The organism is Mycobacterium sp. 852014-52144_SCH5372336 (assembly GCF_001665615.1).
Classification (GTDB): Bacteria; Actinomycetota; Actinomycetes; order Mycobacteriales; family Mycobacteriaceae; genus Mycobacterium; species Mycobacterium neumannii_A.
Genome location: NZ_LZSW01000053.1, coordinates 1 through 57,274, shown reverse-complemented (window position 1 = coordinate 57,274; position 57,274 = coordinate 1). Strand labels below are relative to the sequence as shown.

Genomic DNA, 57,274 nt, shown 5'->3' with positions numbered 1-57,274 from the left:
GGCGCGTCGTCAACAGTCGCTGGACGGAACTGCCGCCGCTGCTACAACCGCGGGCCGCCGCGGCCGCCGCCGTGGTCGGTGACAGGATCGTCGTCACCGGCGGAGTGGACGCCGCGGGCAAGCTGCTGAACACGACGGAGGTCTTTGACGGCACCTCCTGGAAGCTCGGCGCACCCATCCGGACCCCGCGTCAGATGTTGAGCGCGGCCTCCGACGACAAGCTGGTGTACGCGATCGGAGGCACCACGGGAAGCGCGGACGTGGCGACCGTCGAAGCGTACGACCCCGCCGCCGACACCTGGACGGCTCTGCCCGAACTCCCCGAAGCGCGAAGCGATTTCGGCATCGCGGCCACCGACGACCGGTTGGTCGTGGTGGGCGGCACGTCCGGAGGGCAAGCGCTCAAGAGCGTGCTCGCGTTCGATCTATCGACGACGACCTGGTCCGGCCTACCCGACATGGGCACCGCGCGCCACGGTATGGCGGTGGCCGCGGTGGGCAGTCGCGTGTACGCGATCGGCGGCTCGACGGGCGCCGGCGACGGCAAGATCACCTCGTCGGCGGAGACGCTGAAACTTCCTGCACGCCAACCGCAACCGGCAGCGCAGTGGCGGGCGCTCCCGGACGCTCCGACGGCGCGGTTGATGATGGCGTGGACGGTGCTCGACGACAAGATCTGGATTGCAGGCGGTATCCGCGAGGGCGAGACCCTCGACACCGTCGAGACTTTCGACGCGAAGACGGAGGATTGGCAGCCTGCGCCGTCGCTGCCGATCGGACTGCACCACGCGACAGCCGCCACCTACAAGGGGGAGGTCGTCGTCCTCGGAGGCGCCACCGACAATATCGGGGAGCCGTCGGACAAGGTGTTCGCACTGCGCGACGGCAAGTGGACCGAACTTCCCGCTCTGCAGCACGGCCGTGCCGGCGCGGCGGCGGCCGTCGTCGGCGACAAGCTGGTGGTCGTCGGCGGGCAGAGCGACAAACAGCTCGTCGTGCCGACGGAAGTGTTCGACGGTGAATCCTGGACTCAGGCCGCCGACATGCCCACCGCGCGTGAGCATCTGGCCGCGGTGTCCGACGACCGCTATGTCTACGCCGTGGGCGGGCGGTCACTGAGCGCTGATGAGAACACCGCCGCCTTCGAGCGGTTCGATCCGTCGTCGGGAGAGTGGGAGAAGCTGACGGACATGCCGACTGCCCGCGGAAGCTTCGGCGCCGCCTACATCGACGGCCGGATCGTCGCGGTGGGCGGAGAGGAGCCGACGCGCGTGCTGGCAACGGTCGAGATGTATGACATCGCCAACGGGACGTGGACGACGGCGGCGCCCATCGGGACTCCGGTGCACGGCCAGGTGGTGGCCGCCGTCGGTTCGACGCTGTACTGCATCGGCGGCGCCGACCGGCCGACCCACGAAGGACCTGTCGCCACCGTGGAGGCCCTCGACTTCACGTAGCGCGCAGTTGTGCGAGGGTGACGGCGCCGCGCCGCAGCGCCTCGTTGGCAAGCCGGACCCGGCGATCGCCTTCGGCGGGGATGGCGAACTTGTCGTAGAGGTTCTGCAGATGCTGTTTGACCGCGGCCTCGGTGACGAACAGCTCGCCCGCCATCCGGCGCACCGATGCGGGTTCGGGGAACGGGTCGTCGGAAACCAGGGGCCTGCACAACACCACGAGGACATCGAGTTCGCGGCGGGTCAGCCGGGGCGGCGGTTCGACGGCCTGGGCGGTCACCGTCTCCTCGTCGAGCTTGCCGTCCCCGCTGTCTTTCACCTCCCAGAAGACCAACCGCGACTTGCCGAGACGCACCTCGTCACCGGACCGCAGCACGCGTTCGGCGCTGATCCGCTCGCCGTTGAGAAAGGTGCCGTTGCGGCTTCCCAGATCCCTTATGGACCAGGCGAATCCGAGGTTCTCCAGAACGGCGTGCAACCGTGAGACGGTCTCGTCGTGCTCAAGTGACACCGCGTTGGTGGAGGCCTTACCGAGCGTCACCCGCTGACCGCTCAGCGGCACCAGCTCCCGCCCCGAGGGTCTCGAGATTTCCAGGTGGGACGACATGGGACCTCCTATCCAGGCAATTCTGGCCCAGACAGGAGGTCCCTGGTCGACGAACGCTCACGGCCGGTGGGTGAACCTCTTGTAGGCGCGGATGACCCGCTTGGCCTGGGCCGACTCGAACAGCGGCGGCCAGGGCCATTCGCTGCGTTCGCGCCCCCGCGGCGCCTTGAGGAAGGCCAACCCCAGCACCAGCCCGAAAATCAGGTGTCCGACCAGCGTGATCGTCACTGTCGCGACGTTCAGCGGGAACATCATCTCCTCGCCGCGCGGGGCCAACGCGACTGTCACCATCAACCCGGCCCACGTCGGGAACACCGCGAAGGCGACCGCGGCCAGCACCGCGTAGACGTTCTTCCACCGGTCGATGCCCAACGCGAACGCGACGACGAAGAACGCCACGCCCAGGCCGCCACCGTCGCCGATGTAGCGCCACACATAACCGACCGCCGCGCTGCCCGCGGTGCCCGGTTCTCCGGTGACGAAGGATCCCATCACGGGAATGAAGTCGCCCATTAGGCCCAGCACGTGCACCGCGAACAGCCGAGCGGCGTCATAGACGATGCACGCCACCATGCCGGCGATCAGCCCGCGGCCCATGATCATGTCGATCCGGTGCGGGGCGAACGCGATCAGCGCACCCAGCACCGCGCACAGTGCGATGACGACGACCGACGTGACGTTCTGGGGTACCAAGCCGAACACGTCGACCGAGATGCCCAGGATCGGCATCGAAGCCAGCAGCATCACCAGCGAGAGCCGCGCGATGTCCCACTTGGTCGGCGCCTTCTTGACCGCGCTCAAGTTCAAGTAGCGCTCCCGCACGGTGTTGGTGACCTTGGCGACGACCGGCAGTTCCAGGGCACGCAGCCGGACCGTCTTGCCGTCGAAGGCGCTGACGGCCTTCGGCAGCGGCTTCGTCGGCGCAGCGACAGGACGCAACCGCGTCGTCTTGGCCTCGGGGCGGGCGACGGGTACGGGTCGGGGCCGCACCGGCAGATCGCCGGGACGCAGCCGCACCGTTTCGTCGGGGCGGGTGGTTGCGGTCGGTGCTGTCGCGGTCATGGGGCTTCCTTGGCTCGGAGGGACGAGTTCATCGTCGCGGGGAGGCCTCGATGTCGTAATCGCCTGAGCGTCAGAGTTCTTGCCGAGTGGGGAAGGTTTTCCTATCCGCCGAGTAAGGCGACAGAACTCGCAGCCGCACCGAAGGCGTTGCGCTTTTCGTCCGCAGAATCCGAGAAACGAAAAGAGGAGTAGGGTCGAAGGTTCCGGGGGCACAGCCACAAGCCCTTCACGTGCATCACCCGTTGAAGGTGATCTTGAAAATGACGACAACCGATGCCGCCGGCACGCCCACGCTCATACGGTCACATACCGAAATCACCGATCCCGCAACCGCGAACCAGTACCTTGGCGACGCCTACGGCGCCTGCCTGCAGCTATCTAGCCAATCTTGGTCTTCGTCCAAAGGTGTTCTGCTAAGCCACACGCGCGTCTCCGTCGGTCCATTGACGATCGACGACATTTATGTCGCTGGATACCTGGAGGCCCGCGCCGACGCACCGAACAAGGTCGTCGCCGTCTGGCCAACCGGTGGGCGGGTGAGTAGCGCCTGTGAGGGCTTCGAGTGCCGCGCCGCGAAGGATGACGTCGCGCTGCTGTCGCAGCCTTATCTACCCTTTGTGGCACGGTCCGAGGATCTGCGGGCGACCGCGGTCGTGTTGAATCCTTCGCCCGTGGTCGGCCTAGCCAACGGCATGTCTTTCGGTGAGGTCGAGGGCCCGATCCGCTTCTTCCGTTTGACCCCGGTCGGCGCCGCCGCAGCGCGGCTGTGGAAGAACACGGTCGTGTACGTCAAAGACAACGTGCTCGCCGATGACGCGCTGGCGACACCGTTGGTCCTCGGCCACGTCACGCGCCTGCTGGCCGCGGTGACGCTGTCGACGTTTCCGAACTCGGCGCGGGTTCCTCGGTCGTGCTCACACGACCACACCGATCACCAGCCGGTTCTGCTTCGTCGTGCGATCGAGTTCATCGACGCGAATGTGCAGAGGGGCATCGGCCTGACCGATATCGCCGAAGCCGTCCACGTCACGCCCCGGGCGGTGCAGTACATGTTCAGGCGCCACCGCGCCACCACACCCCTTCAGTACCTGCGCAGGGCTCGGTTGAACTACGCGCACCGGGAACTTCTGGCAGGACGGCAAGGCGCCACCGTCACCGAGATTGCAGCCCGGTGGGGGTTCGCGCACACGGGTCGGTTCGCGGTGCTGTACCGACAAACGTACGGCCAGAGCCCGCACATCACGCTGAACAGCAGCAGTTCACGGCGTCACGTTCTCCGGTCCGATCACCGCCCACACCGTCTTGCCTGACGTCGTCGGCGCGTTCCCCCAACTGCGACAGAGCGCCGCGACGATCCGCAACCCGGACGGTCGTCCCGTGGCTGTGGCCGCTTCCCTGAGCGTGGCGGGGGCGCGGCTTGTGTCGTTGACGGCGACCGCCACCGAGTGACCGCTGAACTCCACCCGCAGGCCAGGGTCGCTGTCGGTGTGTTGCAGGACGTTTTCCACCAATGTCGTGACCACGACCTTCACCGTCGAGATCATCTCGGTGCGGGACCAGGTCGTCAGCCACTCTGCGCTCAGTTCCCTGGCTCGCTGAAGGCTGGGTAGTGCGGCGGGCAGTTCGGCGCGTGCCCGCCTGCGAAGTCGAGGTGTGCTGGTCGCATTGAGTCGGTCGATGGCGGACCCAGCGCAGGCGAAGACCGGTACGTGGCGGGTGACGCCGGCGTCGTCGATGGCAGCACGCGTCGCCGTATCCCCACACAGCAGCATCACGGGCACTCCGGGCCACCGGTCGACGTGCCGTCGGGCACTGCTGAACACCGCCCAGGCAGAAGCGGCTGGAACGTCGATACCGGCGATGTCGACCAAGACTGCCCGCGGTTCGTCGAGCGCTGTCTGGATGATCTGATCGCGCAGCGAACGATACGTGTTGCCGTCCAGTACGCCGCGAGGCCTCAAGACGACTGCCGAACCGTAAGGAACTGTTGACACTTCGACGCCCTGCATTGCGAGTCGATTACCCGCTTCGGCGGTGCGCAAATCGATCAGAGCTTGGCGATGACCTTCTCGGCGAACTTCTCCAGGTGACGGATCTTGGTGCCGAGCGGTTCTGCGTCCGGTCCGGTGATGTAGGGCATCCGGAACCCGACGATGACGTCGGTGACGCCTTTGTCTTCGAGTCGTTTGATGCCGTCGGGCGTGTACGCGTCGGCGGAGATCACGTGAATCTCGAACGGCCCGGTACGGCCTTCTTCTTCGCGAAACTGCTTGAGCTGCTTGAGGAGTCGGTCCAGCTCCTCGGCGTCGCCGCCACCGTGCATCCAGCCGTCATTGCGTGCGGCCCGCTTGAGCGCGGCGTCGGCGTGGCCCCCGATGAGGATCGGGATCGGTTCAGTGGGCGCCGGCGTCATCTTCGTTTTCGGGATGTCGTAGAACTCGCCGTGGAACTCGAAGTACTCGCCGGTGGTCAGCCCCCTGATGATCTCGATGCACTCGTCCATGCGCTTACCGCGCCTGGCGAACGGCACATCCATCAGCTCGTAATCCTCGGGCCACGGGCTCGTGCCGACGCCCAGGCCGAGACGGTTCCCGAACAGAGCGGCCAGCGAGCCGGCCTGTTTGGCCACCAGCGCGGGCGGCCGGATGGGGAGCTTGAGGACGAAGAAGTTGAACCGCAGCGTGCTGGTGACCGCGCTCAGCGCGCCTGCGAGCACGAACGCCTCGATGAACGCCTTGCCGTCGAGGAACTCGCGGCTGCCGTCCGGGGTGTAGGGGTATCTGGAGTCCGACTCGAACGGGTAGGCGACGCTGTCGGCGATCGTCATCGCGTGGTAGCCGGCCGCCTCTGCGGCTTGTGCCAGTGGAATGTAGAACGTCGGATCGGTCATCGCTTCGGCATAGGTGAACCGCACACGGAAATACTAGAACGTGTTCTAGTTCTTGGTTTAGGTATTGGCGCATCGGGAATCTGGACGCCGTGAGTGCGGCCAAAGCTATGTACAAACCACTGTCGATGATGAGCGCCGTCGCGGGCGGACTCATCGCCGGCAAGATCTTCACCGAGATCTGGCAACGGATGCACCCGGACGACGAAGAGCCGGATCCGGAGGACCTCAACCGGTCGACGCGGGAGGTGTTCATCGCCGCCGCGATACAGGGCTTGCTCGTGGGCGTGGTGCGCGCGGCGCTGGCGCGCGGCCAGGCGAAGAGCTTCCAGGCGCTGACCAACGAGAACCCCGAGTAACCGTCAGCGACCCAGTTCGTCGCGGACGCGATGGTGGCACGTCGGAGTCGGCCTAGCCGTTCAACGGGTAGGGCGGTGCGCCGACGCCCGCAACACAGTGCGTGCCCCACGGCGTCACCTCGGTCAACTGGCCCTCGGCAGTGCAGTCGGCGATCGAGATGCGCACGGCCTGGGGTAGCCGCATCTCGGATGCCAGATCGAAAACCATTCCGCGCCAATGGTATCGGCCGTCGATTGGATCGAGGTGACCGGTCAGGCGCACCCGCACGCCGTGATCGGTGTCGTTCATCCGGAGGGCCGCGAGGCCGTCGTACACATCACTCATCGAGGCAGAAATCCGCTACGGCGCCACATCCGGCGGGCGATCGGCCCCATCAGATCGATCTCTTCGAAGAACGATGCCAGCGGCGCGAAACCGGCCTCTTTCCGACTTCGATGGTGGTTGTTGGCCAATGCCATCCGGCGGGCGGCACGGGCGTCGAGACCCATGCGCCGGTACGGGGCGGGGATGGTCAGCAGGTAGCGGTAGAACGGTCCTCCGACGCCGTGCAGGTTGCTCATCACGAATCGTTGGGTGAAGCCCATGTGCGGCCTGGTGCGACGCAGCCCGTCGCGCGCGTACTGGATGTGGCGCGCCTCCTCGGTCACGTGGATGCGCATGAGCCGCTGAACGATTGGCTGCAATTCGGGATCCTCGAGGATCTGGCGCTGCAGCGCGTCGAAGATCTCCTCGCCGACCAGTGCGGCACCCCACAGGATCGGTCCGCGGAACAGCAGCGGGAGTGCGTTGATGACGGCCCGCTGCCACCGGCGGGGCTGCACCGGGTCGGCGCCGAGCCGCTCGATCACTTTGCCGAACATGACCATATGCCGGGTCTCGTCACCGAGTTCGGTTAGCGAGTAGTGCGTCGACGCCGCCCTCACATCCCGGTGCATCAGGTCGCGCAGGAGTGCCTGATTGAGGATGTTCTCGAACCAGATACCCGCCGACAGGATGTTGACCAACTCCTGACGGGACAACTCGATCTGCTGCTCGCGGGTCATCGCATCCCACAGCGGCGTGCCGTAGAGGGTCACGGTGTGCGGCGGCAGGAAGAATTTGTCGGGGTCCAGCGGTGCGTCCCAGTCGATGTCGACGGCGGGTGCATAGGACTTCTTAGCGGAGCCCTTGAGCAGTCGCTCCGCGATGTTCTCGCGCGTCGGGCGGGAGCTGCTGACCGGTGTCGTCATGGATTCACGGTAGGTAGGCCGCACACTTAAGTCAATACCGGCGGTACCGCATACTTCCGGTAACGGTCGCGTTTGCCGGAGGTGGGTGGGGGTATCGGGTGGTATGCGAACCGACGAGGACGACAGGACCGCTCAGGCACCTGATCCGGACGATCCCCGCAAACCCGAGTCGCCGACCGATCTCACCCGGCCGTCCCTGCTGTATTCGATGCGCAAGGCGGTGCGCGAGTTCCAAAAAGACGAGTGCATGGACCTGGCCGCGGCGCTGACCTACTACGCAGTGCTGTCGATCTTTCCCGCGCTGGTGGTCATGGTGTCGCTGCTGGGCGTGTTCGGGCAGGGCAGGCGCACGGTCGACGCGCTGCTCGACATCGCATCGGATGTGGCGCCCGCGTCGGCGTTGGACACCCTGCGGCCGACGATCGAACAACTCGTCAACGCGCCGACGGCCGGATTCGCGTTGGTGGCGGGCATCGTGGGTGCGTTGTGGACCGCGTCGGGTTACGTCGGCGCGTTCGGTCGCGCGATGAACCGCATCTACGAAATCGACGAGGGCCGACCGGTGTGGAAGCTGCGACCGGTGCAGCTGCTGCTGACGCTGATCGGTCTGGTGATGGCGGCTGCCGTGGTGTTCATGCTGGCGGTCAGCGGACCGTTGGCCCAGGCGCTCGGCGATGCGATCGGGTTGGGCGATGCAGCGGTCACGGCGTGGAACGTGGTTCGGTGGCCGCTGATCCTGCTCTTCGTCGTGCTTGCGGTCGCGATCCTGTACTACGTCACACCCAACGTGCAGCAGCCGAAATTCCGATGGATCAGCGGCGGCGCAGCGCTCGCGATCGTCGTGTGGCTGCTCGCGTCGCTGGGGTTCGGGCTCTACGTGGCCAACTTCGGCAGCTACAACAAGACGTACGGCGCGTTGGCCGGTGTCATCGTGTTCCTTCTGTGGTTGTGGATCACGAACCTGGCGCTGCTGTTCGGCGCGGAGGTGGACGCCGAGGTCGAGCGAGGCCGTCAACTGCAGGCCGGTCTGCCCGCCGAGCACGAGTTGCAGTTACCGCCCAAGGACGACCACAACATCCGCAAGGAAGAGGCCGCAGAGAAGAAGGATGCCAAGCGGGCCAGGCGGCTACGTCTGTCCCGCGGGCGCAAACACTGAGGGCATACTCGCGGGCGTGACCCGTCGAATTCACGTCATCGGCATCGGCGCGGGCGACCCCGACCACGTCACCGCCCAAGCGGTGGCCGCGCTCAACGACACACAGGTGTTCTTCGCGATGGACAAGGGATCCCGCACGCGAGGAGGACAGAATGCAGACGCGAAGGACGACCTGGTGGCGCTGCGGCGACACATCTGCCAACGCTTCATCCGCGAGCCCGGATACCGCTTCGTCGAACTGCCCGACCCGCCGCGGGTCAGAGACGTCCCGGACGGCCCGGCGTACCGGCAAGCGGTGGCCGACTGGCACGCCGCGCGAGCGCGGGTGTGGGCCGACGCGATCGAGAACGAACTCGCGCCCGACGGCGTTGGCGGCTTCCTCGCGTGGGGCGACCCTTCGCTCTACGACAGCACCCTGCGCATCCTGGACACTGTCGCGAGTCACGTCGACATCGACTACGACGTCATCCCGGGCATCACCGCGATCCAGGCGCTCACCGCGCGACATCGCATCCCGCTCAACGACGTCGGCGAACCGGTGCTGGTCACCACCGGCAGACAACTGCGCGACCACGGCCTGACCGGAAGCGCGGTCGTGATGCTCGACGCCGACTGTTCGTTTCTGACGTGCCCGCCTGACACCCGCATCTGGTGGGGCGCCTATCTCGGTACACCCGACGAGTTGCTGATGGCCGGCACCGTCGGTGACGTCGGTGAGGAGATCGCCCGGGTGCGCGCCGACGCGCGGCAGCGTCACGGCTGGATCATGGACACCTATCTGCTGCGGTCGGCGAACGCACACGGTTGACGGGTTGATTGCACGCACCGGGTGCGTGGGATCAACCCGTCAAAGCCCTCACTCGCCCCGGCGCTCGGGGTCGTTGCGCTGCATCCACAGCCGGTAGACCTCGATCGCGGCGTCGTCGGGCTGATAGCGCATCGGCAGCCGCCGTTCGTCCCAGTTCTTGGCGAATTCGTCGTAGAAGGTGTTGAGCTCGAAGTACTTTCGATCGTCGACGTAGTAGCGGGCGTAGTCGTCGCGGGTGGTCAGAAAGACGACTTCGTCGGGGGAGCAGTAGTACAACGAGCCCAGACACATCGGGCACGGGTGGGCGAGAACGTAGATGGTGGCGCCGGTCAGGTGCTCGGTGCCGAGCTTCGTGCACGCCTTCCGGATCGCCAGGATCTCGGCGTGTGCGGTCGGATCATGCGTCTGGGCAACCTGATTGGCGCTCTCGGCCAGCACCTCACCGTCCCTGGCGATGACGGTCGCGAACGGCCGACCGCCCTCCTCGACGTTTCGTCGTGCCAGATCCACGGTCCGTTGTACGAAATCCACGGCTGCCCCTTCGGTTCATCGACTGGTTTAGGCTAATGCGATGTCGTTCCTGTTGCGGGCCGCTTTGACCGGCATCGCGCTGTGGGTGGTGACGCTGCTCGTCCCAGGAATCAGGTTCGTGGGGGCCGAATCGCAACTGCAGGAAATCGGCATCATCTTCGTCGTCGCGGTGGTCTTCGGTCTGGTCAACGCGATCATCAAGCCGATCGTGCAGATCATCTCCATCCCGCTCTACATCCTGACTCTCGGCCTGATCCACATCGTCATCAACGCGTTGATGTTGTGGATCACATCGTGGATCACCGAGCACACGACGCACTGGGGCCTCTACATCGACGACTTCTGGTGGACGGCGATCTGGGCCGCGATCGTGCTGTCGATCGTGAGTTGGCTGCTGTCTCTGGTCACTGGTGGTGCCGTGCGACGCGATTGACCGGCACACTGGAACCATGCCCGAACTTCCCGAAGTCGAAGCACTCGCCGACCACCTGCGCCGCCACGCCGTCGGCCAGACGGTGGGACGCATCGACGTATCGGCGTTCTCGGTGCTCAAGACCTTCGACCCGCCGATCACCGCGCTGCACGGTCAGACCGTCGCAGGAGCCGACCGGTGGGGCAAGTACCTCGGTTTGAAGGTCGGCGATCTGCACCTGATCACCCATCTGTCGCGCGCGGGGTGGTTGCGCTGGTCGGACAAGCTGGCGGCGGCGCCGCTGAAGCCGGGCAAGGGGCCGATCGCGTTGCGCGTACACCTTGGGCCCCCGGGCGAGGGTGCGGGTTTCGATCTCACCGAGGCCGGCACGCAGAAACGGCTCGCGGTGTGGGTGGTCGACGATTCGGTCAAGGTTCCCGGCATCGCCACGCTGGGTCCCGACGCACTGTCGCTGGGGCCCGACGACCTCGCCGGGTTGCTCGCGGGCAACAGCGGCCGGATCAAGACGGTGATCACCGACCAGAAGGTCATCGCGGGTATCGGCAACGCCTACAGCGACGAGATTCTGCACGTCGCGCGGATCTCCCCGTTCGCGACGGCGGCCAAGCTGACCGACGCGCAGCTGTCGGCGCTGCACGACGCGATGATCGGTGTGCTCTCCGATGCGGTGACCCGCTCGGTGGGCCAGCAGGCCGCGACGCTCAAGGGCGAGAAGCGGTCCGGCCTGCGGGTGCACGCTCGAACCGGGCTGCCCTGCCCCGTCTGCGGCGACACCGTGCGCGAAGTGTCGTTCGCGGACAAGTCGTTTCAGTACTGCCCGACGTGTCAGACGGGCGGCAAGGTGCTCGCCGATCGGCGGCTGTCGCGGCTGCTCAAGTGAGCTTGCAGTACGACCGGGTGGCCGCCGACAACGCGTGCCGGTAGAGCGGATCGAGCTGGCGGGCGTTGGCGACGGCGTCGATCGCGTTGTTGAGCTCGAACATGCAGTTCGGTGCGTGCAGCGAATTCCACTGCTGCGCAATCTCATCGACCATGACCTTGTTGAACTCGTCGATCTGCGAACGTGTCTCGTTCAGGTCGGGTGCGGTGCCAGGGGCGGAGGCGGGGTCGAACTTCCACTGACCGAAGCGGGTGTACTCCACACCCTCGGTGGCGTCGATCTGGTTGGTGAAGACCGCGCGCACATACCCCTGGTCGATGCCGCGCGCGGAGGCGTCGGCGGCGACGGCATCCAGGACAGCATCGGCGCGCTGCCGGTCCGTGATCGGCCCGCCGTTGATCCACTTGGCGGCCGCGACATCGTCGGCCGTCGCCAGGCGCTGCGCAGCGGTGTCGACCAGCCGGTAGAGCGGCGAAGCGGGTTGACCGGCGGCGACCCCAGGGGAGAGCGCGACGAACAGGGCCACGAGCAGGAATGTAGCGCTCCGCAGAAGAATCATGCGGTCATTCTGACGGCGATTCCCTCGCTTAGTCTGTCGGGGTGACTCGGCAGAAGATATTGATCACCGGTGCGAGCTCCGGGCTGGGCGCCGGGATGGCCCGCGCGTTCGCCGCGAAGGGCCGTGACCTGGCGTTGTGTGCCCGGCGCATCGACCGACTCGATGAACTCAAAGCCGAGCTGCTCGAGCGGCATCGCGGGATCAACGTCGCTGTCGCCGCCCTCGACGTCACCGATCACGAGCTGGTGCCCAAGGTGTTCGCCGAGCTCAGCGACGAACTCGGCGGCATCGACCGCGTCATCGTCAATGCCGGCGTGGGCAAGGGTGCGCCGCTGGGCTCGGGCAAGCTGTGGGCGAACAAAGCCACCATCGAAACGAATCTCGTTGCGGCACTTGTCCAGATCGAGACCGCGCTCGAGATGTTCAAGAAGGCCGGCAGCGGACACCTGGTGCTGGTTTCGTCGGTTCTCGGAAACAAGGGCGTGCCCGGCGTCAAGGCCGCCTACGCCGCCAGCAAGGCCGGCGTGTCGTCGCTCGGGGAATCCCTGCGCGCGGAGTACGCGCACGGGCCGATCAAGGTCACGGTGCTCGAACCCGGTTACATTGAGTCCGAGATGACGGCGAAATCGCAGTCGACAACGTTGATGGTGGACAACGACACCGGCGTGCGGGCAATGGTCGCTGCGATCGAACGCGAAAGTGGGCGCGCGGCGGTTCCGTGGTGGCCGTGGGCCCCGCTGGTCAAAATCCTGCGGGTACTGCCGCCGCAACTGACAAAGCCGTTCGCCTGAGCCTCCGTGTAGAGGCTGGCGCTTGGGGGAACCCGCAGCGCTAGTTCCTAGAGGAGGTATCTATGAGGGTGCTGTTGACCGGGGGTACCGGGTTTGTCGGGGCGTGGACGGCGAAAGCGGTGGCCGATGCGGGTCACCAGGTGAGGTTTCTGGTCCGCGATCCGGCCCGGCTCAAGACGAGCGCCGCGGAGATCGGCGTCGCGACCGACGACTACGCCGTCGGCGACATCGCCGACGGCGAGTCGACCGCCGCGGCGATGGATGGTTGCGACGCCGTAATTCACTCGGCGGCAATGGTTTCAGTGGACCCTCGGCAGGCCGACAAGATGCTGCGGACCAACCTCGACGGTGCACACAACGTGCTCGGTGTGGCTGCGGAACGCGGCCTCGACCCGATCATCCACGTCTCCAGCTTCACGGCGTTGTTCGACCCCAACTGCAGCGTTCTCCATGCCGACCTCCCGGTGGTGGGCGGGTCCGACGGCTACGGGAAGTCGAAAGCGGAGGTGGAGAAGTACGCGCGAGGCCTCCAGGATGCGGGTGCGCCGGTGAGCATCACGTACCCGGGCATGGTGCTGGGGCCGCCGGCGGGCAACCAGTTCGGTGAAGCGGCAGAAGGTGTTCAAGCCGCGGTCCAGATGCGTGGGGTGCCGGGTCGCGGTGCCGCGTGGATCGTGGTCGACGTTCGAGACCTGGCCGTGTTGCATGCGGCGTTACTCGAGCCGGGCAAGGGACCACGCCGATATATGGCCGGCGGCAAGCGAGTTCCGATCGCCGACCTGGCGACGATGATCGGGAAGGCGGCGAACACGTCGCTGCGGGTGTATCCGGTGCCGGATACGTTGTTGCGCAACATCGGACGGGTGGTCGACGTGGTGGGCCCGCTTCTGCCCTTCGACGCGCCGGTCACCGCGGCGGCGATGCAGTACTACACGCAGATGCCGTCGTCTGACGATTCGCCCAGCGAGACCGAACTGGGAATTTCGTACCGCGATCCCCAGGAAACGCTGGCGGACACCGTTTCCGGGTTGAGACAAGTCGGAAGGCTGTGACCGGTCCCTCTTCCGGCGAAGAAAGTTTGAAGGTTTCAGTAAACCGCTGACGTGGTAGCCCTCAGGACATGAACGTGAAACTGACGAAGATGTTGCCCCTGTTGTTCTCGGGCGCCGCGGCAGTTGCCTTCGCCGTCGCGCCGGTGGCCGGTGCGCAGCCGGCGCCTCCTCCGTGTCTGAATGCCGACGGCACCCCGTGTGCGGTGACCGGCAACATCGACGCCTCTCCCGGTGGCGGTGCTGACGTGAACGTTCCCGGTGGTCCGCAAGGCACCGCTGATGGCGGCGGTGCGGCCGGTGTGATCCCCGGTGGCCCCGGCGGTACGGCCGGACCCGGCGGCGCAAGCGGCTCGCTGGCTCCGAACGGACCCGGCGGAACAGCCGGCCCCGGTGGCGCGAGCGGCTGCCTGCCGAACGTCGGCTGCATCAACATCCCTGCCCCGTAACCACTAGCCAACTTCTTCCAGCGCCCAGCCAACGCGGCGCACGCTCCTCGCTGAGCGTGCGCCGCGTTGCTTTTCTGTAGGGACCCGGGCTTCAACGCCGAACGTGCGGTTTCCTCCGCATCCGAGGGCGTGTCACGTATGAATCCGCATCTTCGCGTAGCTAGGCACGTTCCAACGGCTTGACATTTTATTGGGTTTTCCCAACACTGTGTTGTGTGAGTCCGGTGAAAAGGGGGAAAACGCTCCCCATCCACAACCGCATCGGTGTCCTGCGCGCAGAGCGTCGGATGACCCGAGCCGAGCTCGCCGCGCTGATCGACGTGAACCCGCAGACGGTCGGCGCGCTCGAACGTGGCGACCACTATCCGAGCCTGGACCTGGCGTTCCGGATCTGCGATGTCTTCGGTCTCCCCGTCGAGGCGGTGTTCTCCCGAACGGAGTTCACCCCGTTGTCCACCGAGCTCTACCGCACGAACACCCGATCGCAAGGAGGAGACCGAGATGTCCCCGTCGACCCGGCAGGCTGACCACACGTTGCTCGACCGCTACCAGGAGTCCCGCACCCGGCGGTTCCTCAAAAGAGAGCGCACATACGCGAATCTGCTTCCCGGCTGGCGCACGCAGTCCCGGCGGCGGCTTCTCGTCGTGGGTTTGGCCATCACGTTCGCGTCCCTGTTCGCGGTGAGCGTCTTGAGCGCATTCGGACTGCGGTGGGCACCCCTGCTCTGGCTGGGAGTGTGCATCGTCTTCCTCCCGCTGTGGACGATGCTGCAGATCGTGTCCGGCAGGCAGGGCGACGCCCCGGAGGCCGCACTCGACGAGTACGAGGTGCAGCAGCGCAACAGTGCCCGCTCAATCGGTCTGACGATCACCCAGTACCTGATGCTGATCCCGATCGGCTACCTGCTCGTCGCGTCGATCTATCTGCAGGACACCGACACCGACGTGGCCTACTCGGGCGCGCTGATGTCGTTGGCCGTCCTGGTGTTCGGTGGTTGCGCGCCGGCGATGATCCTGGGCTGGACCCGCCCGGACCCCGACGCCTGAACCGCGTTGAGAATCCCTGCGTCGGTAGAGTCGTCGGCGACAACCGTAGAAAGGATGCCGATGCTCGCCCTGACCACCTGGACCGGAGGACTGCTCGTCGCGACAGGGGTGATCGCGTACATCGCCAGCGGTGCGGTCAGCGTGACCGCGCTGATCCCGGCATTCGTCGGCATCGTCCTGCTCATCGCCGCCCTGATCGGGCGTCGCTCCGATCAAGCCCGCAAGATCGCCATGCACGCCGCCCTGGTGATCGCGCTGCTCGCCGCGCTCGGTGCGCTACGCAACGTGTTCGGTCTTGGCGAGGTGTTCGCGGGCACGGCCGAGCGACCCGCGGCCGTCATCACGAGCACCATCATGTTCGTTCTGCTGCTGGTGTACTTGATCGCCGGTGTGCGCTCGTTCGTGAAGGCCCGCGCCGCACGCTGAGTCAGGCAGACCGGCCGCGCTCGCTGCGGTACCGGCGCACCAACGCGTCGGTCGAGGAGTCCGACTGGTCGGCGGGGGAGCCGTCGGCGGTGATGACCGGGAGCAGCGCCTTGGCTTGGGTCTTGCCGAGTTCGACACCCCACTGATCGAACGAGTCGATACCCCAGACGACCCCCTCGGTGAACACCTGGTGCTCGTAGAGTGCGATCAACTGTCCGAGCACCGACGGGGTCAACTGGGTCGCGAGGATCGACGTACTGGGCCGGTTACCCGGCATCACCTTGTGCGGCACCACATCCGGCGGAGTGCCTTCGGCGGCGATCTCCTCGGCGGTCTTGCCGAATGCGAGGACCTGCGTTTGGGCGAAGAAGTTGCTCATCAACAGGTCGTGCATGCTGCCCTTGCCGTCGGCGGTCGGCAGGTCGTCGGTGGGCTGTGAGAAGCCGATGAAGTCGGAAGGAACCAGACGCGTGCCCTGATGCAGCAGTTGATAGAACGCGTGTTGACCGTTCGTGCCCGGTTCGCCCCAGAAGATCTCGCCGGTACTCGTGGTGACCGGCGTACCGTCGGCGCGCACCGACTTGCCGTTCGACTCCATCGTCAGCTGCTGCAGATAGGCGGCGAAGCGGGCCAGGTCATTCGAATACGGCAGCACGGCACGGGTTTCGGCGCCGAAGAACTCGTTGTACCAGAGCCCGATCAGTCCGAGCAGCGCCGGTACATTGGACTCCAGCGGTGCGGTGCGGAAATGCTCGTCGACGATGTGGAACCCGGACAGGAACTCGGCGAACCGCTCGCGGCCGATCACCGCCATCACGCTCAAGCCGATCGCGCTGTCGACCGAATACCGGCCGCCGACCCAGTCCCAGAACCCGAACATGTTCTCGGTGTTGATGCCGAAATCGTCGACCAGTTTCCTGTTCGTCGATACCGCCACGAAATGCCGTGACACCGCGGCGTTTCCGAGCGCATCGGTCAGCCAGCGACGCGCCGCCGTCGCGTTGGTCAGCGTCTCGAGCGTCGAGAACGTCTTCGACGCGACGATGAAAAGCGTTGTCGCAGGGTCGAGCCCGTCGAGGGTGGCGACCAGATCGGCAGGGTCGACGTTGGAGACGAACCGCGCCGAGATGCCCGCGTCGGCATAGTGCCGTAACGCGAGGGTGACCATCGCCGGTCCGAGGTCCGACCCGCCGATGCCGATGTTGACGACGGTCTTGATCGCCTCGCCCGTCGCGCCGGTCCATGCGCCGCTGCGCAACCGGTCGGTGAAGTCACCCATCTTGTCGAGCACCTCGTGCACGTCGGCGACGACGTTCTGCCCGTCGACGAGCAGTTGGGCACCGCGCGGCAACCGCAAGGCGGTATGCAGGACGGCGCGGTCCTCGGAGGTGTTGATGTGCACGCCGGAGAACATCGCGTCACGCTTCTGCTCCAATCCCGCGGCGCGGGCCAAATCCACCAGCAGGCTCAGCGTCTCGCGCGTGACCCGATGCTTGCTGTAGTCGATGTAGAGGTCGCCGACCGTCGTGGCGAGCTCAGTGCCGCGGGCCGGATCCTCGGCGAACAACTCGCGCAGGTGTTTCGCGCCGATCTCACCGTGATGCCGCTGCAACGCCTGCCACGCCGGAGTCGCGGTGATATCGGGTATCTGGTCGGAGTCGGCACTCATGAACATGACCCTAGTGCGGCGAAATGGCCAAAGGTGTACAGAAGAGTTATGGATACCGCGAAGCTGCTGTCGTCAGTGCCCACCGGACTGTGGATCGGTGGTGAGGAACGCGAGAGCGCGTCAACCTTCGATGTGCTCGACCCGTCCGACGACTCGGTGATCGCCTCCGTCGCCAACGCGACCGCCGACGATGCGATCGCCGCGCTCGACGCCGCGTGCGCCGTGCAGGCCGAGTGGGCGGCCACCGCCCCGCGCGAACGCGGCGAGATCCTGCGCGCGGTGTTCGAGAAGATCACCGAACGCGCCGAGGACATCGCGACGCTGATGACTCTCGAGATGGGCAAGGTGCTGCGCGAGAGCATGGGCGAGGTCACCTACGGCGCCGAGTTCTTCCGCTGGTTCTCCGAGGAAGCGGTGCGCGTCGCGGGCCGTTACACCCAGAGCCCCGCGGGCAGCGGACGTGTCCTTGTCACCAAGCAACCGGTCGGGCCCTGCTATGCGATCACGCCGTGGAACTTCCCGCTGGCGATGGGCACCCGCAAGATCGGCCCGGCGTTCGCCGCCGGGTGCACGATGATCGTCAAGCCCGCGCAGGACACGCCGCTGACGATGCTGTTGCTGGCCAAGCTGATGGACGAGGCGGGTCTGCCCAAGGGCGTGCTGTCGGTGCTGCCGACGAAGAACGCCGGCGATGTCACCGCCGCGCTGATCGACGACGGCCGGCTGCGCAAGCTGACCTTCACCGGTTCGACCGGGGTGGGCAAGACGCTGGTCAAACAGTCGGCGGACAAACTGCTGCGCACGTCGATGGAACTGGGCGGCAACGCCCCGTTCGTGGTGTTCGACGACGCCGACGTCGACGCCGCCGTCGAAGGCGCCATCCTGGCCAAGATGCGCAACGGCGGCGAGGCGTGCACGGCGGCCAACCGCTTCCACGTCGCGAACTCGGTGCGCGCGGAGTTCACCGACAAGCTGGTCAAGCGGATGAGCGAGTTCACCCTCGGCAAGGGCATCGACGAGTCGGCCACACTCGGGCCGCTGATCAACGCCAAGCAGGTCGCCACCGTCGAGGATTTGGTGTCCGACGCGGTGTCGCGGGGCGCGACCGTCGCGGTCGGCGGCGTCGCTCCTGGCGGTCCCGGCAGCTTCTACCCGGCCACGGTGCTGGCCGACGTGCCCGCCGACGCCCGCATTCTCTCCGAGGAGGTGTTCGGCCCGGTCGCCCCGATCACCGGTTTCGACACCGAGGAGGAGGGCGTCGCCGCGGCCAACGACACCGAATACGGGCTGGCCGCCTACATCTACACCCAGTCGCTGGACCGCGCGCTGCGCGTCGCCGAAGGCCTCGAGTCCGGCATCGTCGGGATCAACCGCGGCGTTGTCTCCGACCCGGCCGCGCCGTTCGGCGGCGTCAAGGAGTCCGGCTTCGGGCGCGAGGGCGGTTTCGAGGGCATCGAGGAGTACCTCGAGGTGAAATACATCGCGCTGACGAAGTAGTTCGACACGCCGCCGCGCCTGCCGCGGCAGGTCGCCTCGCACGGGCAAGATTTCGCAAGTGAATGCGCGTCGCTCCGTCGCGCCCGCTGATCGCCGCCCGCTGTCAGTACATCCCTCCTCGCGTGCGCGTCGGCGTGGCGAGATCCCCGCCCTCGACGGCATCCGCGCCGTCGCCGTCGCACTCGTGCTCGCCGACCACGGCGGCATTCCCGGCGTCGACGGCGGCTTCCTCGGCGTCGACGTGTTCTTCGTGCTCAGCGGCTTCCTGATCACCTCGCTGCTGCTCGACGAGCACGCGCGCACCGGTCGAATCCGGCTGCGCGACTTCTGGATACGTCGCGCCCGCAGACTGCTGCCTGCACTTCTTGTGATGGTGCTCGCGGTGGTGGCCGCCCGCGAGTTCTTCTCGACGGAGGCGATCGCGAATCTGCGCGATGACGCCGTCGCGTCCTTCTTCTGGGTGGCCAACTGGGCGTTCGTCGCCCAGCGCACCGACTACTTCTCCCAGGGCGCACCACCCTCGCCGCTGCAGCACACCTGGTCGCTGGGGGTCGAGGAGCAGTACTACCTGCTCTGGCCGCTGCTGTTGATCGCCGTCGCGTTCGTCTTCTGTCGTCGCAACCCGACCCATCTGCGATGGGCGGTTCTGGCCGTTGCCGGCGCGGGGGCGATCGCCTCGGCGGCGGCGGCGATTCTGTTGATCGACGAGGGGACGCTGAACCGGATCTACTTCGGCACCGACACCCGCGCGCAGGCGCTGCTCGTGGGCGCGGCGGCGGCCGCCCTGCTGGTGCGCGACTGGACCACCGTGACGCTGGCCGGGCCGGTGATCAGGACCCGATGGCTGCGTGGGGTCGCCCGCGCGGTGTCCGTCGTCGGTGTCGTCGTCCTGGGGTTCGCGGTGCACATGGCGACCGGCAGTGCCGGCGACTTCCGAAACGGCCTGCTGATCATCGTCGCGCTCGCCGCCGCCTGCGTGATCGGTGCGGCGGCGATGGATCAGGAAGGACCGGTCGCGCGGGTGCTGGCGTGGCGGCCGTTGGTGTGGCTGGGCGCGATCTCCTACGGCGTCTACCTGTGGCACTGGCCGATCTTCCTGGCGATCAACGGCGAGCGCACCGGATGTTCCGGCTGGTCGCTGTTCGCGGTGCGGTGTGCGGCGACGCTGGCGGTCGCGGCGCTGTCCTGGTGGTTGCTCGAACAGCCCATCCGGCGCTGGCGGCCGGTGATCGTGCCGATGCTGCCGTTGGCCGGTGCGACGGCCGCCACCGCCGCGGTGATCACGATGACCGTGCTGCCGGTCGGCGTGCCGTCAGGACCGCCGATGGAGGACCCGAGCATCGACTCCGCGGCGCTGGTGGCGCCGGAGGTGCCGATCCCCGTGGAGCGGAGCGCCGACCGCGATCCGAACACCAGGACCGTCGCGGTGTTCGGCGACTCGGTGGCCTGGACGTTGATGCGCTACCTGCCGGAGACACCGGGTCTGAGATTCACCGACTACACGACGATCGGATGCGGCATCGCGCGCGGCGGACCGTATCGCTACGTCGGCCAGACGCTGAACCAGAAGCCCGCCTGCGATACGTGGCCGAGCAGGTGGTCGGAGCGGGTCAAGCACGACCGGCCCGACGTGGTGCTGCTGATCGTGGGCCGGTGGGAAGTCGTCGACCGGATGAACGAAGGCCGCTGGACCCACATCGGCGAATCGACGTATGACGCCTACCTGCGCGCCGAGCTCAACCGCGCGCTCGACATCCTGTCCTCGACCGGCGCGCGCGTCGTCGTCACGACCGAGCCCTACAACCGCCGCGCCGAGAAACGCGACGGCAGCCTGTACCCGGAGGACGATCCCGATCGGGTCGACGACTGGAACGCGTTGCTGCGCAGCGCCGTCAAGTACCGCTCGAACGTCACCGTGCTCGACCTGAACCGCAAGCTCGGCCCGAACGGCGGCTACACCAACTGGATCGACGGCATCCGCATCCGCAGCGACGGCGTGCATCCCACGCCGGAGGCGGTCGAGTGGTTGACGCCGTGGCTGACCGACGCGCTGCGTTGACCGGCGATTTCGGTGTCGGCAGTCGCGCTCACCGTAACCAACTACACCGAAATCACCCGGCGGGTCAGTGGCCGAGGCGGCCGCGGCCCAGCCGCAGCAACAGCATCGCGAGGTCTTTGCCGTCGGGGCCGAGTTCGCTGTAGCGCTCGATCACCTTCATCTCGCGGCTGTGCACCAGGCGGGTTCCGCCGGAGGCCATCCTCGCCTGACCGATCAACTTCGACACCTCGGTGCGGCGCTTCACGGCAGCGAGAATTTCGGCGTCCAGCCGGTCGATCTCCCGGCGCAGGTCATCGATATCGGGCACAGTCTCGGTTCCGGTCGTCATGGGTGTCACCGCCTCGTGGAGCTCTCGGGAAGCAGCGAGACCACGGGCGCCGCTGATCGGTACCCGTAGATGAATCGCTGTTTGCTGAGCACGGGACAAAGTGTGCCACCAAACGCTGCGCCAGCGCAAAGCCGTGTGGGGTTCGGCCGCGGGCCGATGCGCGGTTCGACCGCTGAATTCGATGCGGGGTTCGGCCGCGGGCCGATGCGCGGTTCGACCGCTGAGTTGATGCGCGGTTCGACCGCTGAATCGATGCGCGGTTCGACCGCTGGGTTGATGCGCGGTTCGACCGCGGTCGTGTCCCTGCGCGGCGGTAAGTTCGATACCGACATGAGCGCACCGAACCTGATCGCACCCAACGGTGCCACCGAATCCGACCAACTGCTCGAGGGGCTCAACCCGCAGCAGCGCCGGGCCGTCCTGCACGAGGGCTCGCCGCTGCTCATCGTCGCTGGTGCCGGCTCGGGCAAGACCGCCGTGCTCACCCGCAGGATCGCCTATCTGCTGGCCGCCCGTGACGTTGGCGTCGGGCAGGTGCTGGCCATCACGTTCACCAACAAGGCCGCCGCCGAGATGCGCGAGCGGGTGGTGGGCCTGGTCGGGCCCCGCGCCCGCGCCATGTGGGTGTCGACGTTTCACTCCACCTGCGTGCGCATCCTGCGTAACCAGGCCTCCCTGATCAAGGGCCTCAATTCGAACTTCTCGATTTACGACGCCGACGACTCGCGTCGCCTGCTGCTGATGATCGGCAAGGACATGGGGCTGGACACCAAGCGGTATTCGCCGCGGCTGCTGTCCAACGCCATCTCCAACCACAAGAACGAGTTGGTCGACCCGGAGCAGGCGGCGGCCGAGGCCTCGGAGGCGGGCGAGGAACTGCCCGGCATCATCGCCGAGGTCTACGCCGAGTACCAGCGCCGCCTGCGCGCGGCCAACGCGCTCGACTTCGACGACCTGATCGGCGAGACAGTCGCTGTGCTGCAAGCGTTTCCACAGATCGCCCAGTACTACCGGCGGCGGTTCCGGCACATCCTCGTCGACGAGTACCAGGACACCAACCACGCCCAGTATGTGCTGGTGCGGGAACTGGTGGGGACGGCCGCCTCGCAAGATGATCCAGCCGGGGTGCCGCCGGCCGAACTGTGTGTGGTGGGCGACGCGGACCAGTCGATCTACGCGTTCCGCGGTGCGACGATCCGCAACATCGAGGATTTCGAACGCGACTACCCGAACGCGACAACCATTCTGCTGGAACAGAATTACCGCTCCACGCAGAACATCCTCAACGCCGCGAACGCGGTGATCTCCCGCAACGCCGGCCGCCGCGAGAAGCGGCTGTGGACCGACGAGGGGGAGGGCGAGCTGATCGTCGGCTACGTCGCAGACAACGAGCACGACGAGGCGCGGTTCGTCGCCCAGGAGATCGACGCGCTTGTCGACGACGGTGGTAGTTACTCAGATGTCGCGGTGTTCTACCGCACCAACAACTCCTCGCGCGCACTCGAAGAGGTGTTCATCCGTGCGGGCATCCCCTACAAAGTCGTTGGGGGAGTGCGGTTCTACGAACGCAGGGAAATCCGCGACATCGTCGCGTACCTGCGGGTGCTGGACAACCCCGGCGACTCGGTGAGCATGCGTCGGATCCTGAACACTCCGCGCCGCGGCATCGGCGACCGCGCCGAAGCCTGCGTCGCTGTGTATGCCGAGAACACCGGCCTGAGCTTCAACGACGCCCTGCAGGCGGCTGCCGAGGGCAAGGTGCCGATGCTCAACACCCGTGCGGAGAAGTGCATCTCGGCGTTCGTGGAGATGCTCGACGATCTGCGCGGCCGCCTCGACGGTGAGCTCGGCGAGTTGGTCGAGGCGGTGCTCGACCGCACCGGGTATCGCGCCGAACTCGAGTCGTCGAGCGATCCGCAGGATCTCGCGCGGCTGGACAACCTCAACGAGTTGGTCAGCGTCGCACACGAATTCAGCACCGACCTGGCCAACGCGCAGGCGCTTGCCGATGATGAGCAGCTGGACGAGGACATCCCCGACACCGGGGTGCTGGCCCAGTTCCTGGAACGGGTCTCACTGGTTGCCGACGCCGACGAGCTGCCCGAGCACGGCGCGGGTGTCGTGACGATGATGACGCTGCACACCGCCAAGGGCCTCGAGTTCCCTGTCGTCTTCGTGACCGGGTGGGAGGACGGCATGTTCCCGCACATGCGGGCGCTGGGCGATCCCGCCGAGCTGTCCGAGGAGCGCCGGTTGGCCTACGTCGGCATTACCCGCGCCCGCCAGCGGCTCTACCTGAGCCGAGCCAAGGTCCGCTCGTCGTGGGGCCAACCGATGCTCAACCCGGAATCGCGCTTCCTCAAGGAGATTCCGCAATACCTGATCGACTGGCGGCGCACCGACCCGACACCGTCGTTCAGCGCACCCGTGAGCGGCGCGGGACGCTTCGGGTCACCGCGGCCGTCGCCCACGCGGTCCGGGGCGGGCAAGCGCCCGCTGCTGGTGCTCGAGCCCGGCGACCGGGTCACGCACGACAAGTACGGGTTGGGCCGGGTGGAAGAGGTGAGCGGCGTCGGCGAGTCGGCGATGTCGCTGATCGACTTCGGCAGCTCCGGTCGGGTCAAGCTGATGCACAACCACGCGCCGATCAGCAAGCTCTAACCGGAGCGTTCCCAGCGTCCGGTGGCGGGCAGCGCGGCGAGCACGATGGTCGCCAGCGGCAACACCGGGATCGCATACACCACGGCGGGTAGTTTGGCCCCGGCCACGAACAGGCTGGAGAAGATCAGCAGCGCCACCATCGACCCCACCATGACCAGCAGGCGGCTCACCCATCGGCGCAACAGCAGTCCGATCAGCCCGGCGATGAGGGCGGCCGCCGAGATCGCGGTCAGGAAGCCGACCGCGACGCAGAACAATTGGTCGGTGCGCCACCAGCCGGTGATCAGATCGGTGGCGATGACTGCGGTGGCCCATCCGGTCAGGATGCTGCCGATCGCGGTGGCGATCGCGGTCTTCGGGTTGGCCGGCGGCGATCCCGTCGGGGAGACAGCGACCGGGCGGGCGCGCGGTATGTAGGCCGTTTCGGGCGCGGCGCGGTCGGACAGCTGCGTGGCGCCTCCGTCCGCCATCTGCGTCGGCGGGCCGGCGATCGGAATCGAGCCGGTCGGATGGCGCCGGATGATGCTTGTCTGCGGATCCTGGCCGGTCGGAATCTCACCGGATGGGTGACGACGAATGATGCCCGTTTCCGCGCTCGACGGGGAGTGGGGTGATTGGCGTGTCAGATCGGAATCGTCGTCGCTGGCCACTCAGCCAGACTAGTTGCCGAACGACAGGCCGCGTTTGGCCAACCAGCCCACGGGGTCCACGCGGTCGGTGCCGTTCAGGTGCACCTCGAAGTGCAGGTGCGGGCCGGTCGAGTTGCCGGTGTTGCCCATCTTGGCGATCTGGTCACCCGCCCAGACCCGCTGGCCGACACTCACCGACCACGAGCTGAGGTGACCGTAGAGCGTCACCGTGCCGTCGGAGTGGCGGACCTTGACCATGTTGCCGTAACCGGCATACGGCCCGGCCGAGATGACCACGCCGTCGGAGGCGGCGAGCACCGGCGTGCCGATCGAGTTCGCGATGTCGATGCCGCCGTGCAGGGCGCCCCAACGGTAACCGAAGCCCGACGTCCACACGCCCGTGGTGGGCGTCACGAACATCGGCCGCTGCAGCCGGGCTTCGCGCTCGGCGCGCTCCTGGGCGAATGCGGCCGCCTTCTGGATCTCCTCGGTGTGCATTGCCGAGCTGGCGGCCGGGGTCACGGCGACCACCTGCATACCGCCTGACGTCTCGCTCACCGGGTTGGCCATCGTGGACTGGCCGACGGCCAGGACGGCCTCCGAGGACTTCTCGTGGGCCGCATTGGCCATCGAGTACGCGCCCGCGGCGGTGGCGCCGACGGCCATCGCGGCGACCATCAGCCGACCCTTGACGGGAACTTCCTGCTTGCGGTGCGCAGGCGTGCGGCTGCCGATGCGGATGACGTCGGTCGCGTCCATGCCGTCGCTGGTGTCGGTGTGGCTGTCGCGGTAGGCGTGCGAGCGGCGCGCGTGCCTTGCACCAGACCGGGCTCCGGACTGAAACTCCGATGGCACGGCGAGACGCAGCGGGACGAGGTCGTCGGTGTCGGTCAGGTCGTCGAGCTCGGGGGCGTGGATGACCTGGGCTTCGCGGTCAAACGCGCTGTTCTCGCGGAAGTCGATGTCAGCGAGATCGCCGAACTCGTTGAACGGGATGATGTCGGTGACTTCGGCGGGGGATTCGCTTGCACGGCGGCTGATTTGCCGGTTCGTCGACGATCTGCGATGAGATCCGGACGAACGGTGCGAAGCCAACCTGGAGTGTCCTTGCCTGTCGAGAAGCCTGCGGGATTGCCTGTCGTGACCAAAGCGTTATCGAGACCAGAGGCACGTTAACCAACTCGCGACGACGGCTGCAAGCCGAGAGCCTATTCCGTGGGAGATTGTGATTTGTATCACTGAGCCGAGCTGGTGAGATCTACCACAGGAGCGGTGGGCGGTGCCAACACGTTCTGGGCGTGTGGATAAAGTTCCACCGAGCCTTCGGCCCAACAACTCCGCAATCGACGCGCTAGAGACAGGGACGTTCCACAGCCAATGGACCTCTTCGAATACCAGGCGAAAGAGCTCTTCGCCAAGCACAACGTGCCCACCACACCCGGTCGGGTGACCGACACCGCCGAGGACGCCAAGGCGATCGCCGAGCAGATCGGCAAGCCGGTGATGGTCAAGGCCCAGGTCAAGACGGGCGGCCGCGGTAAGGCGGGCGGCGTGAAGTACGCGGCCACCGCTGACGACGCGTTCACCCACGCCCAGAACATCCTCGGCCTGGACATCAAGGGCCACATCGTCAAGAAACTGCTGGTCTCCGAGGCCAGCGACATCGCGGAGGAGTACTACATCTCCTTCCTGCTCGACCGCGCCAACCGCACGTACCTGGCGATGTGCTCGGTCGAGGGTGGCATGGAGATCGAAGAGGTCGCCGCCACCAAGCCGGACCGGCTGGCCAGGATCCCCGTCGACGCGACCAAAGGCGTCGACGAGGCGTTCGCCCGTGAGATCGCCAAGAAGGGCCACCTGCCCGAGGAGGTGCTCGACGCCGCCGCGGTGACGATCGCCAAGCTGTGGGAGGTGTTCGTCGGCGAAGACGCGACGCTGGTGGAAGTCAACCCGCTGGTGCGCACGCCTGACGATCAGATCCTGGCGCTGGACGGCAAGGTCACGCTCGACGGCAACGCCGACTTCCGGCATCCCGAGCACGCTGAGTTCGAGGACCGCGACGCCACCGATCCGCTGGAGCTCAAGGCCAAGGAGCACGACCTCAACTACGTCAAGCTCGACGGGTCGGTGGGCATCATCGGCAACGGCGCGGGCCTGGTGATGTCGACGCTGGACGTCACCGCCTACGCGGGTGAGAAGCACGGCGGCGTGAAGCCGGCGAACTTCCTCGACATCGGCGGCGGCGCCTCGGCCGAGGTGATGGCCGCGGGCCTGGACGTCATCCTCAACGATGAGCAGGTCAAGAGCGTGTTCGTCAACGTGTTCGGCGGCATCACCTCGTGCGACGCCGTCGCCAACGGCATCGTCAACGCGCTGAAGATCCTCGGCGACGAGGCCAATAAGCCGCTCGTGGTCCGTCTCGACGGCAACAACGTCGAAGAGGGTCGCCGCATCCTGGCCGAGGCCAATCACCCGCTGGTGATTCAGGCCGACACCATGGACTCCGGAGCCGACAAAGCCGCCGAGCTGGCGAACAAGTAAGGGACGCACCTCATGTCGATCTTTTTGAACAAGGACTCCAAGGTCATCGTCCAGGGCATCACCGGTGGCGAAGGCACCAAGCACACCGCGCTGATGCTCAAGGCCGGCACGCAGCTGGTCGGCGGTGTCAACGCCCGCAAGGCCGGCACGACGGTCTCGCACAAGGACAAGGACGGCAAGGACGTCGAGTTGCCGGTGTTCGGCTCCGTCGCCGAGGCGATGAAGGAGACCGGCGCCGACGTGTCGGTGGTGTTCGTGCCGCCGAAGTTCGCCAAGGACGCGATCATCGAAGCCATCGACGCGGAGATCCCGCTGCTGGTCGTCATCACCGAGGGGATTCCGGTGCAGGACACCGCGTATGCGTGGGCCTACAACGTCGAGAAAGGGCAGAAGACCCGCATCATCGGCCCCAACTGCCCGGGCATCATCACGCCCAGCGAGGCGCTGGCCGGGATCACGCCTGCCAACATCACCGGTCCGGGCCCGGTCGGCCTGGTGTCGAAGTCCGGCACGCTGACCTATCAGATGATGTTCGAGCTGCGCGATTTCGGGTTCTCGACCGCCATCGGCATCGGCGGCGACCCGGTCATCGGCACCACGCACATCGACGCGATCGAGGCGTTCGAGAAGGACCCCGACACCAAGGTCATCGTGATGATCGGTGAGATCGGCGGCGACGCCGAAGAGCGCGCGGCCGATTACATCAAGGAAAACGTCAGCAAGCCCGTCGTCGGCTACGTGGCAGGGTTCACCGCGCCGGAGGGCAAGACGATGGGCCACGCCGGCGCCATCGTGTCGGGCTCCTCGGGCACCGCCGCCGCGAAGAAGGAAGCGCTGGAGGCCGCGGGCGTCAAGGTCGGCAAGACACCCTCGGAGACCGCCAACCTGGCCAGGGAGATCCTGCAGAGCCTGTAGCGCGCGCTCCACTCAAGGCGCGAGCGACCGTGTTTGTGCGCGACACGCCGCGGTCTGGTGTGCAAAAGCGGTCGCTCGCGGCTTGTGGGAGGCCCTACGCGGGGTGTGAAGTGTGCCGCAGGATTAGGAACACGTTCTCCTGCTCGATTAGCCTGACGAACTAACAGTTCTCAGGAGGTCTGTAATGGTCGATTCCCGGACCCCGGTCATCGTCGGCGTCGGGCAGTTCACCGAGCGCATCGACGATCCCGGCTATCGGGGCATGTCGGCGGTTGACCTCGCGACTGAGGCGGTGCGTGCCGCGCTCGCCGACACCGGGCTCGATGCCACGGCGGCCGCACAGGCCATCGAGACGGTGTACGCGCTGCGCCAGTTCGAGATCTCCGGACCGATGCCCGCGACGCTGGGCAAGTCGAACAACTATCCGCGGTCGGTGATGGGGCGCGTCGGCGGCGATCCGGCCCGTGTCGTGCTCGAACCGGTCGGCGGGCAGGGACCGCAGAAGCTCGTCACCGAGGCGGGCAGCGCCATCGCGGCGGGTGAGTTCGACGTGGCGATGGTGATCGGCTCCGAACCGGGTTCGACGGCCCGCTACTGGCGCCGCGCCGCCGAACAAGGACAGACCAAACCCGACTTCACCGAACACGTCGAGGGTCAGCTCGAGGACCGCGGGCACCAGATCCACAAGTACTTCACCGAGTACACCGCATCCCACGGATTGACCGGCGCCGCAGTGCAATACGGGCTGCTGGACAACGCGCGTCGCAGCCGGTTGGGACTCGGCGTCGCCGAATACCGCAGGCAGATGGCCGAACTGTTCGCGCCATTGTCGAAAGTCGCTGCGAAGAACCCGTTTTCGTCGTCGCCGGTCGAACGGTCGGTGCAGGAGATCGTCACCGTCACCGACGACAACCGGATGATCTGCGACCCCTACCCCCGCCTCCTGGTGGCCCGCGATCAGGTCAACCAGGGCGCCGCCGCGATCATGATGTCGGTGGCGGCCGCACGCCGACTCGGGGTGCCCGAGGAGAAATGGGTGTACCTGCACGGGCATTCGGACCTGACCGAGCAGGACCTGCTGGACCGCGTCGACCTCGGCGCCAGCCCCGCGACCGTCCACGCCGTGCGAGAAGCCCTGCGGGTGGCCCAGATCGGTGTCGACGACATCGCCACCTTCGACCTGTACAGCTGCTTTCCCTTCCCGGTGTACGTCGCCTGCGAGGCGCTGGGCATCGACGGCGACGACCCGCGGGGCCTGACGGTGACCGGCGGCCTGCCGTACTTCGGCGGCCCGGGGAACAGCTACTCGCTGCACGCCATCGCCGAGACTGTCACCCAAATGCGCGATCAGCCTGGACGATTCGGCTTCGTGGGTGCCAACGGCGGCACGATGAGCAAGTACTCGGTCGGCATCTATTCCACGCGGCCTGTCGACTGGCGGACGAACGACAGCGAGAAGCTCGACGCGGACGTCGCGGCACTGCCGAAGGTTCCGGTGACCGAGCGGGCCGACGGCCGCGCGACGATCGAGACCTACTCCGTTCGCTACGACTGGCCGGTCCGCACCGGGATCATCATCGGCAGACTCGAATCGGACAACTCGCGATTCCTGGCGATCTCCGAGGAGGAGGATCTCGTTGCGTTGATGTCTGACGGAGATCCGCTCGGTGCGGCCATCACCGTGCGTCCGGCGGAGAAGATCAACCGCGCCAGCCTGGCCTGACCACAAGGGAGGAGCAGTCGTGAAGCCCCTCTCGCTTCTGGCCGCGCTGCTCTTGACCCTGGCCACCGGATGCGGGCAAGGGTCCGAACGTGATTCGCTGATGGTGTTCGCCGCGGCCTCGCTGAACGCAGCGTTCACCGAGATCGGTGCGCAGTTCGAAAAAGACCACCCCGGCACTCGGGTGGAGTTTTCCTTCGCCGGTTCCTCCGACCTCGCCACGCAGTTGATGCAGGGCGCGCGCGCCGACGTGTTCGCCTCCGCCGACACCGTGAACATGGACAAGGTCGCTGACGCCGGACTGCTCGCCGGTGACCCGGTGAACTTCGCGTCCAACACCATGGTGATCGCGGTAGCGGCGGGAAATCCCAAGGAGGTCAGGACGATACGTGATCTGGCTCGACCCGGGATCAACGTCGTGGTCTGTGCCCCTCAGGTCCCGTGCGGGTCGGCGACACGGAGGGTCGAAGTGTCTGCGGGAGTCGACCTGTCGCCCGTGAGCGAGGAGTCCTCGGTGACCGATGTGCTGAACAAGGTGACGAGCGGTCAGGCCGACGCCGGAATCATCTATGTCACCGACGCTCGAGACGCCGGTGCACGCGTCACCACGGTGCCCGTACCCGAGGCCACCGATATCGTCAACGTCTATCCCATTGCGACGCTGGAGGATTCGTCGCAGCGCGACCTCGGCCTGGCGTTCGTCGATGCGGTGACCGGCGACGCGGGACGGCGGGTGCTCGGCGCGGCAGGCTTCGGTAAACCCTGATCAGACCAGGGCGGCCAGCTTGCCCGCCAGCCGTTCGACGTACGCCGCGACGTCGTCTTCGGACTTGTCGGGAAGGCCGAACAGCACTTCGGTAACACCGAGATCGGCCCAGCGGGCGAGCTTTTCGGGGTCGGGTTTGAAGTCGAGGGCGACGATCTGCGGTGCTCCGTCCCGGCCCGCGCCCGCCCAGGTGTCCTGCAGCAGCTTGACCGGCTCGTCGATGTCGAAGTCGCGCGGTGTGGTGATCCAGCCGTCGGCGGACCGGGCGATCCACTTGAAGTTTTTCTCGGTGCCCGCCGCTCCGACGAGGACGGGGATGTGCGGTTGGATCGGTTTGGGCCACGCCCAGCTGGGCCCGAAGTTGACGAACTCGCCTTCGTACGAGGCTTCCTCCTGGGTCCACAGCGCCCGCATCGCTTCGAGGTATTCGCGCAGCATGGTGCGCCGGCGCCCGGGCGGCACATTGTGGTCGGCGAGTTCGTCGGTGTTCCAGCCGAACCCGACCCCGAGGCTCACGCGGCCACCGGAGAGGTGGTCCAGCGTGGCAATCGACTTCGCCAGCGTGATCGGGTCGTGCTCCACCGGCAGCGCCACCGCCGTCGACAACCGGACCCGCGACGTCACCGCCGCCGCGGTGCCGAGGCTGACCCAGGGATCGAGCGTGCGCATGTAGCGGTCGTCGGGTAGCGATTCGTCGCCGGTTGTCGGATGCGCGGCCTGCCGCTTGATCGGGATGTGGGTGTGTTCGGGCACGTAGAAGGTGGTGAAACCGTGGTCATCGGCCAGTTTGGCCGCCGCCGCAGGCGTGATCCCGCGGTCGCTGGTGAACAGAACGAGCCCGTAATCCATGCCCAGAATTAGAACGTGTTTCAGTCTGGGGGGCAAGCACGGGTTTCCCTCACCGCGAGCGATACCGGCGACGGGAGACCCGGTCACTGTTGTCATGTCAGACCATGACGACAGAACGCATCGCCGATCACGTGAAGTTCGCCTACTGGGTGCCCAACGTCAGTGGCGGGCTGGTGACCAGCGACATCGAACAGCGCACCGACTGGAACTACGACTACAACGCGAAATTGGCGCAGACCGCGGAGAACAACGGCTTCGAGTACGCGCTGTCCCAGGTCCGCTACGAGGCCAGCTATGGCGCGGAGTACCAGCACGAGTCGACCAGCTTCTCACTGGCGCTGCTGCTGGCCACCCAGAAACTGAAGGTGATCGCCGCGGTGCATCCGGGGCTGTGGCAGCCCGCGGTGCTGGCCAAGCTCGGCGCCACCGCCGATCACCTCAGCGGCGGCCGGTTCGCCGTCAACGTCGTGTCGGGATGGTTCAAAGACGAGTTCACCCACCTCGGTGAGCCGTGGCTCGAGCACGACGAGCGCTACCGGCGCAGCGCGGAGTTCCTCCAAGTGCTGCGCAAGATCTGGACCGAGGACGACGTTGACTTCCGCGGCGACTTCTACCGAATCCACGACTTCACGCTCAAACCCAAACCGCTCAACACCCCCGAGCGGCCCAATCCGGAACTGTTCCAAGGCGGTAACTCCACGGCCGCGCGGCGCAACGGTGGCCTGTATGCGGACTGGTACTTCTCCAACGGCAAGGACTACGACGGGGTGAGCGAACAGATCGTCGACGTCCGCGGCCACGCCCGCACGGTCGGCCGCGAGGTGCGGTTCGGGCTCAATGGCTTCATCATTGCCCGCGACACCGCGAAAGAGGCGAAGGAGACGCTCAAAGAGATCGTTGCCAAGGCCAACAGACCCGCGGTGGAGGGATTCCGCGCCGCGGTCCAACAGGCGGGCAACTCGACCGCGGATCAGCGCGGCATGTGGGCGGATTCGACGTTCGAGGACTTGGTGCAGTACAACGACGGCTTCCGCACGCAGCTGATCGGCACACCCGAGCAGATCGCCGAACGCATTGCGGCGTACCGCAAACGCGGAGTCGACCTGATCCTCGGCGGCTTCCTGCACTTCCAGGAGGAGATCGAATACTTCGGCGCAAAGGTGTTGCCGCTGGTCCGCGAAATCGAACAGGCCGAACAGGACACCGTGGGCGAACCGGTGCTGGTCTCTGCATGACGCGCTGTGCGCTAGCGTGGTTTCGAAGCCCGCCCGAGCACAGGAGAGGCCATGTCGTACCCCCAAGGACCACCCGGTAGCCCGGGATACCCGCAAGCACATCAACCGACCACCCAGTTCTCCGCGCCGACGCAGCAGTTCGGCAGAACGCCGGAGAGCTCATCCGCGGCCTCCGACGTCGCGAGCAAGCTGCCTCTCTACCTGGCCGCCGCCGTGGCGCTGTTGGGGCTGGCGGTGTACCTCGCGAGCTTTGCGCCCCTGTTCACGATCTCCGCGTCGGATTTCCCGGGCCTGGGCACCATCAGCGGAAGCTCGTTCGGTCTGGTGCTCGCCGTCGCGGCGTCACTCGTCGCGGGCCTGCTCGCCGGGACGGCGCTCCTGCCGAGGCAGGGCGTCCACACGTCGGTGTACGCAGTGCTGGCGGTCGCGGCATTCCTCCTGATCATCGCCGAGGTGATCAACCGGCCCAGCGGTGCCGCGATCGATTGGGGCCTGTACCTGATCATCGCGTTCTCGCTGTTCCAGGCGATCATCGCGGTGGCGGCGCTGCTGTTCGAGTCGGGCGTCATCACTCCGCCTGCGCCGCGTCCGAAGTACGACCAGTCCTACGGGCATCAGCAGTACGGCGCACCGGGCCCGTACTACGGTCACCAGGGCCAGCAGCATCACGGCGGACCGCAGCAGCGGCCGGGATACCCGTCGACGTACCCGGGCGGCTACCCGGGCGGCCCGTCGACCGGCGGCTACCCCGCAGCCCAGCAACAGGGCCATCCCCAGGGTCAACAGGGCCAACAGGGCCAACAGGGTCCGGCGACACCGCCGACCGGGTTCCCCGCGTACGGTCAACCGCCGTCGCCGTCGTCTTCGCAAACATCCTCACCGTCGACGCAGACCCCGGAGCAACCGTCGTCTTCCTCGCAGTCGGGTCCGCCGCCTTCCTGAGGTGAGCCAGTAGTCTGAGCCGCGCGTGCGTCACCGCCGCACGGCAGCCTGACTGAGGAGCGGCTCAACCAGTGGATCAACGGCCAGTCGGCGCACGCCAGGCGCGTGAGCTGCTTCGGGTCGCGTTCGGGCCGTCGTTGGTGGCGCTTGTCGTCATCGCGGCGATCGTGTTGCTGCAACTGCTGATCGCCAACAGCGACATGACCGGCGCCCTCGGCGCGACCGCGAGCATGTGGCTCGGCGTGCACCTGGTGCCGGTGTCCATCGGCGGCGCCGAGCTCGGGGTGTTGCCGCTGATGCCCGCACTGGCGATGGTGTGGGGCACGGCGCGCACGACCGCGGCGGCGACCAGTCCGAACGCCTCGTGGTTCGTGACGCGTTGGGTGGTGGCCTCGGCATTGGGCGGCCCGCTGCTGATCGCGGCGATCGCGCTGGCCGTTGTCCACGACGCGGCCTCGGTGCTCACCGAACTGCAGACCCCGCACGCGTTGCGCGCCTTCGGTGGCGTGCTGGCCGTACATGCGATCGGCGCGGTGGTCGGCGTCGGGTCCCGGATCGGCGCGCGGCTGATGGCCCCGACCTCGGGCCGTGCTTCGCTGCCCGCCTGGCTGCCGGACGCGGTCCGCGCCGCGGTCGCGGGTGTGCTCGCGCTCGTCGGCCTGTCGGGTGTGGTGATGGCGGGTTCGCTGGTTGTGCACTGGTCGACGATGGACGAGCTCTACTCGATCACCGACTCGATGTTCGGACAGTTCAGCCTGACGGTGCTGTCGGTGCTCTACATCCCGAACGTGCTGGTCGGAACGGCTGCGGTGGCGGTCGGGTCGAGCGCGCACGTCGGGCTCGCCACCTTCAGCTCCTTCACCGTCTTCGGCGGCGACATTCCGGCGCTTCCGGTGCTGGCTGCGGTCCCCTCGCCGCCGCTGGGCCCGGTATGGGTGGCGTTGCTCATCGTCGCGGCGGCCTCGGCGGTGGCGGTCGGGCAGCAGTGCGCGCGACGTCCGCTTCCGCTGGGCCCGGCGATGGGCAAACTGCTCGTTGCGTCGGCGCTGGCCGCGCTCACCATGGCGCTGCTCGGCTATGCCGGTGGTGGGCGGCTGGGCAACTTCGGCGACGTCGGCGTCGATCAGACGACCTTCGGGCCCGCGGTGTTCCTGTGGTTCGCCGGAATCGGTGCGTTGACGGTGGTGATGGCCGGCGGCGTGGCCCGCAGGCCGCGGGCGCCCAAGGCGGTGGTCGACCCTGGCCCCGTCGTCGACCCGGACCCGGACGTGGGGGCTGAGGTAGCCGCCGAGCCCGAACCCGAGCCGGAATTAGACGACGCCGAACCGGAACCCGGTCCCGAGGTCGTCAGCGACGAGGCACTCGAAGCCGAACCTGCAGATCCGGCGGGCGCCGGAGCCCCCGACCAGGCCGACACCCCCGCGGACCTGCCGAACGACACCGCGAGCGACATCGTCGAGGACCCCGAAGAGCACTTCATGGCGGACGACGACGGTCCGCCCGGCACCCATTAGGCTGCCAGGCGTGCAGCAACCCCTCCGCGTACCGCCGAAGGTTCCTGCGCGGGTCGTCGTGCTGGCGTCGGGGACCGGGTCGCTGCTGCAGTCGCTGCTGGACGCCACCGCCGGCGAATACCCCGCATCGATCGTCGCCGTCGGTGTGGACCGCGACTGCGCTGCCGTCGACATCGCCGCGGCCGCCTCGGTTCCGTCCTTCACCGTGCGACTGCGCGACTACCCAGACCGCGCGGCGTGGGACGCCGCGCTCACCGACGCCACCGCCGCATACGAGCCCGACCTGATCGTCTCCGCTGGGTTCATGAAAATCCTTGGGCCGCATTTTCTCTCGCGGTTCATGGGCCACATCATCAACACACATCCGGCGCTGCTGCCCGCCTTTCCCGGCGCGCATGCGGTGGCCGATGCGCTTGCCTACGGCGTCAAGGTGACCGGCTGCAGCGTGCATCTGGTCGACGCGGGAACCGACACGGGCCCGGTGTTGGCGCAGGAGGCGGTGCCCATCCTCGACGACGACGACGAGGCGACACTGCACGAACGGATCAAGGTCGTCGAACGGCGACTTCTGGCCGAGATACTGGCCGCGGTGGCTGTCCGCGGTGTGACCTGGACGGGACGAAAGGCGACATTGGGATGACCGAGGGCAAGCGGCCGATCAGGCGGGCGCTGATCAGCGTCTACGACAAGACCGGCCTCGCCGAGCTGGCCCGCGGGTTGCACGAAGCCGGGGTCAGCATCGTCTCCACTGGGTCGACCGCGAAAACCATTGCCGCCGCAGATGTTCCGGTGACACCTGTGGAAGAGGTCACCGGCTTCCCCGAAGTGCTCGGCGGGCGGGTCAAGACCCTGCACCCTCATGTGCACGCCGGGCTGCTCGCCGATCAGCGCAAGCCCGAACACGTCTCGGCGCTGGCCGATCTCGGTGTCGAGGCCTTCGAACTCGTCGTGGTCAACCTGTACCCCTTCGCCGAGACCGTGGCCTCCGGCGCGAGCATCGACGAATGCGTCGAGCAGATCGACATCGGCGGCCCGTCGATGGTTCGGGCCGCCGCGAAGAACCACCCCAGCGTCGCGGTGGTCGTCGACCCGCTGGGCTACGACGGTGTGCTCGCCGCGGTGCGCTCCGGCGGGTTCACGCTGGCCGAACGAAAAATCTTGGCATCTCTGGCGTTTCGGCACACAGCCGAATATGACGTCGCCGTCGCCTCCTGGATGGGTGCCGTGCTCGCGCCGGAGGAGCCGGCTCAGAAGCTGCCCGCGTGGGTGGGCGGCACGTGGCGGCGCAGCACCGTGCTGCGTTACGGCGAGAACCCCCATCAGCAGGCCGCGCTCTACCGCGACGACGCCGGGTGGCCGGGCCTGGCGCAGGCCGAGCAGTTGCACGGCAAGGAGATGTCCTACAACAACTACACCGACGCCGACGCCGCCTGGCGGGCCGCCTTCGACCACCCCGAGATCTGCGTGGCGATCATCAAACACGCCAACCCGTGCGGTATCGCGATCTCGTCGCAGTCGGTGGCCGACGCACACCGCAAAGCTCACGAATGCGATCCGCTGTCGGCGTTCGGCGGTGTGATCGCGGCCAACACCGCGGTGTCGGTCGAGATGGCCGAGACCGTTGCCGACATCTTCACCGAGGTGATCATCGCGCCCGCTTACGAAGCCGGCGCGGTGGACGTGCTCACCCGTAAGAAGAACATCCGGGTGTTGGTGGCCTCCGAACCGCAGCCGGGGGGCACCGAGTTCCGCCAGGTCAGCGGTGGCTTACTGGTACAGCAGCGCGACGAGTTCACCGCTGACGGCGACGACCCGCTCAATTGGACCCTGGCCACCGGCGAGCCCGCCGATCCGGCGACATTGGCGGACCTGATGTTCGCGTGGCGGGTGTGCCGGGCGGTCAAGTCGAACGCGATCGTCGTCGCTGCGGACGGCGCCACCGTCGGTGTCGGCATGGGTCAGGTGAACCGAGTCGATGCGGCCCGGCTCGCGGTGCAGCGGGCCGGCGACCGGGTACGCGGCGCGGTCGCCGCCTCCGACGCGTTCTTCCCGTTCCCCGACGGGCTGGAGGTGCTGACCCAAGGCGGCGTCAAGGCGATCGTCCACCCGGGCGGTTCCGTTCGCGACGAGCAGGTCACCGAAGCCGCTGCCAGAGCGGGTATCTCGCTCTACCTCACCGGTGCACGTCACTTCGCGCACTGACGTCTGGTTGATCTGGGCCGAAGACGGCGGGAGGTGGCTATGTTGCACAGCATGTTCACTGCGTCGCGCACCGCCGCCGCCCTGCTGCTGGCGATCTTTGTGCTGGTCTCCTGCACGCGGACCGTCGACGACGCACGCGCTGTCGCGGGTGCGGACCTGTCGGCGGCGGCCGATTCCGGCGGACTCGACTCGTCGCAATGCGAGGCCGTCGACGACCCATTGACGACGATCCCGGCCAAGAACGACAACGAGCCGGTGATGAGGATTCCGACGCCGCCGGGGTGGGAGCGGACCACGATGATGGATTCGGAACTGATCCGCTTCGCCATGCGCAACGACGACCTGACCGCGCAGGGGTTCACGCCCAACGTCGTGGTGACGCTCGAGAGCGCGCCCGGTGTGCAGGACGCGGGCCTGGTTTTCACCAACATGCGCGACGCGCTCGAGTCGGGCATCGGCGCCACGGACGTTCGCGAGACCGAGGGCACGGTGTGCGGGGTGCCCGCCAGGATGTTCGGCTACCAGATGCCGGTGATGGGCAACGTCGCGCCGCATCCGGCCGTCGCGCTCGGCGCGGTGATGCGCACCGAAGGACGGACTTTCGCGGTCAGCGTGACCGTCCAGACACTGGTCCCCGAGGACCCGACGTATCAGCGGGACAGCCAGACGATCCTCGACGGGTTCCAACTTCTGCCGCCGTCGGCGGGCTGAGTCGAGGCGGCGAGCGTACAGAAGTGGGCGGATGCGAGCCTCGCAGGCATGGGAAATCCGCACGCTCGCGAGACACGTCGTAGCTTGGAGTGGTGACTCAACCCCAAGATCTACCCCGCACCGTCGGCGAGCTGAGGGCCTCGGGCCATCGCGAGCGGGGCGTCAAGCACGAAATCCGGGACAACCTGCTGGCCGCTCTGGCGGAGGGACGCGACGCGTGGCCGGGCATCCTCGGCTTCGAGGACACCGTCATTCCGCAGCTGGAGCGGGCGCTGATCGCAGGCCACGACGTGGTGCTGCTCGGCGAACGCGGGCAGGGCAAGACCCGGCTGCTGCGCGCGCTGACGGGTCTACTCGACGAGTGGACCCCGGTGATCGCCGGTTCGGAGCTGGGCGAGCACCCGTACGACCCGATCACCCCCGAGTCCATCCGGCGCGCGGCGGACTCGGGCGACGACCTGCCGATCGCGTGGCGGCACCGCAGCGAGCGCTACACCGAGAAGCTGGCCACCCCCGACACCAGCGTGGCCGACCTGGTCGGCGACATCGACCCGATCAAGGTGGCCGAGGGCCGCAGCCTCGGCGATCCGGAGACCATCGCCTTCGGCTTGATCCCGAGGGCACATCGGGGCATCGTCGCGATCAACGAGCTGCCCGACCTCGCCGAGCGCATCCAGGTGTCGATGCTCAACGTGATGGAGGAGCGCGACATCCAGGTTCGCGGGTACACGTTGCGGTTGCCGCTCGACGTCCTCGTGGTCGCCAGCGCCAACCCCGAGGACTACACCAACCGCGGCCGGATCATCACCCCGCTCAAGGACCGGTTCGGCGCCGAGATCCGTACGCACTACCCTCTCGAGCTCGAGGCGGAGGTCGGCGTCATCACCCAAGAGGCGCACCTGGCCGCCGAGGTGCCTGAGTACCTGATCCAGGTGTTGGCACGGTTCGCCCGTTATCTGCGCGAGTCGCGGTCGATCGACCAGCGCTCAGGGGTTTCGGCGCGCTTCGCGATCGCCGCGGCCGAGACCGTCGCCGCGGCCGCGCGTCACCGGTCGGCGGTGCTCGGGGAACAGGAGCCGGTGGCCCGCGTGGTCGACCTGGGCTCGGTCGTCGACGTGCTGCGCGGCAAGCTCGAGTTCGAGTCCGGCGAGGAGGGTCGCGAGCAGGCGGTGCTCGAGCACTTGCTGCGTCGGGCCACCGCGGACACCGCGCAGCGGCTGCTCGGCGGCATCGACGTCGGACCGCTGGTGGTCGCGATCGAGAACGGCTCGGCCGTCACCACCGGTGAGCGGGTCTCGGCGCGCGAGGTGCTGGCCGCGGTGCCGGAGGTGCCCGCGATCGCCGAGATCCAGAAGCGACTTGACGCGAAGTCCGACGGGCAGCGAGCGGCCGCGGTGGAGCTGGCACTCGAGGCGCTGTATCTGGCCAAGCGGATAGACAAGGTGTCCGACGAGGGCGAAACGACCTATGGCTAGACACATCTCGCGGTATTCGCGATACACCGGCGGGCCCGACCCGCTGGCGCCCCCGATCGATCTGCGCGAGGCACTCGAGCAGATCGGCCAGGATGTGATGGAGGGCAGTTCGCCGCGCCGCGCGCTGTCGGAGATGTTGCGCCGCGGCACCAAGAACATGCGCGGCGCCGACAAACTCGCCGCCGAGGCCAACCGTCGTCGCCGGGAGTTATTGGCTCGCAACAACCTCGACGGCACACTGGCCGAGGTCAAGAAGCTCCTCGACGAGGCGGTGCTCGCCGAACGCAAAGAGTTGGCGCGTGCCCTCGACGACGACGCGCGGTTCAACGAGATGCGCATCGAGTCGCTGCCGCCGTCGCCTGCCAAGGCCGTCCAGGAGCTGTCGGACTACGAATGGCGAAGCCCCGAGGGACGCGAGAAGTACGAGCAGATCAAGGATCTGCTCGGCCGCGAGATGCTCGACCAGCGGTTCGCGGGTATGAAGCAGGCGCTGGAGAACGCCACCGACGAGGACCGGCAGCGGGTCAACGAGATGCTCGACGACCTCAACGAGTTGCTGGACAAGCACGCCAAGGGCGAGGACTCCCAAGAAGACTTCGACGACTTCATGAACAAGCACGGCGAGTTCTTCCCGGAGAACCCGCGCAATGTCGACGAACTGCTGGATTCACTGGCCCAACGTGCGGCGGCCGCCCAGCGCTTCCGCAACAGCCTGAGCGCCGAGCAGCGCGCCGAGCTGGATGCGTTGGCGCAACAGGCATTCGGTTCTCCCTCGCTGATGAACGCGCTGAACCGCCTCGACTCCCATCTGCAGGCGGCCCGGCCCGGGGAGGACTGGGGCGGTTCGTCGAACTTCTCCGGGGACAACCCGCTCGGCATGGGTGAGGGCGCTCAGGCGATGGCCGACATCGCCGAACTCGAGCAGTTGGCCGAGGCGCTGTCGCAGAGTTATGCCGGGGCCACGATGGAGGATGTCGACCTCGACATGCTGGCCCGCCAGCTGGGTGAGGACGCCGCCGTCGATGCGCGCACGCTGGCCGAGCTGGAACGGGCACTGATGGACCAGGGGTTCCTGGACCGCGGGTCCGATGGCCAGTGGCGGCTGTCGCCCAAGGCGATGCGCCAGCTCGGGCAGACGGCGCTGCGCGATGTGGCGCAACAGCTTTCGGGTAGGCACGGTGAGCGTGACACCCGCAGGGCGGGCGCGGCCGGCGAGCTGACGGGCGCGACCCGGCCGTGGGCGTTCGGCGACACCGAGCCGTGGAACGTGACGCGCACCCTCACCAACGCGGTGCTGCGCCAAGCCGGGAATCCGGAACGGAGCCCGAGCTCACCCATTCAGATCACGGTCGAGGACGTCGAGATCTCCGAGACCGAGACGCGTACCCAGGCGGCGGTGGCGCTGCTGGTCGACACGTCGTTCTCCATGGTGATGGAGAACAGGTGGCTGCCGATGAAGCGCACCGCGCTGGCGCTGAACCATCTCGTCAGCACGCGGTTCCGGTCGGATGCGTTACAGATCATCGCGTTCGGACGCTATGCCCGAACCGTGACGGCCGCCGAGCTCACCGGCCTGGAGGGCGTGTACGAGCAGGGCACGAACCTGCACCATGCGCTCTCGTTGGCCGCGCGCCATCTGCGTCGTCACTCCAACGCCCAGCCGGTGGTGCTCGTCGTCACCGACGGGGAGCCGACGGCACACTTGGAGCGCGGCGCGAACGACGACCGCTCTTCTGCTGTGTTCTTTGATTACCCGCCGCATCCGAGGACGATCGCCCACACGGTCAAGGGCTTCGACGAGGTCGCCGCGCTCGGCGCGCAGGTGACGATCTTCCGGCTGGGCAACGATCCGGGGCTGGCCCGGTTCATCGACCAGGTGGCGCGGCGGGTGGAGGGCCGCGTGGTGGTGCCCGACCTCGACGGGCTGGGCGCCGCGGTTGTCGGCGACTATCTGAGGTCTCGCCGACGACGTTGACGCCGGTGGGATCAGGTGGCCTTGCGCTTCTTGCGCTTGACGCCGACTCGGCCCCACAGGGAGAAGCCGCGGATGCACACGCACGGCGCGCCAGGCGAGCCCTCACCCTCCACGGACCGGTCGAAGGTGCCCATCACACCGACGCCACGCAGGTCGACGTTGACCTCCGGCGGCACCAGGATCGTCTGGCCGCCGAAGATCGAGTACGAGTGGATTTCCACCTCCGGTGAGGTGAAGTCGGCGTACCGCAAATCCACCACTCCGCCGCCGAAGAGGGCGAACGTGGTCATCCGCCTCGGCACGTTCCAGCGACCGCGGCGCTCGAAGCCGCTCATGATCGCCAGCAGCATCGTCGACGGCGCAGGCCGGCACGGGCCGCCGCTGCGCCCCCGGGTGATCGCGCCGGGCAGGTCAGCCGACAAACGGTCCAGCTCGTCGTACGTCTGCGCGGCATACGCCCTGGTCAGACGGTCCTCGTACTCGTTGAGTTGAAGTCGGCCCTGGGCGGCGGCATCAGTGAGCAGCTGTGCCACCTGAATTCGATCGGTGTCAGCAGCACGCATCGGACCGCTCCGCGACGCTGGATTGCTCATCGGATACGAGCGTACGACGAACCGTGGCACATGCAAGCAAGTAGGCCAAACTGTGCCCTGACTCGCGAGGGCGAAGAATCTAGATGGGCGAACTTATTGCCCGGCTGCCAGAAATTCGGCGAACCCGAGCACGCCCGTCCGATTCTGCGGAACCAGATTGGCGCCCGACCGCAATGCCTTCCCGATTCGTCCAGGCACGGGCACCGGAAGGGTCCGGCGCCGGCTCGCCGTGGCCTGGAGATACATGCGCGCCAACTCCGGGTGGGTGTGCACCTCGGGCCCACCGACGTCGGGCGCCCTGCCCGCCGGTTCGGTGCCGGCCAGTTCCACCAGCCGAGCCGCGACGTCGGCGGTGTCGATGGGCTGAAACCGAACCCCGCGAAACGTCCACATCACGGGGGAGTACCGCTGCAGCGCGAAGATCGTGTGGATCAGATCGTGGAACTGTGTCGCCCGCAGCACCGTGTGGCCGACGCCGGACGCCTCGAGGACCTGTTCGGCGCGCAGCTTCGTGCGGTAGTACGGCAGCGGAATGCGGTCGATGCCGACGATCGACACGTGCACGATGTGCGCGACGCCGGCCCGGCGGGCCGATGCCACGAGGTTGCGCATCGCCGTGACGTCCTTGTCGCCGATCGGTTGCGTCGCGCAGTTGACCACGACCTCGATACCGTCGACCGCCGCGTCCAGGCCCACACCCGTGGCCAGGTCGGCCTGGGCCCAGTGCACACCGGTGTATCCCACATGGCTTTTGCGGCTCAGCGCCCGAACGTCGTGGCCGGCGTCGATCGCCTCCGGTACCACGCGGTGGCCCAGTGTGCCCGTTGCCCCGGTGACGAGAACCGTACGTGACATCAGTGCACCCACCTCGGCTGGCGCTTCTCGAGGAAAGCGAGCATGCCTTCGCGAGCCTCCTCGGAGACAAACAACTGGGCGCTCTGCGCGGTGAGCTCCTCGGCGCGACGGTCGAAGGATTCCAGGATGGGCGCTGTGACCAACGCCTTCGAGGTCGCCAACCCCTGCGGCGACGCCTTGCCGATCGCGGCGGTCAACTCGGCGACGGTGGCATCGACATCGTCGGAGGCGATCGTGATCAGCCCCATGTCGGCCGCCTCCGCGGCTCCGAACTTCTCGCCTGTGACGAAGTAGCGGCTCGCCGCGCGACCGGTCATCCTGGGTAGCAGGGTCAGCGAGATGATCGAGGGCGCGACACCGATGCGTGCTTCGGTCAGCGCGAACGTGCTTCGGCGGCCGGCCACCACGATGTCGCATGCGCCGACCAGCCCGAGACCGCCGGCGCGGACGTGCCCGTCGATGGCGCCCACCACCGGGACCGGCAGCTCGAGGATGCGGCGCAGCAGCCGGGTCATCTCACGGGCTCGGTCGACGGCCAGGTCACCCGGATCCCGCCCGGCGGCTTCACTGAGATCGGCTCCCGCACAGAATGTCCCGCCGGTATGACCCAGTACGACGACCCGCACGTCGGCATCGGCGACGGCGTCGGTGAAGCCCTGGTGCAGCTGTTCGACCAGCGCGGTCGACAAGGCGTTGCGGTTGTCCGGTGAGTCGAGGGTGAGTCGGGCGACGGCCCCGTCGACCGCATAACCGACCAGTGCGCTCATCAGTACGGCCCCATCAGTAGGAACGGGGCAGCCCGAGCGAGGTCTGCGCGATGAAGTTCAGGATCATCTCCCGGCTGACCGGCGCGATGCGGGCGAGCTTCGACGCCGTGACCGCGGCGGCGATGCCGTACTCCTTGGTCAGGCCGTTGCCGCCCATCGACTGCACCGCTTGATCGACCGCGCGCACCGAGGCCTCACCTGCGGCGTACTTGGCCATGTTCGCCGCCTCGGCGGCACCGACGTCGTCTCCCGCGTCGTAGAGCGATGCCGCCTTCTGCATCATCAGCTTCGCCAGTTCGATCTCGATATGGTTCTGCGCCAACGGGTGCGACAGCCCCTGGTGGGCGCCGATCGGTGTCTTCCAGACCTGACGGGTCTTGACGTAGTCGATGGCTTTGTTGATCGCGAACCGGCCCATACCGACCGCGCTCGCGGCGCCCATGATGCGCTCGGGGTTCAAGCCGGCGAACAGCTGCGCGATCGCGGCGTCCTCGGAGCCGACCAACGCGTCGGCGGGCAGCCGGACCTCATCGAGGAAGAGCTGGAACTGGTTCTCCGGGCTGACCAGTTCCATCTCGATCTTGGTCGCGCTCAACCCTTTTGTGTCGGTCGGCACGATGAACAGCGCCGGGCGAAGAGATTCGGATTTGTGGGCTCCCTCTTTATAGGCACGGCCGACGACGAGCACCGCCTGCGCTTGATCGACGCCGGAGATGTACACCTTCTGCCCGGACAGGATCCAGTCGGCGCCGTCGCGGCGCGCGGTGGTGGTGATGCGGTGGCTGTTGGAGCCGGCGTCGGGTTCGGTGATCGCGAACGCCATCGTGATCGACCCGTCGGCGATGCCGGGCAGCCAACGCTTCTTCTGGTCGTCGGTGCCGAACTTGGCGATGATGGTGCCGTTGATCGCGGGCGAAACGACCATCAGCAACAACGGGCAGCCCGCCGCCGACATCTCCTCCATCACGATCGACAACTCATACATGCCTGCGCCGCCGCCACCGTACTCCTCGGGCAAATTCACCCCGATGAACCCGAGTTTGCCTGCCTCCGACCATAACTCGTCGGTGTGTTCGTCGGCGCGCGCCTTCTCCAGGTAGTAGTCCTGGCCGAAGTTCGCGGCCATCGCGGCGACCGACTTGCGTAACGCCTGCTGCTCTTCGCTCTCGACGAAACTGCTCACTGTTCTCCTTCGGATCGGGCGACGACTCGGGCGATGACGAATCCGACGTCGACTTGTTGACCGGGTTCGACGTTGAGTTCGGCGAGCACACCGTCGCTGGGTGCGGTGACGGTGTGCTCCATCTTCATGGCTTCCAACCACACCAGCGGTTGGCCTGCGGTGACGGTGTCGCCGGCCGCGGCGCCGACGCGCAGCACCGAACCGGGCATCGGCGCCAACAACGAGCCGTGTGCGACGGTGTCGTCGGGGTTCCCGAACCGCGGTTTGGCGATGAGATGAACCGGGCCCGAGGGTGAGTCGACGAACACGTCCTGGCCGTAGCGTGCCACATCGAACGGTCGGTCCACGCCCGCCACGGTGAGCACGACCCGCGTCGGTGATGCCGAAAGGAGCGACACGTCGTCGTGGTCGGGCAACTCGAGACCCGAGCGGGTGAACCGGTATCGGACGTCGTGCTCGGTGCCGCCGATGTCCGCGTACCGCTTGATCTGGTGGCCCGACGCCAGATTGCGCCAACCGCTGGGGGCCGCCGCGAATGCCGTCGCAGCGCTGCGGTTCTCGGCCGCATCGGCCAGGGCGGCGGCCACTGCCGACAACGCGACCGTACGGTCGTCGGTGAGCGGTGCCGACAATGCTCCCAGCCCGTGGGTGTCGAAGAACGCGGTGTCGGTGGCGCCGTCGAGGAACGCCGGATGACGAAGCACGTTGACGAGCAGATCACGGTTGGTGCGCACGCCGTGAATGCGACTGCGCAACAGTGCATCGGCGAGGATGGTGGCCGCCTGGCGACGGCGGGGCGCATAGGAGATCACCTTGGCCAGCATCGGGTCGTAGAAGATCGACACCACCGATCCGTCGACCACCCCGGAATCCACCCGGACGTTGGCCGGGACCTCGAACCGGCGCACGGTGCCCGCCTGCGGCTGCCAGCCCTTCGCCGGATCCTCGGCGTAGAGGCGCGCCTCGATGGCATGGCCCCGTGATTGCGGCGGTTCGGCGTCGAGCCTGCCCCCGTCGGCGACAAGCAGTTGCAGTTGCACCAGATCCAGGCCGGTGGTTTCTTCGGTCACCGGGTGTTCGACCTGCAGCCGGGTGTTCATCTCGAGGAAGTAGAAGTCGCCGGACGCGTCGGCCATGAACTCCACGGTGCCCGCTCCGGTGTAGCCGATCGCAGACGCGGCCAGCCGCGCGGCATCGAACAGCTTGGCGCGCATACCCGGTGTGCGCTCGACGAGCGGCGAGGGCGCCTCTTCGATGATCTTCTGGTGGCGCCGCTGGATCGAGCACTCTCGTTCGCCGACCGCCCAGACGGTGCCGTGTTCGTCAGCGAGCACCTGAACCTCGACATGGTGCCCGCTGGCCAGGTAGCGCTCGCAGAACACCGTCGGGTCGCCGAATGCGGATGCCGCCTCCCTGCGGGCGGCTTCGACTTGGCCCGGCAACTCCGACAACTCACGCACCACGCGCATACCGCGGCCCCCGCCGCCCGCCGAAGCCTTGATCAACACGGGCAATTGGTCGGAGGTCACGCCGTCGGGGTCCAGCTCGTCGAGTACGGGGACACCCGCGGCGGCCATCATCTTCTTCGCCTCGATCTTGCTGCCCATCGCGGCCACCGCTGCGGGTGGCGGTCCGATCCACGTCAGACCCGCCTCACCTACCGCGCGCGCGAAATCGGCGTTCTCCGACAAGAATCCGTATCCCGGATGGACGGCGTCGGCGCCTGAAGCCGCAGCCGCGGCGATCAGCTGATCGGCGTCGAGGTATCCGGTGCGGCCGCTCAGGCGTACCCGCGCGTCGGCCTCGCCGACATGCGGGGAGTGCTCGTCGGGGTCGGTGTAGACGGCGACCGTGCCGATGCCGAGTCTCCTGCATGTCGCGAACACCCGACGGGCGATCTCGCCGCGGTTGGCGACCAGAACTCGAGTGATCATGTGCTTCTCCCGCGCCGAGTCTGAAGATGTGATCGAGACATCCGGGAGATATCGCGCATAAGTTCAGTTTCGGGGGAGGAGGACATCGCGCTCACATCCGGAAGACGCCGAAGTTCGACGTCCCCTCGATCGGGCCAGTGGCAATGGCGGACAGACACATTCCAAGGACGGTGCGCGTGTCGCGGGGATCGATCACTCCGTCGTCGTAGAGCCTGCCCGACAGGAACATCGGAAGCGACTCGGCGTCGATCTGTGCTTCCACCGCGGCCCGCAGCGCGGCGTCGGCGTCCTCGTCCACGGCCTGGCCGCGGGCCTCGGCGGCAGCGCGGCTGACGATCGACAGCACTCCCGCCAGCTGTGTTCCGCCCATCACCGCGGACTTGGCGCTGGGCCAGGCGAACAGGAACCGCGGGTCGTACGCGCGGCCGCACATTCCGTAGTGACCCGCGCCGTACGAGGCTCCGATCAGCAGCGAGATGTGCGGCACGGTCGAGTTCGACACAGCGTTGATCATCATCGAGCCGTGTTTGATCATGCCGCCTTCCTCGTACTTGCGGCCGACCATGTATCCGGTCGTGTTGTGCAGGAACAACAGTGGGGTGTTCGAGCGGTTCGCCAGCTGGATGAACTGGGTGGCCTTCTGCGACTCCTCGCTGAACAGGACGCCGCGCGCGTTGGCCAGGATGCCGATCGGGTAGCCGTAGAGCCTGGCCCACCCCGTCACCAGTGACGAGCCGTACATCGGCTTGAACTCATCGAATTCCGACCCGTCGACGACGCGGGCGATCACATCGCGCGGATCGAACGGGATGCGCAGATCCGCGGGCACGATCCCGACCAGTTCTTCGGCGTCGTAGAGGGGTTCGACGACCGGTGCGGGCTTCGGGCCTCGCTTGTGCCAGTTCAGCCGGGCGACGACGCGCCGTCCGATGCGGATGGCGTCGGCCTCGTCGAGCGCGAAGTAGTCGGCCAGACCCGAGGTGCGGGCGTGCATTTCGGCTCCGCCGAGAGACTCGTCGTCGGCTTCTTCGCCGGTGGCCATCTTCACCAACGGCGGCCCGGCCAGAAACACCTTGGACCGCTCCTTGATCATCACGACGTGGTCGGACATGCCGGGGATGTAGGCCCCACCTGCGGTCGAGTTGCCGAACACCAGGGCGACGGTCGGAATGCCGGCCGCGGACAACCTGGTCAGGTCGCGGAACATCTGCCCGCCGGGGATGAAGATCTCCTTCTGTGTCGGCAGGTCCGCCCCACCGGACTCCACCAGAGAGATCAGCGGCAGCCGGTTCTGTAACGCAATCTGGTTGGCGCGCAGGATCTTCTTCAACGTCCACGGGTTGCTGGTGCCGCCCTTGACGGTGGGATCGTTGGCGACGAGCAAGCATTCGACGCCCTCGACCGCGCCGATGCCGGTGACCACGCTGGCGCCGACGGTGAAGTCGCTGCCCCACGCGGCGAGCGGGCTCAGCTCCAGAAACGGTGAGTCGGGGTCGATCAGCAGCTCGATGCGCTCGCGGGCGGTCAGCTTGCCGCGGTCGTGGTGCCGCTGCACATACTTCTCGCCGCCGCCTGCCAGCGCTTTGGCGTGTTCGGTGTCGAGCTCGGCGATCTTGGCGGTCATCGCGGCCGCCGCCTCACCGAACGTGGGCGATGCGGCGTCGAACGTGGATCGAAGAGCGGTCATGACTGGAATCCCAACGTCTTGGCGGCCAGGGAGGTGAGTATTTCGGTTGTGCCGCCACCGATCCCGAGGATCCGCATGTCGCGGTACTGACGTTCGACCTCGGACTCGGCCATGTAGCCCATGCCGCCGAACAGTTGGACGGCCTGGTTGGCCACCCATTCGCCGGCCTCGACGGCGGTGTTCTTGGCGAAGCACACTTCGGCGATCAAGTTGGTCTCACCATGGATCTGCCGTTCGACGACGTGGCGGGTGTACACCCGTGCCACGTCGATCCGCCGCGCCATCTCGGCCAGCGTGTTCTGGACCTGCTGTCGTGAGATCAGCGGGCGGCCGAAGGTTTCCCGGTTTCGGCACCACTCGACGGTGAGGTCGAGGCAGCGTTGCGCGCCGGCGTAGGCCTGCGCGGCGAGTCCGACCCGTTCGGAGACGAACGCCGCCGCGATCTGCAGGAAGCCCGAGTTCTCCGCGCCGACGAGGTTGGCGGCGGGGACCCGAACGTCGGTGTAGGACAGTTCGGCGGTATCCGAGGAGCGCCAGCCCATCTTGTCCAGCTTGCGGGTGACTTGAAATCCGGGAGTCCCCTTGTCCACGACAATCAACGAGATTCCAGCCGCGCCCGGCCCGCCGGTGCGCACCGCGGTCACGACGTAGTCGGCGCGCACACCCGACGTGATGTACGTCTTGGCGCCGTTGATGATGTAGTCCTCGCCGTCGCGATCTGCGCGGGTGGTCAGGTGTCCGACGTCCGAGCCGCCGCCCGGTTCGGTGATCGCGAGGCTGCCGATCTTCTCGCCGCGCAGAGTGGGCCGCACATACGTGTCGATCAAGCGCTCGTCGCCCGAAGCGATCATGTGCGGCACGGCAATTCCCGAGGTGAACAGCGAGGCGAACACTCCACCGGGTGAGCCCGCGTAATGCATCTCCTCGCAGATCACCACCGCGTCGACCCCGTCGCCGCCGCCCCCGCCGACCGCCTCGGGGAAACCGGCGCCCAGCAGCCCGGCCTGGCCGGCCTTGAGGTGCAGGTCGCGCGGCAGCTCGCCGTCGCGTTCCCACTCGTCGACATGGGGAAGCACCTCACGCTCGACGAACGTGCGCACGGTCTTGCGCAGTTGTTCGCGTTCGGGAGTGTGCCAAATGCTCACGCCAACAGCTCCTCTGGGATATCGACGATCCTGCTGCGCAGCCATTCGCCGAGCCCCTTCGCCTGCGGATCGAACCGTGCCTGGTAGGCGACACCCTCGCCGAGGATGTCTTCGATGACGAAGTTGACCGCGCGGAGGTTGGGCAGCACGTAGCGCGAGACCGGCAGATCCGCTGTCTCGGGCAGGAGTTCGCGCAACTTGTCGATAGTCAGCATGTGCGAGAGCCACCGCCACTGCCGGTCGGTCCTCACCCACACGCCGATGTTCGCGCTGCCGCCCTTGTCCCCGCTGCGGGCGCCGGCAACGAGGCCGAGAGGCGCGCGTCTCGTCTCGCCGAACGGAATCGGCTCGGGGAGGGCGGCCGGCGGCACGGGCCTCAGATCCAGAGTCTCCCCCGCGGGCGGTATCTCGACACGGGAACCGTCGGCGTGCACGGCGACGTGGGGCACCTCGGCGGCAGCGACGTAGGCCGGCTTGAACACGCCGTAGACCTGCCCTTGCGAGGGCGGGCTGGTGGCGTGGAAGCCCGGATAGCTCGCCAACGCGAGTTCGACTGCCGCGGAGGAGAACTGGCGGCCCACGTTTTCGGGATCGGGGTCACGGACCACGCAGCGCAACAGGGCGCTCGCGGCCTCTTCCGTGTCGGCGTCGAGGTGGTCGGTGCGCGCCAGGGTCCACTCGAGCTGGGCCGGTTTGACCGTCAGGGCCGTCTCGAGCTGGCGCCGCACCAATTCCGCCTTGGCCTCGATGTCGAGCCCCGTCAGGACGAGCGTCATCTCGTTGCGGAATCCGCCGATGCTGTTGAGCGAGACCTTCAGCGTGGGCGGCGGCGGCTCACCGCGCACACCGGAGATCCGCACCCGGTCCGGTCCGTCGCCGGACAGCTCGATGCTGTCGACGCGCAGCGTCGCGTCGGGGTTGGCGTAGCGCGCCCCGCCGATCTCGTACAGCAGTTGTGCTGTGACGGTGTCGACGGTGACCGCGCCGTCGGTGCCCGGGTGTTTGGTGATGACCGAGGAACCGTCCGAATGGATCTCGGCGAGCGGAAACCCCGGCCGGGTCAAAGCGCCGAGATCGGGAAAGTCGCGGGCGAAGAACGCGTAGTTGCCGCCGGTGGCCTGGGCGCCGCATTCGATGACATGGCCGGCCGCGACCGCGCCGGCGAGCCGGTCGTAGTCGGTGCGATCCCACCCGTGGTGTGCCGCGGCCGGCCCGACAGTCACGGACGCGTCGGTCACGCGCCCGGTCACCACCACGTCGGCGCCGGAGTCGAGGCACTCGGCGATGCCCCAGGCGCCCAGGTAAGCATTGGCTGCCAGGACCGAGCCGAACTCGAACTCGTCCGCGCGCTCGAGCAGGTCGTCACCCTCGACGTGTGCCACGTTGACCGTCAATCCCAACCGGTCTGCGAGCGCCCGCACCGCGTCGGCGAGCCCGGCCGGGTTGAGCCCGCCGGCGTTGGTGACGATGCGCACACCCCGGTCGAGTGCCAGGCCGAGGCACTCCTCGAGCTGGGCCAGGAACGTCTTGGCGTAGCCGCGGTCAGCGGACTTGGCGCGGTCGCGCGCCAGGATCAGCATCGTGAGCTCTGCGAGATAATCGCCGGTCAGGTAGTCGAGATCGCCGCCGGTGAGCATCTCGCGCATGGCCGCGAGCCGGTCGCCATAGAACCCCGAGCAGTTGCCGATCCGGACCGGACCACGTGCGGAGATCACGCGGGCTCCCTTCGTCGCGGACACTGCCAACCAACCGGTAGGTTAACGATGACCAGCGGTACCGCGTCAAGGTTCGGGGCATCGACTTCCGCTGTTTTGGAGGCTACGCAGGTCGTTGGCTATCCTGAAAGACACTTGCCGGCGCCTAACCGCGCGCACGGCGCCAGACTCACCCCTCAAGAGGAGATCTCGACCATGGCTGTGCCCAAGCGCAGGATGTCGCGCGCGAACACCCGTAGCCGGCGCGCGCAGTGGAAGGCCAAGCGCACGGAACTCGTGGGCGTCAACGTCGCCGGTCAGCAGCACAAGGTGCCGCGCCGACTGCTCAAGGCCGCCCGCCTCGGCCTGATCGACCTCGACCGCCGCTAACCCGGCGCCGGGCGCACCGGGTCCCGGCGCGCCTCTCAGGTCACTCTCAGACAGGGGGTTGACACTGTGGCTGTGCGCATACTTGTCGTCGACGACGATCGCGCGGTGCGCGAGTCGCTGCGCCGTTCGCTCTCATTCAACGGATACTCAGTAGAACTGGCCGGGGACGGCGTCGAGGCGCTGGAACGAATCGCCAGCGATCGGCCCGATGCCCTGGTGCTCGATGTGATGATGCCGCGCCTGGACGGCCTCGAGGTGTGCCGTCAGCTCCGCAGCACCGGTGATGACCTGCCGATCCTGGTTTTGACAGCGCGCGACTCCGTCTCCGAACGGGTCGCGGGTCTCGACGCCGGAGCCGACGACTACCTGCCCAAGCCCTTCGCGCTCGAAGAGTTGTTGGCCCGGATGCGGGCGCTGTTGCGTCGCACGGGCCCCGACGACGGCGTGGAGTCGGCCGCGATGACCTTCTCCGACCTGACGCTCGATCCTGTCACCCGCGAGGTCACCAGGGGGCAACGTCAGATCAGCCTGACCCGCACCGAATTCGCGCTTCTCGAGATGCTGATCGCCAATCCGCGCCGGGTGCTGACGCGCAGTCGCATCCTCGAAGAGGTGTGGGGCTTCGACTTTCCGACGTCCGGTAATGCCCTCGAGGTGTACGTCGGTTACCTGCGCCGCAAGACCGAAGCCGAAGGAGAGCCGCGACTGATCCACACCGTACGCGGAGTGGGTTATGTGCTGCGCGAAACACCTCCCTGATGTCTGTTCCGAATTACGGGGCTGTGCCCCAACCCGAATCGCCTCGACCGCCGTCGAGAACCAGTTCGGTGTCGCTGCGGTGGCGCGTGATGCTGCTGGCGATGTCGATGGTGGCGATGGTCGTCGTCCTCACCACGGTGGCGGTCTGGGCGGTGGTGTCGCGCGCGTTGTACGACGACGTCGACAACCAACTGCGCAACCGGGCGCGGTTGCTCATGGAAAGCGGCTCGCTGCAAGCCGATCCGAGTAAGGCCATCGAGGGCACCGCGTACTCGGACGTCAACGCGATGCTGGTGATCCCCGGCCGAGCGATCTTCACGGCCAACCAACAGGGGCAGACGCTGCCCCTGGGCGAGCCCGAAAAGGCCGTCCTGCGAGGGGATCTGATCATGTCGCTGCGCACCGTCGATCATCAGCGGGTGCTCGCGATGCACCTGTCCAACGACAGCTCGCTGTTGATCTCCAAGAGCATGGTCCCCACCGCCGCGCTGCTCCGACGGTTGAGCACCGTGCTGATCATCGTCGGCGGGATCGGGGTTGCGGTTGCCGCGATCGCGGGTGGTGCCGTCGCGCGTGCGGGCCTACGTCCTGTGGCGCGGTTGACCCAGGCCGCCGAGCGCGTCGCGCGCACCGATGACCTGCGGCCTATACCGGTCTTCGGCAGCGACGAACTCGCCCGTCTCACCGAGGCGTTCAACATGATGTTGCGCGCGCTGGCGGAGTCGCGCGAACGCCAGGCCCGCCTCGTGACCGATGCCGGCCATGAGCTGCGCACCCCGCTGACGTCATTGCGCACGAACGTCGAGCTGTTGATGGCGTCGATGGCACCCGGTGCGCCGCGGTTGCCGGAGGACGAGATGGCCGAACTGCGGGCCGACGTGATCGCCCAGATCGAGGAATTGTCCACACTGGTGGGTGATCTGGTGGACCTGACGCGAGATGACGCGGGTGTCACCGTGCACGAGACGGTCGACGTCGCCGAGATCGTGGACCGGTCGCTGGAACGAGTTCGCCGCCGCCGCAACGACATCGAGTTCGAGGCGACGACCACACCGTGGCTGGTCTACGGTGACTCGGCCGGCTTGGCGCGCGCCGTGCTCAACCTGCTCGACAATGCCGCGAAATGGAGCCCTCCCGGCGGACTGGTGACGGTCCGACTGATGCAGATCGACGCGATGAACGCCGAGTTGGTGGTCTCCGACTACGGCCCCGGCATTCCGCCCCAGGAGCGTCCGCTCGTGTTCGAGCGGTTCTACCGGTCCACAACGGCCCGGTCGATGTCGGGCTCGGGCCTCGGGTTGGCGATCGTGAAGCAGGTCGTGCTCAAACACGGCGGTTCGCTGCGAATCGAAGACACCGTTGCGGGCGGGCAACCACCCGGTACATCGATGCACGTGGTACTGCCGGGGCGGCCCGCGCATGAGCACGCCGCCGAGTGGGTCGTTCCCCGACACGCCCCTGCCGAGTAGCCCGGCGCGGGGACGAATGTCAACGATGATTGTCAGCGGCGGGAATGGGGGAACGAAGTTTGGGTATCAACCGAACGTTCTCTAAGTGGATTCTCAGCCCGGCGGGGCACTGTTGACCTGAGTCGAACGTTGTCCATTTGGCCGGAACACGCCAAGAACGAGGGAAAAGGAAGAGCCCGAGCGACATGACGAACCACCCCAGGTATTCGCCGCCCCCGCCGCCCGGCCGCCGGCCGATGGGCGCTGAGCACGGGACGCCCGGCTACCCTGGTGGCGCCCAGCGCCCCGGCCCGTACCAGCAGCAGCCCTACGACTGGCGCTATGCGACGCAGCATCAGGTGGCTCACCAGCATCCGACCCAGCAGCAGTTCCGTGCGCCTTACGATCCCTACCGCGGCGCGGCTCAGCCGCTGCCCGGTCAGCCGCCGCAAAAGCGTTCCCGCGCAGGGGCATTGACGGCTGGAGCGCTTGCCGTAGCGGTCGTGTCGGCCGGCATCGGCGGCGGGGTGGCGCTGCTGGCGCAGCCCGACCGGCCCTCGGCATCGTCATCGATCGACGGCGCGGCGCCCAGCGTGCCCGCCGCCAGCCTGCCGGTGGGTTCGGTGGAGCAAGTCGCGGCGAAGGTGGTTCCGAGCGTCGTCAAGCTCGAAACGGACATGGGGCGGGCATCCGAAGAGGGGTCGGGCATCATCCTGTCCACCGACGGATTGATCCTGACCAACAACCACGTGGTGTCGGCGGCCCAGGGCGGTCCCGGAGGCCCCGGTGGCCCCTCAACGGGCCCGGGCGGGGCCCAGACCAAGGTGACCTTCTCGAACGGTCGCAGCGCCCCGTTCACCGTCATCGGCACCGACCCGAGTAGCGACATCGCGGTAGTGAAGGCTCAGGGCGTCTCCGACCTCACCCCCATCACGATCGGTTCGTCGGCCAACCTGCAGGTGGGTCAGGACGTGGTCGCCGTCGGTTCACCGCTCGGCCTCGAGGGCACCGTCACGACCGGGATCATCAGCGCGCTGAACCGTCCGGTCGCCGCCAGCGGCGACGCTCGTAATCAGAACACCGTCCTGGACGCGATCCAGACCGATGCGGCGATCAACCCCGGAAACTCCGGTGGCGCACTGGTCAACATGAACGGTGAGCTGATCGGCGTCAACTCCGCCATCGCCACACTGGGCGCCGACGCCGGGCCTCAAGCGCAGAGCGGTTCGATCGGCCTCGGCTTCGCGATCCCGGTGGACCAGGCCAAGAGGATCGCCGACGAATTGATCAAAAACGGCACCGCGGCGCACGCCTCGCTGGGCGTGCAGGTCGGTAACGACGCGTCCATCGACGGCGCTCGGATCGTCGAGGTGACCGACGGTGGCGCTGCTGCCGCGGCGGGGCTGCCCAGCGGGGTCGTGGTCACCAAGGTCGACGACCGGGTGATCGGCAGCGCCGATGCGCTGGTCGCCGCCATCCGCTCCAGGGCGCCTGGGGAAAAGGTCACGCTGTCGTATCTCGACCCGTCGGGCAAGCCGAAGTCGGTCCAGGTCACGCTGGGTAAGGCACAGCAGTGATGACGCCGACCGACGTGAGCACCCTGAGAGTGGCCGCGCCGCTGTCACGGGCCGCATATACGGTTGCAGTCATGGAGCAGCCAGGGGAGTTGGTGGGCCGAGCACTGGTCGTCGTGGTCGACGACCGCACCGCACACGGCGACGAAGAGGACCACAGCGGTCCGCTGGTCACCGAACTGCTCACGGAGGCCGGGTTCGTCGTCGACGGGGTCGTCGTCGTGTCGTCCGACGAGGTCGAGATTCGCAACGCTCTGAACACCGCGGTCATCGGCGGGGTGGACCTCGTGGTGTCGGTCGGCGGAACGGGTGTCACCCCCCGCGACGTGACGCCCGAAGCCACCCGCGACATTCTCGACCGTGAACTGCTCGGCATCTCGGAGGCCTTGCGCGCCTCGGGGTTGTCCGCGGGGATGATCGATGCGGGCGTTTCCCGTGGCCTCGCCGGCATCTCGGGCAGCACCCTGGTGGTCAACCTTGCCGGTTCCCGCGCGGCGGTCCGCGACGGCATGGCGACCCTCAATCCGCTCGCGGTCCAGATCATCGGCCAGCTATCGAGCCTCGACATCTGACCCGACTCGCCGAAAGATCGGAAATGTGATCTTAATCACAATCGGGCGTCCCCGTGGGTGAGCGGCCGAAGCCTGACCGCGAATCGATCGATGACGTGTTCGGCGAGGTCATCCCGAGAATTTCGGGCGATGAGCGCGACGACCCGACGGCCGACGAGGACGCCGAGCGCGAGCGTTGGATACGCGAAAATCGTCCGCCGCATCACAATTGACTCATCGAGCCGGTACGCGCGGCCAGCTTTGTCGCATTTTCAAGCGCAGCGGCGCCGGCCCTTTCCCCACCCGACCGATCGGTCCACGCTGCGCGCAGAAGACCGGCCGCCGACCAGTACCCGGCTGACTCCTCGGCAAACCGGCAGGTCCGGTAACGTTCCGCACTCGTACAGCGATCTCCCGTTGCCGGGTTCCTGCCCGACCGTTATGTTCCTCGTGTCGCAAACGATGAACAGCACGTAACAGCGACAAGTGAGATCTCTCGTCTGGTCGCAGAGGCTTCGCGCCGCTGGGACCAGAGGTGTGCCAGGCGCCAACTGCAGAGCACGGTGAGCCGTAGGCTGACCGCCGACATAGCTAGGGAGATTATGAAGGTTTTGGGTCGGGTGCTGATGGCGCTGGTTTTGGCGATTGCCGGAGCCCTCGCGTCGTTGTTCGTGAGTTCGGGCACCTCTCACGCGGGGTTGGACAATGAGTTGAGCCTGGTTGACGGCAAGGATCGGACGCTGACGATTCAGCAGTGGGACACCTTCCTCAATGGTGTGTTTCCTCTTGACCGCAACCGGCTGACTCGTGAGTGGTTCCACAGTGGCCGGGCGAAGTACATTGTGGCCGGTCCGGGTGCTGATGAGTTCGAGGGCACCCTGGAGCTGGGCTATCAGATCGGCTTCCCGTGGTCGCTGGGCGTGGGTATCAACTTCAGCTACACCACCCCGAACGTGCTTTTCGACCAGGCGCCGCTCAACCCGGCGGGGTATCTGGACCCCAATAACGGCTTCATCACCACCCCGAACTTCTTCCCGGGTGTGTCGATCAGCGCCGATCTCGGTAACGGCCCGGGTATCCAGGAGGTTGCGACCTTCTCGGTGGACGTGGCCGGCGCCAACGGCGGTGTGGCGGTGTCCAATGCGCACGGCACGGTCACCGGCGCTGCCGGTGGTGTGTTGTTGCGTCCGTTCGCGCGACTGATCTCGTCGTCCGGTGACAGCGTCACCACCTACGGCGAGCCGTGGAACATGAACTGACAGACGCTCTCCCGAGCAA

The 57,274-nt window shown here is 67.2% G+C and carries 56 protein-coding genes and 1 pseudogene (1 of these 57 cut by a window edge); 36 read left to right on the top strand and 21 right to left on the bottom strand.

Annotated features, from left to right (window positions below):
- A protein-coding gene (locus tag A5759_RS16445) for a serine/threonine-protein kinase (RefSeq protein ID WP_068199466.1) crosses the window boundary here: on the top strand, positions 1–1,457 show its 3' end. The gene continues 1,543 nt to the left of window position 1, outside the view; the window shows 1,457 of its 3,000 coding nt (coding positions 1,544–3,000); the start codon falls outside the window, past its left edge; the stop codon is at positions 1,455–1,457.
- Here the strand turns inward: A5759_RS16445 and A5759_RS16440 are convergent.
- Both A5759_RS16440 and A5759_RS16435 read right to left on the bottom strand, forming a co-directional pair.
- Positions 1,450–2,061 carry an FHA domain-containing protein gene (locus tag A5759_RS16440; RefSeq protein WP_068199464.1) on the bottom strand — a complete coding sequence of 204 codons (612 nt, stop codon included), beginning with the start codon at positions 2,059–2,061 and terminating at the stop codon, positions 1,450–1,452. The two genes, A5759_RS16445 and A5759_RS16440, sit on opposite strands and share 8 nt — an antisense overlap.
- A gap of 57 nt (positions 2,062–2,118) precedes the next feature.
- Positions 2,119–3,123 (bottom strand): hypothetical protein, encoded by a 1,005-nt coding sequence (locus A5759_RS16435; protein WP_068199462.1) that lies wholly within the window; start codon positions 3,121–3,123, stop codon positions 2,119–2,121.
- 443 nt (positions 3,124–3,566) lie between these two features.
- Here A5759_RS16435 and A5759_RS16430 point away from each other — a divergent pair, with 443 nt between their 5' ends.
- Positions 3,567–4,433, top strand: coding sequence for an AraC family transcriptional regulator (locus tag A5759_RS16430; protein ID WP_231984670.1), 867 nt, complete (start codon positions 3,567–3,569; stop codon positions 4,431–4,433).
- Here the strand turns inward: A5759_RS16430 and A5759_RS16425 are convergent.
- Entirely contained in the window at positions 4,383–5,117 is a 735-nt protein-coding gene (locus tag A5759_RS16425; RefSeq protein WP_231984669.1) for an STAS domain-containing protein, read from the bottom strand. The two genes, A5759_RS16430 and A5759_RS16425, sit on opposite strands and share 51 nt — an antisense overlap.
- A 53-nt stretch (positions 5,118–5,170) precedes the next feature.
- On the bottom strand, positions 5,171–6,037 hold the full coding sequence (locus tag A5759_RS16420; protein ID WP_068199458.1) for a TIGR03619 family F420-dependent LLM class oxidoreductase: 867 nt from the start codon (positions 6,035–6,037) through the stop codon (positions 5,171–5,173).
- Positions 6,038–6,102: 65 nt separating this feature from the next.
- On the opposite strand from A5759_RS16420, the gene A5759_RS16415 reads away from it, so the two are divergent.
- Positions 6,103–6,369 carry a DUF4235 domain-containing protein gene (locus tag A5759_RS16415; protein ID WP_066841566.1) on the top strand — a complete coding sequence of 89 codons (267 nt, stop codon included), beginning with the start codon at positions 6,103–6,105 and terminating at the stop codon, positions 6,367–6,369.
- A gap of 52 nt (positions 6,370–6,421) precedes the next feature.
- On the opposite strand, the gene A5759_RS16410 is transcribed toward A5759_RS16415, so the two are convergent.
- Together A5759_RS16410 and A5759_RS16405 are read right to left on the bottom strand one after the other, a co-directional pair.
- On the bottom strand, positions 6,422–6,694 hold the full coding sequence (locus A5759_RS16410; RefSeq protein WP_082962158.1) for a DUF4873 domain-containing protein: 273 nt from the start codon (positions 6,692–6,694) through the stop codon (positions 6,422–6,424).
- A complete protein-coding gene (locus A5759_RS16405) occupies positions 6,691–7,599 on the bottom strand; it encodes a diiron oxygenase (protein WP_068199455.1) in 909 nt (302 codons plus the stop codon). Before A5759_RS16405 ends, A5759_RS16410 begins: the two co-directional genes overlap by 4 nt.
- Before the next feature lie 103 nt (positions 7,600–7,702).
- On the opposite strand from A5759_RS16405, the gene A5759_RS16400 reads away from it, so the two are divergent.
- A complete protein-coding gene (locus A5759_RS16400) occupies positions 7,703–8,755 on the top strand; it encodes a YihY/virulence factor BrkB family protein (protein WP_068199454.1) in 1,053 nt (350 codons plus the stop codon).
- 16 nt (positions 8,756–8,771) lie between these two features.
- Positions 8,772–9,563, top strand: a complete 792-nt coding sequence (gene cobF, locus A5759_RS16395; RefSeq protein WP_068199452.1) for a precorrin-6A synthase (deacetylating) — start codon at positions 8,772–8,774, stop codon at positions 9,561–9,563.
- A 48-nt stretch (positions 9,564–9,611) separates the two neighbouring features.
- Here the strand turns inward: cobF and A5759_RS16390 are convergent, their stop codons facing one another.
- Complete coding sequence (locus A5759_RS16390; RefSeq protein WP_068199451.1) at positions 9,612–10,094, bottom strand: nucleoside deaminase; 483 nt, start codon at positions 10,092–10,094, stop codon at positions 9,612–9,614.
- Between the two features lie 40 nt (positions 10,095–10,134).
- Between A5759_RS16390 and A5759_RS16385 the strand changes: the two genes are divergently transcribed.
- From A5759_RS16385 to A5759_RS26375, 3 genes and pseudogenes are all read left to right on the top strand, one after another.
- Positions 10,135–10,527, top strand: coding sequence for a phage holin family protein (locus A5759_RS16385; RefSeq protein ID WP_064399488.1), 393 nt, complete (start codon positions 10,135–10,137; stop codon positions 10,525–10,527).
- A gap of 16 nt (positions 10,528–10,543) precedes the next feature.
- Positions 10,544–10,786: pseudogene (locus A5759_RS26380) on the top strand (DNA-formamidopyrimidine glycosylase family protein); the annotation flags it as partial.
- Between the two features lie 132 nt (positions 10,787–10,918).
- Positions 10,919–11,407: a zinc finger domain-containing protein gene (locus A5759_RS26375; protein WP_369816224.1), complete on the top strand. Its 489-nt coding sequence runs from the start codon at positions 10,919–10,921 to the stop codon at positions 11,405–11,407.
- Here A5759_RS26375 and A5759_RS16375 read toward each other — a convergent pair.
- A complete protein-coding gene (locus tag A5759_RS16375; RefSeq protein ID WP_082962157.1) occupies positions 11,400–11,966 on the bottom strand; it encodes a chorismate mutase in 567 nt (188 codons plus the stop codon). The genes A5759_RS26375 and A5759_RS16375 overlap by 8 nt on opposite strands.
- Before the next feature lie 41 nt (positions 11,967–12,007).
- Between A5759_RS16375 and A5759_RS16370 the strand changes: the two genes are divergently transcribed.
- The 6 genes from A5759_RS16370 (at position 12,008) to A5759_RS16345 (ending at position 15,728) form a co-directional block, all read left to right on the top strand.
- Entirely contained in the window at positions 12,008–12,757 is a 750-nt protein-coding gene (locus A5759_RS16370) for an SDR family oxidoreductase (RefSeq protein WP_068199450.1), read from the top strand.
- A gap of 62 nt (positions 12,758–12,819) precedes the next feature.
- A complete protein-coding gene (locus tag A5759_RS16365) occupies positions 12,820–13,809 on the top strand; it encodes an NAD-dependent epimerase/dehydratase family protein (protein WP_068199449.1) in 990 nt (329 codons plus the stop codon).
- A 68-nt stretch (positions 13,810–13,877) separates the two neighbouring features.
- Positions 13,878–14,255: a hypothetical protein gene (locus A5759_RS16360; protein ID WP_068199448.1), complete on the top strand. Its 378-nt coding sequence runs from the start codon at positions 13,878–13,880 to the stop codon at positions 14,253–14,255.
- A 215-nt stretch (positions 14,256–14,470) separates the two neighbouring features.
- On the top strand, positions 14,471–14,782 hold the full coding sequence (locus A5759_RS16355) for a helix-turn-helix transcriptional regulator (RefSeq protein ID WP_082962156.1): 312 nt from the start codon (positions 14,471–14,473) through the stop codon (positions 14,780–14,782).
- Positions 14,757–15,302, top strand: coding sequence for a hypothetical protein (locus A5759_RS16350; RefSeq protein WP_068199445.1), 546 nt, complete (start codon positions 14,757–14,759; stop codon positions 15,300–15,302). The genes A5759_RS16355 and A5759_RS16350 overlap by 26 nt, the downstream gene beginning before the upstream one ends.
- A 54-nt stretch (positions 15,303–15,356) precedes the next feature.
- Positions 15,357–15,728 carry a hypothetical protein gene (locus tag A5759_RS16345; RefSeq protein ID WP_231984668.1) on the top strand — a complete coding sequence of 124 codons (372 nt, stop codon included), beginning with the start codon at positions 15,357–15,359 and terminating at the stop codon, positions 15,726–15,728.
- Between the two features lies 1 nt (position 15,729).
- On the opposite strand, the gene pgi is transcribed toward A5759_RS16345, so the two are convergent.
- Positions 15,730–17,397, bottom strand: coding sequence for a glucose-6-phosphate isomerase (gene pgi / locus A5759_RS16340; RefSeq protein ID WP_068199569.1), 1,668 nt, complete (start codon positions 17,395–17,397; stop codon positions 15,730–15,732).
- 48 nt (positions 17,398–17,445) lie between these two features.
- Here pgi and A5759_RS16335 point away from each other — a divergent pair, with 48 nt between their 5' ends.
- Positions 17,446–18,894 carry an NAD-dependent succinate-semialdehyde dehydrogenase gene (locus tag A5759_RS16335; protein ID WP_068199443.1) on the top strand — a complete coding sequence of 483 codons (1,449 nt, stop codon included), beginning with the start codon at positions 17,446–17,448 and terminating at the stop codon, positions 18,892–18,894.
- A gap of 58 nt (positions 18,895–18,952) precedes the next feature.
- Positions 18,953–20,953, top strand: a complete 2,001-nt coding sequence (locus tag A5759_RS16330) for an acyltransferase family protein (RefSeq protein ID WP_369816219.1) — start codon at positions 18,953–18,955, stop codon at positions 20,951–20,953.
- A gap of 64 nt (positions 20,954–21,017) precedes the next feature.
- Here A5759_RS16330 and A5759_RS16325 read toward each other — a convergent pair whose 3' ends face one another.
- The gene (locus A5759_RS16325; protein ID WP_255392532.1) at positions 21,018–21,338 is read right to left on the bottom strand and encodes a chorismate mutase; all 321 of its coding nucleotides are present in this window, start codon (positions 21,336–21,338) and stop codon (positions 21,018–21,020) included.
- 273 nt (positions 21,339–21,611) lie between these two features.
- Here A5759_RS16325 and pcrA point away from each other — a divergent pair, with 273 nt between their 5' ends.
- On the top strand, positions 21,612–23,942 hold the full coding sequence (gene pcrA, locus A5759_RS16320) for a DNA helicase PcrA (RefSeq protein WP_068199566.1): 2,331 nt from the start codon (positions 21,612–21,614) through the stop codon (positions 23,940–23,942).
- Here pcrA and A5759_RS16315 read toward each other — a convergent pair.
- Positions 23,939–24,592 carry a hypothetical protein gene (locus A5759_RS16315; RefSeq protein WP_369816218.1) on the bottom strand — a complete coding sequence of 218 codons (654 nt, stop codon included), beginning with the start codon at positions 24,590–24,592 and terminating at the stop codon, positions 23,939–23,941. The genes pcrA and A5759_RS16315 overlap by 4 nt on opposite strands.
- 9 nt (positions 24,593–24,601) lie before the next feature.
- Complete coding sequence (locus tag A5759_RS16310; protein ID WP_068199441.1) at positions 24,602–25,666, bottom strand: M23 family metallopeptidase; 1,065 nt, start codon at positions 25,664–25,666, stop codon at positions 24,602–24,604.
- Between the two features lie 282 nt (positions 25,667–25,948).
- On the opposite strand from A5759_RS16310, the gene sucC reads away from it, so the two are divergent.
- From sucC to modA, 4 genes are all read left to right on the top strand, one after another.
- Positions 25,949–27,112 carry an ADP-forming succinate--CoA ligase subunit beta gene (gene sucC, locus A5759_RS16305; RefSeq protein WP_068199439.1) on the top strand — a complete coding sequence of 388 codons (1,164 nt, stop codon included), beginning with the start codon at positions 25,949–25,951 and terminating at the stop codon, positions 27,110–27,112.
- Positions 27,113–27,124: 12 nt separating this feature from the next.
- Positions 27,125–28,027: a succinate--CoA ligase subunit alpha gene (gene sucD / locus A5759_RS16300; protein ID WP_068199437.1), complete on the top strand. Its 903-nt coding sequence runs from the start codon at positions 27,125–27,127 to the stop codon at positions 28,025–28,027.
- Between the two features lie 184 nt (positions 28,028–28,211).
- Entirely contained in the window at positions 28,212–29,750 is a 1,539-nt protein-coding gene (locus A5759_RS16295; RefSeq protein ID WP_068199435.1) for an acetyl-CoA acetyltransferase, read from the top strand.
- 19 nt (positions 29,751–29,769) lie between these two features.
- Positions 29,770–30,513, top strand: a complete 744-nt coding sequence (gene modA, locus A5759_RS16290) for a molybdate ABC transporter substrate-binding protein (RefSeq protein WP_231984667.1) — start codon at positions 29,770–29,772, stop codon at positions 30,511–30,513.
- Here the strand turns inward: modA and A5759_RS16285 are convergent, their stop codons facing one another.
- Positions 30,514–31,362 carry an LLM class F420-dependent oxidoreductase gene (locus tag A5759_RS16285; protein WP_064399500.1) on the bottom strand — a complete coding sequence of 283 codons (849 nt, stop codon included), beginning with the start codon at positions 31,360–31,362 and terminating at the stop codon, positions 30,514–30,516.
- 104 nt (positions 31,363–31,466) lie between these two features.
- Here A5759_RS16285 and sfnG point away from each other — a divergent pair, with 104 nt between their 5' ends.
- The 8 genes from sfnG (at position 31,467) to A5759_RS16245 (ending at position 41,416) form a co-directional block, all read left to right on the top strand.
- Positions 31,467–32,597 (top strand): dimethylsulfone monooxygenase SfnG, encoded by a 1,131-nt coding sequence (sfnG, locus tag A5759_RS16280; RefSeq protein ID WP_068199433.1) that lies wholly within the window; start codon positions 31,467–31,469, stop codon positions 32,595–32,597.
- A gap of 51 nt (positions 32,598–32,648) precedes the next feature.
- Complete coding sequence (locus tag A5759_RS16275; RefSeq protein WP_068199431.1) at positions 32,649–33,539, top strand: DUF5336 domain-containing protein; 891 nt, start codon at positions 32,649–32,651, stop codon at positions 33,537–33,539.
- Between the two features lie 71 nt (positions 33,540–33,610).
- A complete protein-coding gene (locus A5759_RS16270) occupies positions 33,611–35,053 on the top strand; it encodes a DUF6350 family protein (protein WP_068199429.1) in 1,443 nt (480 codons plus the stop codon).
- Positions 35,054–35,063: 10 nt separating this feature from the next.
- Complete coding sequence (gene purN / locus A5759_RS16265; RefSeq protein WP_068199427.1) at positions 35,064–35,693, top strand: phosphoribosylglycinamide formyltransferase; 630 nt, start codon at positions 35,064–35,066, stop codon at positions 35,691–35,693.
- Positions 35,690–37,255, top strand: coding sequence for a bifunctional phosphoribosylaminoimidazolecarboxamide formyltransferase/IMP cyclohydrolase (purH, locus tag A5759_RS16260; protein ID WP_068199425.1), 1,566 nt, complete (start codon positions 35,690–35,692; stop codon positions 37,253–37,255). Before purN ends, purH begins: the two co-directional genes overlap by 4 nt.
- A gap of 51 nt (positions 37,256–37,306) precedes the next feature.
- Positions 37,307–37,966, top strand: coding sequence for a hypothetical protein (locus A5759_RS16255; RefSeq protein ID WP_068199562.1), 660 nt, complete (start codon positions 37,307–37,309; stop codon positions 37,964–37,966).
- 92 nt (positions 37,967–38,058) lie between these two features.
- Positions 38,059–39,441, top strand: a complete 1,383-nt coding sequence (locus A5759_RS16250) for a sigma 54-interacting transcriptional regulator (protein WP_068199560.1) — start codon at positions 38,059–38,061, stop codon at positions 39,439–39,441.
- Positions 39,434–41,416: a VWA domain-containing protein gene (locus tag A5759_RS16245; protein WP_068199424.1), complete on the top strand. Its 1,983-nt coding sequence runs from the start codon at positions 39,434–39,436 to the stop codon at positions 41,414–41,416. Before A5759_RS16250 ends, A5759_RS16245 begins: the two co-directional genes overlap by 8 nt.
- Before the next feature lie 11 nt (positions 41,417–41,427).
- Here the strand turns inward: A5759_RS16245 and A5759_RS16240 are convergent, their stop codons facing one another.
- The 8 genes from A5759_RS16240 to A5759_RS16205 form a co-directional block, all read right to left on the bottom strand.
- The gene (locus tag A5759_RS16240) at positions 41,428–42,009 is read right to left on the bottom strand and encodes a DUF1707 domain-containing protein (protein ID WP_066841589.1); all 582 of its coding nucleotides are present in this window, start codon (positions 42,007–42,009) and stop codon (positions 41,428–41,430) included.
- Between the two features lie 93 nt (positions 42,010–42,102).
- The gene (locus tag A5759_RS16235) at positions 42,103–42,864 is read right to left on the bottom strand and encodes an SDR family oxidoreductase (RefSeq protein WP_068199559.1); all 762 of its coding nucleotides are present in this window, start codon (positions 42,862–42,864) and stop codon (positions 42,103–42,105) included.
- The gene (locus A5759_RS16230) at positions 42,864–43,631 is read right to left on the bottom strand and encodes an enoyl-CoA hydratase family protein (protein ID WP_068199422.1); all 768 of its coding nucleotides are present in this window, start codon (positions 43,629–43,631) and stop codon (positions 42,864–42,866) included. The genes A5759_RS16235 and A5759_RS16230 overlap by 1 nt, the downstream gene beginning before the upstream one ends.
- A gap of 13 nt (positions 43,632–43,644) precedes the next feature.
- On the bottom strand, positions 43,645–44,829 hold the full coding sequence (locus A5759_RS16225) for an acyl-CoA dehydrogenase family protein (RefSeq protein ID WP_255392531.1): 1,185 nt from the start codon (positions 44,827–44,829) through the stop codon (positions 43,645–43,647).
- Positions 44,811–46,748: a biotin carboxylase N-terminal domain-containing protein gene (locus A5759_RS16220; protein ID WP_068199418.1), complete on the bottom strand. Its 1,938-nt coding sequence runs from the start codon at positions 46,746–46,748 to the stop codon at positions 44,811–44,813. The genes A5759_RS16225 and A5759_RS16220 overlap by 19 nt, the downstream gene beginning before the upstream one ends.
- A gap of 91 nt (positions 46,749–46,839) precedes the next feature.
- Positions 46,840–48,435 (bottom strand): acyl-CoA carboxylase subunit beta, encoded by a 1,596-nt coding sequence (locus tag A5759_RS16215; protein WP_068199417.1) that lies wholly within the window; start codon positions 48,433–48,435, stop codon positions 46,840–46,842.
- Complete coding sequence (locus A5759_RS16210) at positions 48,432–49,580, bottom strand: acyl-CoA dehydrogenase family protein (protein WP_068199415.1); 1,149 nt, start codon at positions 49,578–49,580, stop codon at positions 48,432–48,434. The genes A5759_RS16215 and A5759_RS16210 overlap by 4 nt, the downstream gene beginning before the upstream one ends.
- The gene (locus A5759_RS16205) at positions 49,577–51,292 is read right to left on the bottom strand and encodes an acyclic terpene utilization AtuA family protein (protein WP_255392530.1); all 1,716 of its coding nucleotides are present in this window, start codon (positions 51,290–51,292) and stop codon (positions 49,577–49,579) included. Before A5759_RS16205 ends, A5759_RS16210 begins: the two co-directional genes overlap by 4 nt.
- Before the next feature lie 198 nt (positions 51,293–51,490).
- Here A5759_RS16205 and rpmF point away from each other — a divergent pair, with 198 nt between their 5' ends.
- From rpmF to A5759_RS16175, 7 genes are all read left to right on the top strand, one after another.
- Positions 51,491–51,664: a 50S ribosomal protein L32 gene (rpmF, locus tag A5759_RS16200; protein ID WP_064350598.1), complete on the top strand. Its 174-nt coding sequence runs from the start codon at positions 51,491–51,493 to the stop codon at positions 51,662–51,664.
- A gap of 72 nt (positions 51,665–51,736) precedes the next feature.
- A complete protein-coding gene (locus A5759_RS16195; protein WP_064399516.1) occupies positions 51,737–52,423 on the top strand; it encodes a response regulator transcription factor in 687 nt (228 codons plus the stop codon).
- Positions 52,423–53,892, top strand: coding sequence for a HAMP domain-containing sensor histidine kinase (locus A5759_RS16190; protein ID WP_068199414.1), 1,470 nt, complete (start codon positions 52,423–52,425; stop codon positions 53,890–53,892). Before A5759_RS16195 ends, A5759_RS16190 begins: the two co-directional genes overlap by 1 nt.
- A gap of 185 nt (positions 53,893–54,077) precedes the next feature.
- Entirely contained in the window at positions 54,078–55,448 is a 1,371-nt protein-coding gene (locus A5759_RS16185) for a trypsin-like peptidase domain-containing protein (protein WP_068199411.1), read from the top strand.
- Positions 55,449–55,471: 23 nt separating this feature from the next.
- Positions 55,472–56,017, top strand: a complete 546-nt coding sequence (locus tag A5759_RS16180) for a molybdenum cofactor biosynthesis protein B (protein ID WP_094286979.1) — start codon at positions 55,472–55,474, stop codon at positions 56,015–56,017.
- A gap of 53 nt (positions 56,018–56,070) precedes the next feature.
- Entirely contained in the window at positions 56,071–56,229 is a 159-nt protein-coding gene (locus A5759_RS26145; RefSeq protein ID WP_197506069.1) for a hypothetical protein, read from the top strand.
- A 369-nt stretch (positions 56,230–56,598) separates the two neighbouring features.
- Positions 56,599–57,255 carry an MspA family porin gene (locus A5759_RS16175; protein ID WP_068199409.1) on the top strand — a complete coding sequence of 219 codons (657 nt, stop codon included), beginning with the start codon at positions 56,599–56,601 and terminating at the stop codon, positions 57,253–57,255.
- Positions 57,256–57,274 lie beyond the last annotated feature (19 nt).

Excerpts from the sequence above, each read along its gene's own strand:
- A5759_RS16440 (WP_068199464.1), bottom strand. The coding sequence starts at position 2,061 with ATGTCGTCCCACCTGGAAATCTCGAGACCCTCGGGGCGGGAGCTGGTG.
- A5759_RS16435 (WP_068199462.1), bottom strand. The coding sequence starts at position 3,123 with ATGACCGCGACAGCACCGACCGCAACCACCCGCCCCGACGAAACGGTG.
- A5759_RS16410 (WP_082962158.1), bottom strand. The coding sequence starts at position 6,694 with ATGAGTGATGTGTACGACGGCCTCGCGGCCCTCCGGATGAACGACACC.
- A5759_RS16405 (WP_068199455.1), bottom strand. The coding sequence starts at position 7,599 with ATGACGACACCGGTCAGCAGCTCCCGCCCGACGCGCGAGAACATCGCG.
- A5759_RS16400 (WP_068199454.1), top strand. The coding sequence starts at position 7,703 with ATGCGAACCGACGAGGACGACAGGACCGCTCAGGCACCTGATCCGGAC.
- A5759_RS16385 (WP_064399488.1), top strand. The coding sequence starts at position 10,135 with ATGTCGTTCCTGTTGCGGGCCGCTTTGACCGGCATCGCGCTGTGGGTG.
- A5759_RS16375 (WP_082962157.1), bottom strand. The coding sequence starts at position 11,966 with ATGATTCTTCTGCGGAGCGCTACATTCCTGCTCGTGGCCCTGTTCGTC.
- A5759_RS16365 (WP_068199449.1), top strand. The coding sequence starts at position 12,820 with ATGAGGGTGCTGTTGACCGGGGGTACCGGGTTTGTCGGGGCGTGGACG.
- A5759_RS16360 (WP_068199448.1), top strand. The coding sequence starts at position 13,878 with ATGAACGTGAAACTGACGAAGATGTTGCCCCTGTTGTTCTCGGGCGCC.
- A5759_RS16350 (WP_068199445.1), top strand. The coding sequence starts at position 14,757 with ATGTCCCCGTCGACCCGGCAGGCTGACCACACGTTGCTCGACCGCTAC.
- A5759_RS16345 (WP_231984668.1), top strand. The coding sequence starts at position 15,357 with ATGCCGATGCTCGCCCTGACCACCTGGACCGGAGGACTGCTCGTCGCG.
- pgi (WP_068199569.1), bottom strand. The coding sequence starts at position 17,397 with ATGAGTGCCGACTCCGACCAGATACCCGATATCACCGCGACTCCGGCG.
- A5759_RS16335 (WP_068199443.1), top strand. The coding sequence starts at position 17,446 with ATGGATACCGCGAAGCTGCTGTCGTCAGTGCCCACCGGACTGTGGATC.
- pcrA (WP_068199566.1), top strand. The coding sequence starts at position 21,612 with ATGAGCGCACCGAACCTGATCGCACCCAACGGTGCCACCGAATCCGAC.
- sucC (WP_068199439.1), top strand. The coding sequence starts at position 25,949 with ATGGACCTCTTCGAATACCAGGCGAAAGAGCTCTTCGCCAAGCACAAC.
- sucD (WP_068199437.1), top strand. The coding sequence starts at position 27,125 with ATGTCGATCTTTTTGAACAAGGACTCCAAGGTCATCGTCCAGGGCATC.
- A5759_RS16295 (WP_068199435.1), top strand. The coding sequence starts at position 28,212 with ATGGTCGATTCCCGGACCCCGGTCATCGTCGGCGTCGGGCAGTTCACC.
- A5759_RS16285 (WP_064399500.1), bottom strand. The coding sequence starts at position 31,362 with ATGGATTACGGGCTCGTTCTGTTCACCAGCGACCGCGGGATCACGCCT.
- sfnG (WP_068199433.1), top strand. The coding sequence starts at position 31,467 with ATGACGACAGAACGCATCGCCGATCACGTGAAGTTCGCCTACTGGGTG.
- A5759_RS16275 (WP_068199431.1), top strand. The coding sequence starts at position 32,649 with ATGTCGTACCCCCAAGGACCACCCGGTAGCCCGGGATACCCGCAAGCA.
- purH (WP_068199425.1), top strand. The coding sequence starts at position 35,690 with ATGACCGAGGGCAAGCGGCCGATCAGGCGGGCGCTGATCAGCGTCTAC.
- A5759_RS16255 (WP_068199562.1), top strand. The coding sequence starts at position 37,307 with ATGTTCACTGCGTCGCGCACCGCCGCCGCCCTGCTGCTGGCGATCTTT.
- A5759_RS16245 (WP_068199424.1), top strand. The coding sequence starts at position 39,434 with ATGGCTAGACACATCTCGCGGTATTCGCGATACACCGGCGGGCCCGAC.
- A5759_RS16240 (WP_066841589.1), bottom strand. The coding sequence starts at position 42,009 with ATGAGCAATCCAGCGTCGCGGAGCGGTCCGATGCGTGCTGCTGACACC.
- A5759_RS16235 (WP_068199559.1), bottom strand. The coding sequence starts at position 42,864 with ATGTCACGTACGGTTCTCGTCACCGGGGCAACGGGCACACTGGGCCAC.
- A5759_RS16230 (WP_068199422.1), bottom strand. The coding sequence starts at position 43,631 with ATGAGCGCACTGGTCGGTTATGCGGTCGACGGGGCCGTCGCCCGACTC.
- A5759_RS16220 (WP_068199418.1), bottom strand. The coding sequence starts at position 46,748 with ATGATCACTCGAGTTCTGGTCGCCAACCGCGGCGAGATCGCCCGTCGG.
- A5759_RS16215 (WP_068199417.1), bottom strand. The coding sequence starts at position 48,435 with ATGACCGCTCTTCGATCCACGTTCGACGCCGCATCGCCCACGTTCGGT.
- rpmF (WP_064350598.1), top strand. The coding sequence starts at position 51,491 with ATGGCTGTGCCCAAGCGCAGGATGTCGCGCGCGAACACCCGTAGCCGG.
- A5759_RS16190 (WP_068199414.1), top strand. The coding sequence starts at position 52,423 with ATGTCTGTTCCGAATTACGGGGCTGTGCCCCAACCCGAATCGCCTCGA.
- A5759_RS16185 (WP_068199411.1), top strand. The coding sequence starts at position 54,078 with ATGACGAACCACCCCAGGTATTCGCCGCCCCCGCCGCCCGGCCGCCGG.
- A5759_RS16175 (WP_068199409.1), top strand. The coding sequence starts at position 56,599 with ATGAAGGTTTTGGGTCGGGTGCTGATGGCGCTGGTTTTGGCGATTGCC.